Here is a 54311-nt window from a genome sequence, read left to right as displayed (position 1 = left end):
CGGGCTCCACGGCAAGAACCTGTTCGACAAGCGCTACATCACCTCGGGCTACCAGTTCCTGACGGTGAACCCGGTGACCGGCCAGCCGATCCTGTCGGCCGCGCCGACCAGCCCGGTCTTCGCGGTCCCGGGCATCGCCCCGAGCCTCGGGTTCGAGGGCGTGGTCACTGGCTTCTACGGCTCGCCGCGTCAGGTCTTCCTGTCGCTCGACGTCAAGTTCTAGGCCACGGTCGGCACGGGGCGCTTGGCAGGTCCAGCGTCCCGTGCCACCACCCCCGGCATGACAACAGCAGCACGCACGGTTTCGCGATCGCCGACGATTATCCTCGTCTTCCTGCTGCTGGCCTACATCCTCAATTTCCTCGACCGGCAGATCCTCGGCATCCTGCTTGAGCCGATCAAGAACGACCTCAAGTTCACCGACAGCCAGCTGGGCATCCTGACCGGGCCGGCCTTTGCCTTGGTCTACAGCCTGTTCGGAATCCCGTTCGCGCTGCTGGCCGACCGGACCAGCCGCTCGATGGTGATCACCGCCTCGCTCGGCCTGTGGTCGGCCTTCACCGCCCTGTGCGGCACCGCCACCGGCTTCTGGCAATTGTTCGCCTACCGGCTCGGGGTCGGGCTTGGCGAAGCGGGCGGCGTCGCCCCGTCCTACGCCCTGATCGCCGAACGCTTCCCGCCGGCCCAGCGTGGCAAGGCACTTGGCATCTTCTCGCTCGGAGTCCCGATCGGTCTCGGCCTCGGCGCCATCCTCGGCTCGTGGATCGCGCAGAACTTCGACTGGCGCACGGCCTTTCTCGCGATGGGCATCCTCGGGCTGATCCTCGCGCCTATCTTCAAGTGGGTGGTGCGCGATCCGCCTCGGGTTGCCGGTGCCGCCGCGCCGTCGATGGGCACCCTGATGGCGACCTTCCCGCTGGTCGCGCGCAAGCCCAGCTTCTGGCTTCTGGCGCTCGGCGCCTCGCTCAGCTCGCTGTGCGGCTACGGCCTCGCCACCTGGGTCGCCTCGATCCTGATCCGCAGCTTCGACATGAGCCTGATCGGCGCCGGCCGCTTCCTCGGCTCGCTGCTGCTGATCGGCGGCACCGCCGGGGTGTTCCTCGGCGGGCTGCTGGCCGATCGCCTCGGCGGCAAGGACCGCCGCTGGTATGCCTGGCTGCCGGCGATCGCCTGGCTGATCACCGCCCCGCTCTATGCCCTCGGACTGATGGTCGAAAACCTCACCCTGGTGTGGCTGCTGCTGGTGATCCCCAATGCGCTGAACATCCTGTGGCTGGGGCCGATCACCACCGCCGTCCAGCACCTGGTCGAGCCGTCCAAGCGCGCCACCGCCTCGGCCGCCTTCCTGCTGATCAACAATCTGATCGGACTGGGTGTCGGACCGCTGCTGATCGGGCTCATCTCGGATGCGCTGAAATCGACCTACGGGGTCGAAAGCCTGCGCTATGCGGCGATGGGGGTGCTGGTGTTTTACCTCGTCGCAGCCCTGCTGACGCTGATCGCCGCCCGTTACCTCCGCAACGACTGGGTAGATGAACCGCAGCCGTAATCGGCTGAAATCTGCGGTTCACTCTGGCGGGGCGAGTTGTGCCTCAGCATCCACGAGCGAAGGAACGAGCCGAGCAAATCAGCCGTTGAAGGCTTCCGAAAGGAGCTCAGGCTCATGAAAAATGGCATTATCCTGGCTGGCGCCGCGGCGCTGGCCTTTACCGCGCCGGTTCTCGCCCAGCCCGGAAAGGGCGGCGGTGGCGGCGGCAATGGCAAGGGTGGCGGCGGCGGTGCCCCGGCCCAGGTCCAGGGCGGCGGCGGCGGCAAGCAGCAGGCGCGTGGCGGCGGCGGAGGCCCGCAGCAACAGGCGCGTGGCGGCGGCGGTCCCCAGCGCGAGGCGCGTGGCGGCGGCGGTCCGCAGATGCGCGGCAATGGCGGTGGCGGTCCCCAGCGCGAAGCGCGCGGCGGCGGCGGTCAGCAGCAGCAGCGCGCACCGCAACGCCAGGTACGCGCCGAACGCCAGCAGCAGGCCCGTGGGCCGGTCCGTGAAGCGCGCCAGGATCGTGGTCCCGCCCAAGTCCAGAGAGGCGGCGGCAACCAGCGTGTCGTGCAGGAGCGCGGCCGTGTGCAGGAGCGTGGCCGGATCCAGGAGCGCGCCATCGCGCCGGTCGATCAGCGCTATGTCCAGCGCCAGGACAGGGTCGACCGCAACTTCTTCCGCTCCGACCAGGGCTACAATTACGTCGCCAGTCCGGCCTTCCGGACGACCGGCCTCGTCAATGGCTGCCCTCCGGGCCTCGCCGCCAAGGGCAATGGCTGCCTTCCCCCGGGGCAGGCCAGGAAGCTGGTCGGCGCCGCGATCCCGGTCGCGCTCGGCTCGGCCCTGCTGCCGACCTATTACCGCGACTGGTATCCGGACAATGACGATTATTACTACCGGACCAGCAACGACTATGTTTACCGGATCGACCGCGACCGGAACTATGTCGATGCCTACTGGCCGCTCGCCGACGACTGGAATGGAGCCTATTACGTGGGCTCCGCCTATCCCCAGGACTATCTCGGCTACTACAACGTCCCGGTCCAGTATCAGCCGTGGTACGCCGACAATGGCGACGACTATTATCGCTATGCCGACGGCGCCATCTACCAGGTTAACCCGCAGGGCGGCGTGATCGAGGCCATCGTCTCGCTGCTGGCGGGCGGCTTCGGGGTCGGCCAGCCGATGCCGGCGGGCTACGACGTCTACAACGTGCCGTACGACTATCGTGACCGCTACGTCGACAACGACCAGCACATGTACCGTTACAACGACGGCTACATCTACGACGTCGATCCGACGACGCAGATCGTTCAGGCGATCGTGGAGACCCTGGTCTGATGCGCCGCCTCGTAGCGACAAGCCTTGCCGCCCTCCTGCTCGCTTCGTGCGGGCAGGGGGACGGGGGCAACCAGTCGGCCGGTAACACCGACCTCGAAACCAACGCCGCCGTGGCGTCCGGGGCCCGCTCGCAGGACCTTGCGGCGCTGGTCGGCGGCAACCCAAGGCTTGCCCAGCTGGTCAAGGCCGCGGGGATGGAGCCGGTGCTTGCGGGCAAGGAGCCGTACACGCTCCTGCTGCCCAGCGGCGCGGCGCTCGACAAGCTCGACAAGGCCACCTGGGAAGGCCTCGACCAGCCAGCGCAAAAGGCCAGGATCACGGCGCTGCTGCGGGGTCACATCCTGCCCGGCACCATCCTCGCCGCGGACCTCAACCGCGCCGTCGAGAACGGCAATGGCAAGGCCACCATCGCCACCATGGCCGGAGAACCGCTGACCGTGACCCGCGAGGGCGACGGTCTCAAGATCGCCGGTCCGGGCGGCCAGTCCGCGCGGATCGTCGGCGCCGAACAGCCCGCCCGCAACGGCGTGGTGCACGAAATCGATTCGGTGCTCGCCCCCGCGAGCTGAGGATCGCCTTCGCCTTGATGCCGGGAACCTTGCTGACCTGAATCAGCGGGGTTCCCGGCAGAAAGCGCGACATCGGACCAACCTTTCCCTCTGTTCGGGAAGCCTCGCTCCGGACCGGACCAGTCCCTGCTGGCCGGAAGCGTCCGCTTTACCCACCCTCCACCGGCCGAACTGCTGGAGGGACATTGCATGGGCTCCGCGCATGTCGGAAACAGGGTCTGGCTTCCCGCCTTCGCCTTCTTCCTGATGTTCGCCCTCGCCCTCGCCGGGATCGAACTGACGCGTGAGGGCGGTCGGATCGCGTCGGTGTGGGTCGCGAATGCGGCGATCATCGCCATCCTGCTTCGTACGGCGCGCCCGCGCTGGCCGCTGCTCCTCCTCGCTTCCTTCGCGGGCAATGTCGCCGCCGGGCTGGTGTCCGGCGACCGGTCCGTGCTGGTGGTGGCGCTGGCCGCCTGCAATCTCGCCGAGATCGCGATCGTCTGCTTGCTGTTCGCGCGCCGGTTCGCGGTCCCGGCCACGCTCGATTCCCCGGCCCGGCTGATCCACCTCGCGCTGCTCGCGGTGGTCGGGCCGGCGGTGTCGACGCTGCTGGCCGGGCTCAGCCTCGCGCTGGCCCAGGACGGAGCGGCCATCGCTCCGCTGGCGCACTGGTGGCTCGCCGACTGCCTCGGGATTCTCATCCTCACGCCCTTGCTCGTCACCCTGGCCCACGCGCGCGGCCAGCGGGAGCGGGGCCAGGAGCTCGAATATGGCCTGCTGCTGCTGCTTGCGGCGGCGGTGACGGGAGCGGTGTTCGCGCGGACCACGCCCTTCATCTTCCTGATCACGCCCGTGTTGATGTTCGCGGGCCTGCGCCTGTCGCTGCAGCGCTGCGCGACACTGGTGCTGGCGGTCAGCGCCATCGCGCTTGCACTGACCTTCGGCGGGCTTGGGCCGCTCAACCACCCGCTCATCTCCGACCATAGCCGGATCTTCCTGATCCAGGCATTCCTGGCGACCGCCGTGGCGCTGACCCTGCCGGTGTCGGCCCTGCGCCATGATCGCGCCCGCACCGCTTCCTCCCTCCTCCTGCGCGAGGAGCATTATCGCCTGCTCGCCGACAACAGCAGCGACCTGGTGCTTCGCCTCACCGCCGATGGCGACGCCGACTATGTCTCCAGCGCGTCGGAACGGATGCTGGGTCTGACCGCCGGCGATCTCCACGGGCGCGCGCTGGCGGGCCGGATCAACCCGGAAGATCGCTCGCGCTTCGCCGCTGCGGTGGAGCGGGCCCGGCGCCACGGCGATTCCATGACCTGCTTCCGGATGCGCCATGCCTGCGGCCAGGATCGCTGGATCGAAGCGCATATGCGGCTTGCCGGCCCGGCGGAGCGCGACACCGGGGGCGAGGTTGCGGCCCCCTGTACCGCCGCCGCGGAAGGCCGCTGCGCGCCGGGCGCCGCAACCCCCTGCGCCGCGGGCGGCCGCGCCACCTTCGGCGCCGTCGACCGGCCGGTGGTCGCCAACCTGCGCGACATCCACGACCGCCGCACCGCCGAGTTGCTGGCCGCTGACAGTGCCGCCCGGCTGCGCGAAAGCAACCGGCTGCTGACGATGGCCGAAGGGCTCGCCTCGCTCGGCCATTGGGTGTTCGATCCGGCGCGCAAGCAACTGGCCCTTTCGGCCGAGGCAGCGGCCATGCTCGGCCTCGCCCGGCGGACCGTCGTCGCGCGCGATGCGCTTGGCCGGCTCCACCCGCAGGATCGCCTGCGCCTGCTCCGCACGCTCGCCGCCGCCTATCGCGTCAGCGCACCCGTGGAATGCACCATCCGCCTCCACGAGGACGTCGGCCGTACCCTGCAGCTGCGGATGCATCTCCACGGCGACGACCGCGCGAGCAGCCTGTTCGGGGTGGTCAGCGACATCACCGCCAAGCTCGAGGACGAGCATCGGCTGGTGTCCGCGCTGGAGGAAGCACGCGCCGCCGCCAGCTTCCGAAGCCAGTTCCTCGCCACCATGAGCCACGAGATCCGGACCCCGATGACCGGCGTGATCGGGATGATCGAGCTGCTCGAATCCGATCCCACCTCCGACGAGCGGGAGCTTTACCTCAACACCCTCCGCCAGTCCGGCGACCTGTTGATGGCGGTGGTCAACGACATCCTCGACTTCAGCAAGGTCGATGCCGGCCGCATCACCATCGCCGACGAACCGTTCGACGTCGGCGCGACCTTGCTCACGACCCTCCGCCTGTTCGATCGCCCCGCCTCCTCCCGCGGCCTGGCGCTCAGGCTCGATGGGCCCGATCCGGGGGCCCTGTGGCTGCGCGGCGATGCGCTTCGCGTTCGCCAGGTGCTGAGCAACCTCCTCAGCAACGCCATCAAGTTCAGCGAGCGGGGGGACGTCCTGTTGCGCTGTGCGGTGCAGCGGATCGCCGGCGATCGCCACCGAGTCCGCCTGTCGGTCACCGACCAGGGCATCGGCATCCCGCCTTCGTTGCGCGCGCGGCTGTTCGAACCCTTCGTGCAGGGCGCGGACGGCACGCCCGACGGGGGTACAGGGCTCGGCCTCGCGATCAGCCGCCGCCTGGTCGCCGCAATGGGCGGAACCATCCAGGTCCAGTCCCGCCCGCGCCAGGGCAGCACCTTCACCATCACCCTGACCCTCGCCGACGCGGTTCCGGCCGCCGCGGGCGACGACGAAGGCGCGCTCGCGGCTCTCGGGGCCGGCCCAGAAGGCGCCCTCGACATCCTCCTGGCCGAGGACAATCCGGTCAACCAGCTGCTGGTCACGGCCCTGTGCCGGCGGCTCGGCCACCGGGTCACCTGCGCGGCAAATGGTCAGCAGGCGGCCGCACTAGCCGCCGCCAAGGCCTTCGACCTCATCCTGATGGACATCCAGATGCCGCGTTGCGACGGCCTCACCGCGACCCGCCTGATCCGGGCTGGCGGCGGCGCCTCCGCCGCGGTGCCGATCATCGCCCTTACCGCCGACGCCGCCTGCTCGAGCCAGCGCGCCGATTATGACGCCGCCGGCTTCGACGGCCTGCTGACCAAGCCGATCGACAGCGCCGCCTTCACCCGGACGCTCGGCGAACTCGCCGGTGCCGCCCGCCTGCCCGCCGCCTCACCAGTCGCTCCCGAAAAAAGCGACGGAAGCGCGCTCGATCGGCCGGTGATCGAGGAATTGCGCGCGATGCTGGGCGGCGCCCGGCTCGACCAATTGCTGCGCCTGTTGTCCGACGAACTCGACCAGCGCCCCCGGGCGATCCGCGCCGCGCTTGCCGATCGCGCGTTCGACGCCGCCGCAGCCGAAGCCCACAGCCTCAAGGGCGCCGCCGCCAACCTCGGCGCGTGCCGCGTTGCCGCCGCCGCGCGCGAGCTCGAACGCTGCATCGCGGCCGCCGCGGCCGGCGAGGGCCGCCTGCTCGCCCCGGCGCTCCGCCACCTCTCCGTCGAGGTCGGGAGGGCCCAGCAGGCCCTCGCCGAACTGCGCCGCGAGCCCCAGCCGGAGCTGTTGCGCGCCTGACCGGCAAAACTCGTGCAAAAGCTCGCTCCTAAGCCCTTCCACCGCACCGCCTGCCCGCTATAACAAGCCCACACGATGAAGCCGCTTGCGTCGTCAGCCCTCCCGAAGGCGCTGGCGCGGGCGGCTCAGGGGCAAAAGGACTGAGCAGCAGCGATGAAGGCGACGATCGAACGGGCCACCCTCCTCAAGAGCCTCAGCCACGTCCAGTCGGTGGTGGAGCGCCGCAACACCATTCCGATCCTGTCCAACGTCCTGCTCGACGCGCGCGAAGACGGTTCGCTGCGGCTGATGGCGACCGACCTCGACCTTCAGGTCGATGAAACGGTGCCGGCCAACGTCGCCACCGCCGGCGCTACCACCGTCTCGGCGCACACCTTCTTCGACATCGTCCGCAAGCTGCCCGAGGGGAGCCAGGTCGAGCTCAGCGCCGCCGACGGCAAGATGCAGGTCGTTGCCGGCCGCGCCCGCTTCAACCTTTCGACCCTTCCGCGCGACGATTTCCCGGTGATCGCAGAGGGTGAGCTTCCGACCCGCTTCGAGCTACCGGCCGCGACGCTGCGCCAGATCATCGACAAGACCAAGTTCGCGATCTCGTCGGAAGAAACCCGCTATTATCTGATGGGCATCTTCCTGCACGTCGCCGATGACATGCTGAAGGCCGCCGCCACCGACGGCCACCGCCTCGCCCGCGTGACGGTCGCCAAGCCCGACGGCGCCGACGGCATGCCGGACGTCATCGTCCCCAAGAAGTGCGTGCTCGAACTGCGCAAGCTGCTCGACGAGGTCGAGGGCACGGTCGAGGTCACCCTGTCGGCGACCAAGATCCGCTTCGTGCTCGGCCACGCCGTCCTCACCAGCAAGCTGATCGACGGCAGCTTTCCCGACTACAACCGGGTAATCCCGACCGCCAACGACAAGCTGCTCAAGCTCGATCCCGCCAGCTTCAAGGCCGGTGTCGACCGCGTCGCCACCATCGCCAGCGAGAAGACCCGCGCGGTCAAGATCAGCCTCGACCGCGACCGCGTGACCCTGTCGGTAACGTCGCCCGAAAACGGCCTCGCGACCGAGGAACTGGCCGCCGACTACAGCGCTGACGAGCTCGAGATCGGGTTCAACGCCCGCTACCTGCTCGACATCCTGGGCGAGATCGACGGCGACACGGTCGAGGTCCACCTCGCCGATGCCGCGGCCCCGACGCTGCTGCGCGAGAATGACAAGTCGGCCGCGCTCTACGTCCTGATGCCGATGCGGGTCTGACCCGCCCGGTCAGTCCAGCGTCGCCTTGAGCATCTCGAGGCAGTCCCGGTCGATCGCCGAACCCACTTCCCGGGTCATGATGCCGATCGCCTCACTGACAGGCAGCGCTGCGCGATAGGGTCGGTCGGACACCAGCGCATCGTAGAAATCGCAGGCGGTGATGATCCGCGTGTCGCGGCTGATCGCCGTCCCCGACAGCGCCAGCGGATAACCGCTCCCGTCCAGCCGCTCGTGGTGCGCGGCGGCGACGTCGGCCATGTCGGACAAGGCACCGATCCGGCCGAGGATCTCCCGGGTGTGCGCGGCATGGTTGCGCATCTCGGTCCATTCGCGCTGGTCCAGGCTGGCCGGCTTCTCCAGGATCGCGCTCGACACGCCCAGCTTGCCGACATCGTGCAGCACGGCCGCCCGGCGCAGCCAGCGGGTCCGCCCGGCGCTCATCCCGAACCCCCTCGCCATCCGCTCGGCAAGATCGCCGACCCGTTGCGAGTGACCCGCGGTGAACGGGCTCTTGGCGTCGATCACCTGTCCGAACGCGGCGGCGATGGCGTCGAGATAATCGTCATCGAGCGGCTGGCGCGACGTCGGCGGCGCCATCCGGATGACCCGGCTCTCGATGGTCGGCGAGGCGAGGGTCGACCAGAAGTCGGGACTTGCCGCTACCGCCTCGAACGCCCGCACCAGCGCAGGATCGAACCACAGCCCGTTCCGGCGAGCGACCTCGCCCAGCGCGGCGCCGGGCCCCGCGTGATCGCGGAACACGTCCGCCACCTGCGCCAGCAGCGCGATGCGCGAGAACAAGGGGATGGCTTGGCCCTGCAGCCGGCCCGGTCGGCCCGATCCGTTCCAATGTTCGTCGAGGTGATAGATGCCGTCGCACACGGCGTCGGAAAAGCGCAGGGTCCGGGCGATGTCGGCGCCGCGGGTACAGCGCGACAGGATCATTTCCTGTGCGATGGCGTCGCCGTTGCGCAGGATGTTGCCGATCGCCGTCGCGCGCTGCCGGAACGTCGCCCCCTGCGCGGTCTTCTTCAGGACGAAGTGAAGCGTTGCCGCAAGGCTAGTCCCGACCGTCTTGTAGCCCTGCTTGAACGCCCGGTCGTCGGCCTCGTACAATTCGCAGATCCGCGCGGCGTTGCTGCTGCAGCCGAGATCCTTGAGCAGCAGGGTGTAGTAAAGGTCTCCGAGTTCGGCCTGCGACAGCCCGATCTCCCGCCCGACCTGCATCCCGATCCAGCAGGTCCGGATGCAATGGCCGGCCGGCTGCCCTTCGGTCAGGTCGAGGGCGTAGCTGAAGGCCGCGATGACCTCGGCCCGATTGGCGGTGGGAAGCGGGATGACCTGATGCAGCATGTGACGGCGGTTAGCGCCTGCGGCTTAGCGCGGTCCTCATCGAGATGGTTAAGAATCCTGCCCGTCTGCCCTGCAAAGCGGATCCGATTCCGCGACGACCGCTGGCCCGCGTGCCGTCTGGCCTTACTCCCGCCTCTCTGCTTTAGCCGGTGCCCATGACCGACGCTGCCATGCCCGCCGCACCCGGCCGCCGCCTGTGGCTCTACAAGCGCCCTTTCTCGATCGGCGTCGCGCATGAATGCTGGGTGCTGATCGACAGCCGCATGTCCGGCCTCACCAGCACGTTGGTGGTCGATGGGGAGGAAGTGGCCTCCGACGTCACTCCCGTCACCGGGGCCGAGGCGGTCCGCAATCACCGGCTTGCACACACGCTTCCCGACGGGCGCCGGATCGAAATCGAGGCAGGCTACGTCAACTGGTGGACGGTCGGCATTGCCGTCCGGCTCGACGGCACGCTGATCCACGAAAGCCACAAGGGGCGGCGGATCGCCTATCCCGAACGCTTCGCCAGGATGGTTTCCGACCCCAAGCAGGGCGGTGAGCCGGCCTATGACCCCGGCAAGCTCAAGCGCAACAAGATCCCGATCGCGGTCGACATCGCCACCGGCCTGCTGTTCTTCCTCGTCGCCAAGCTGACCGACCTCAAGACCGCCGCGCTGGTCGGTGCCGCGGTCGGGCTCGGCATTGTGGTGCTCCAGCGGTTCGTGAAGGTCGACCTGGTTGGCGGCATGATGCTGTTCGGCGTGTTCATGCTGCTAGTCAGCGCCGGCTTCGCCATCCTGTTCGAGGACGAGGAGATCATCAAGCACCGCTCCACCATCGTCGGGCTGGTCGGCGCCACCTGCTTCCTGTTCGACGGGCTGGTCCTCAAGGGCCGCAAGCTGGGCGCCGGGATCGATCGCTACATGGCCTATAACGACATCGACCAGCGCCGGCTGAGCATCGGCATGGGGCTGACCGGGCTGGTGATGGCCGGCGGCAACAGCTTCGTCGCCTGGGCCTTCTCGACCGACGCCTGGCTGATCTACACCACCTTTCTCGATATCCCGGTCAGCATGGCGCTGGTCCTGTGGACCGTCAGCTGGGCGCGCAAGGGCGGCAAGGCCGGGCCCGGGCAAGCGCTCGCCGGCGCCTGATGCTTGGCCGGCTGACCCTTACCGACTTTCGCAACCACGCGGGCCTCGACCTCCAGCCCGGGCCCGGTTTCGTCTGCCTTTACGGGCAGAATGGCGCGGGCAAGACCAATGTCCTCGAGGCGGTGTCGATGCTCGCGCCAGGGCGCGGCCTGCGCGGCAGCGCGCTTGGCGAGATGGCCCGCAGCGACGGGCCGGGCGGATGGTCGGTCAGTGCTTCGCTGGCTGAGCCGGATGCAACGACCCTCGGCACCGGCACCCTTCCCACCGCCCCCGAACGCCGGATAGTCCGCATCAACAGCGCTGCTGCTTCGGTCAACAGCCTGGCCGAATGGCTTGCCGTCCTGTGGCTCACCCCCGCGATGGACCGGCTGTTCAGCGGCCCAGCCGGTGACCGCCGCCGCTTCCTCGACCGGCTGGTGCTGGCGCTGGAGCCGGGTCACGCCCACCACGCCTCGCGCTTCGAGGCGGCCATGCGCGCCCGCAACAAGCTTCTGGCCGAGCCCGATGGCGCCGACCCCGAATGGCTGTCGGCGCTCGAAGCGGGCATGGCCGAACATGGCGAGGCGCTCGGCGCCGCCCGCGCCCGCACCGTCGCGGCGCTGGCCGAACAGCTCGCCGCCACGCCCGAGGATCTGTTCGCCCGCCCGGCCATAGCCCTCGACCTCGCCGACCAGGATGACCTCGCCTCCCGCCTGCGTGCCAATCGCGGGCGCGACGCCGCCGCCGGGCGCGCGACCGAAGGGCCGCACCGCCAGGATCTGCTCGTCACCCACGCCGACAAGCGGCAGCCCGCCGCGCGCTGCTCGACCGGCGAGCAGAAGGCGCTGCTGCTCGGGCTGGTCCTCGCCCATGCCGCCCTGGTCACCAGCCGCCGCGGCGCACTGCCGCTGCTGCTCCTCGACGAGGTCGCCGCCCACCTCGATCCCGGCCGCCGTGTTGCCCTGTTCGAGCGCCTTGCAGGCCGCGGCCAGGTGTGGATGACCGCCACCGAAGCCGCCCTCTTCGACGGCACAGGCGACGCGACGATGGTGCATATCGGCTAGAAACTGGACAAATCGGCAACTCCCGCCTACATGGCTGTTAGCGAGACGCCACAAAGCGGCGTGATCGGCAGCCTGTCAGGCTCCGGCCCGCGTCTCGGTTCACCTTACGAAGTTCTCCACATCACGCGGGGTTCTTGCAAAAACCCAGCTCCGGCAGCGGCCTCCGCTCGCCGGCGCGTCATGTTTGGAATCTATACGAATGTCGTTCGAACAACTCGGGCTTTCGACGCCCCTTCTCAACGCGCTTGCCGCCAAGAATTACACCCAGCCGTCGCCGATCCAGGCGCAGGCCATTCCGTACGTCCTCGAAGGCCGCGACCTGCTCGGCATCGCCCAGACCGGCACCGGCAAGACGGCCGCGTTTATGGCACCGTCGCTGCAGCGCCTCGCCGCCAACCGCCCGTCGATGCTGAAGCCCGGCCAGATCCGCATGCTGGTGCTCGCGCCGACGCGTGAGCTCGCAAGCCAGATCGCCGCCAGCGCGGAAGCCTATGGCGCCGGTCTCAAGACCACCGTTGGCGTTATCTTTGGCGGCGTCGCCAACGCCAAGTCGCTGCGCACCGTGCAGCGCGGCCTCGACGTGCTGGTCGCCACTCCCGGCCGCCTGCTCGACCTGGTCGACCAGCGCGCGGTCAACCTCTCGATGCTCGAAATCCTGGTCCTCGACGAGGCCGACCAGATGCTCGACCTCGGCTTCATCCACGCGCTGAAGCGGATCGTGAAGATCATCCCGGCCAAGCGCCAGACCCTGTTCTTCTCGGCCACCATGCCGAAGATGATCAAGAGCCTCGCCGACGAATATCTCAAGAACCCGGCCGAAGTGTCGGTGACCCCGGTCGCCAGCACTGCCGAGCGGGTCGAACAGCGCGTAACCTTCGTCAATCAGGCGGAAAAGACCGCGTTGCTCACCCTGTTCTTCCAGAACGGCAAGGACATCGAGCGGACCCTGGTGTTCAGCCGCACCAAGCATGGCGCGGACAAGATCGTCCGCATGCTCGGCGCTGCCGGCGTTCCAGCCAATGCGATCCACGGCAACAAGAGCCAGCCGCAGCGTGAAAAGGCCCTCGAAGCCTTCCGCGACGGCAGCGTGCCGATCCTCGTCGCGACCGACATCGCCGCGCGCGGGATCGACATTCCGGGCGTCAGCCACGTCGTGAACTACGACCTGCCGAACGTGCCCGAGCAGTATGTCCACCGCATCGGCCGCACCGCGCGCGCCGGGGCGGACGGAATCGCCATTGCTTATTGCGACCGCGAGGAGCGCGCGTTTCTCAAGGATATCGAGAAGCTCACCCGCCAGAAGCTGACCGAGGAGGCTCTCCCGCAGGGCTTCATGCAGGCGGTCGAGGCGCTCAAGCGGCTCAAGCCCGAACCCAAGCGCGAGCCGCAGCAGCAGCAGCGCAACAAGCGCAACGAAAGCGGCGCGCGCGGTCACGCCCGCGATCCGCAGCGCTACGGCCTGCCGCGTCAGGATCCGCGCCGCGACATGCCCGAGGACCGCAATGGTCCGCGTGAAGGCGGTCGCTCGATGCGCGGCGTGCCGGGCGCGGTCCGCGGCCCGGTCGGCAATCCGGCCCGTGCCGCAACGTCGGCTTCGGGTGGCCAGCCCCAGGCCCAGCGCCACGGCGGCGGACCGCGTCCGGCCGGCCAGAGCGGTGGCCACGGCGGCGGCCGTCCGAGCGGTGGCGGCCAGCGCCGTCGCGGCGGCGGCGGCTTCTCCGGCAACGGCGGCGGCCAGCGTCGCGCCGGCTAAGTAATTCAAGTCTCAGGTGGACTTAGGTCTACCATCGCAACCGAAAGCGGCTGCGCATTGTTCTCTTCCCGACATTACCCCGTCGAAGGAAGAAAATGATGCGCAGCCTTTTCATTGCCGCCAGCGTGCTCGCCCTCGCGGCGTGCAGCGGCACCACCGATACCGCCAACAGCGATTCCGTCGTGACCAACGACATGGCGGCGGTCGACAACATGATCGCCGATGACGGCATGAATGCCGGGATGGCCGGCAACATGGCCGCCGGCGGCGCCGTGGTGACCGTCAGCATCGACGGCGTCACCGCGAACAGCGGTCCCGTTCTCGTCGCGCTGCAGAGCGAAAGCGAGTTCGGCAAGAGCGCCGGCGCCTACACCACCAAGGTCGAGCCGACCGGCACGTCGGTCACCGCCACGCTGTCGGGCGTTCCGGCCGGCCGCTACGCCGCCGCCGTGGTCCAGGATACCGACCGCAACGGCAGCTTCACCATCGGTGCGACCGGTCCGACCGAGCCCTATGGCTTCAGCGGCACTGCCCAGACCGGCGCCCCGGCCTTTGCGCCCGCGGCCTTCGATGTCGCCGCCACCGGCGCCACCGCCAGCGTGACCCTGAAGGGCAAGTAAACCCCCTTGGCGGGCGGTGCGTTGCCCCCCTTGCGCGCCGCCCGTCATTCCCCTCTGCCGACCTGACGTTTCCCCTCTCGCGCGCACGCCCGCGCACGTGACTTCTGGGGGGCGTCCGCTATATCGTTTCCATGGCAGAAGAAGCGAACCAGAACACCTACGGCGCCGACAGCATCAAGGTCCTCAAGGGCCTCGACGCGGTGCGCAAGCGGCCGGGCATGTATATCGGCGACACCGACGACGGATCGGGCCTCCACCACATGGTGTTCGAGGTCAGCGACAATGCGATCGACGAAGCGCTAGCGGGTCACTGCGACCGCATCCTCATCCAGCTCAATCCCGACGGCTCGGTCACGGTCGAGGACAATGGCCGCGGCATCCCGACCGGCATCCACGCCGAAGAAGGCGTCTCGGCGGCTGAGGTCATCATGACCCAGCTCCACGCCGGCGGTAAGTTCGAGAACACCAGCGACGACAATGCCTACAAGGTGTCGGGCGGCCTCCACGGGGTTGGCGTCTCGGTCGTCAACGCGCTCAGCGAATTCCTCGACCTCACCATCTGGCGCGACGGCGAGGAGCATTACATGCGCTTCCGCCTTGGTGACGCGGTCGCGCCACTGAAGGTCGTCGGCCCCGCACCCGAGGGCAAGAAGGGCACCAAGGTCACCTTCCTGCCGAGCCCCGAGACCTTCAAGATCACCGAGTTCGACTTCGACAAGCTCGAACACCGGTTCCGCGAACTGGCCTTCCTCAACTCCGGCGTGCGCCTGGTCCTCGCCGACGCGCGCCACGAGGAGCGCAAGGAAGTGGAGCTGTTCTACGAGGGCGGGATCGCCGCGTTCGTGAAGTATCTCGACCGCGCCAAGACTCCGCTGTTCCCCGATCCCATCGCCATTTCGGCGGTGCGCGACGGCATCGGCATCGACGTCGCGCTGGAGTGGAACGACAGCTATTACGAGAACGTCCTGCCGTTCACCAATAACATTCCCCAGCGCGACGGCGGCACCCACCTCGCCGCTTTCCGCGCCGCGCTGACCCGAACCGTCAACGGCTATGCCGAAAAGTCCGGCATGCTGAAGAAGGAAAAGGTCACGCTGACCGGCGACGACATGCGCGAGGGCCTGACCGCCATCGTCTCGGTCAAGCTGCCCGATCCCAAATTCTCGAGCCAGACCAAGGACAAGCTAGTCAGCTCCGAAGTGCGCCAGCCGCTCGAAGCCTTGATGAGCGACAAGATGACCGAGTGGCTGGAGGAGAATCCGGTCAACGCCCGCGCCATCATCCAGAAGATCATCGACGCCGCCGCCGCCCGCGAAGCCGCCAAGCGCGCGCGTGAATTGACCCGTCGCAAGGGCGTGATGGACATCGCTTCGCTCCCGGGCAAGCTCGCCGACTGCCAGGAACGCGATCCGGCGCTGTCCGAACTCTTCCTGGTCGAGGGCGATTCCGCAGGCGGCTCGGCCAAGCAGGGCCGCAACCGCCAGAATCAGGCTATCCTTCCCTTGCGCGGTAAGCTTCTCAACGTCGAACGCGCGCGGTTCGACCGGATGCTCTCCAGCCGCGAGATCGGGACCATCATCCAGGCGCTCGGCACCGGCATCGGCCGCGAGGAATTCAATCTTTCCAAGCTGCGCTATCACAAGATCGTGATCATGACCGACGCCGACGTCGACGGCGCACACATCCGCACCCTGCTGCTGACCTTCTTCTACCGGCAGATGCCCGAGCTGATCGAGGCCGGGCACCTGCTGATCGCCCAGCCGCCGCTGTACAAGGTCGCTCGCGGCCGCTCGGAAGTCTATCTCAAGGACGACGCCCAGCTCGACGAATATCTGGTCGATGCCGGGCTCGAAGGCCTGCAGCTCGAAACCGCCACCGACATGCGCCAGGGCCCCGACCTTCGCGGCCTGGTCGAGCATGCCCGCCGGGTGCGCACGCTGATGCGTTATGCGCCCAAGAAATATGATCCGGCGATGCTCGAGGCGCTGGCGCTGGCCGGCGCACTCGACCCCGAACTCGCCTCCGCCGGGCGCCGCGCCGCGATCGAAAAGGTCGCGTCCTGGCAGGGCCTCGGCGATCCCGAAGCGCGCTGGACGGGCGAACTGGCGGCCGAAGGGGGCTATCTCCTCCGCCGGCTGTGGCGCGGGGTGACCGACGTCACCATCATCGAGCCTGCCTTCATCGCCTCGGCCGAAGCCCGCAAGCTGCACACCCTCGCTTCCGAGCAGGCCGAGGTCTACCAGACCCCGTCGACCCTGCGCACGCTGAAGAAGGGTGCCGACGTTCAGGCCGAGCCGACTGTCGGCGCCGGCGAGGGCGAGGAAGCGCTCGAGCAGGCCGCTGCCGACACCAAGGGCAAGCCGATCGCCATCACCCGGCCGAGCGAACTTCTCGGCGCGGTCCTCGCCGCTGGCCGCAAGGGCCTCAGCATCCAGCGCTACAAGGGCCTGGGCGAGATGAACGCCGAGCAATTGTGGGAAACCACGCTCGATCCGGCCAACCGCTCGCTGCTGCGGGTCGAGATCGGCCAGGCCGACATCGCCGACGAGATCTTCTCGCGCCTGATGGGCGAAGTCGTCGAACCCCGCCGCGAGTTCATCCAGGACAATGCGCTGAGCGTCGCGAACCTCGACGTCTAGAGGCTCCGCCACTCGCCCCAAACCGGCGAGTGGCTGCCCGCCATGGCCCGGCTGATCCTGTTCAACAAACCCTTCGGGGTCCTGTCGCAATTCACCGATCGCGGCTCTCCGACGGCGCGCGCGACCCTGTCCGATTATGTCGCGGTGAAAGGCGTCTATCCCGCCGGGCGGCTCGACCGCGACAGCGAGGGCTTGCTGCTGCTGTGCGACGACGGGCGGCTCCAGGCGCGGATCGCCGATCCCCGGTTCAAGCTGCCCAAGACCTACCTCGTGCAGGTCGAAGGCGAGCCGCAGAAGCCGCAGCTCCAGCGCCTGCGGCAAGGCGTCGAGCTCAACGACGGCATGACCCTCCCGGCCGACGTCACCGGGATCGATGAGCCTGCGCTGTGGCCGCGCGATCCGCCGATCCGCGTCCGCAAGGCGATCCCCGACTGCTGGCTCCGCCTCACCATTCGCGAAGGGCGCAACCGGCAGGTGCGCCGGATGACCGCTGCGGTCGGGCTGCCGACTCTTCGGCTGGTCCGCTGGTCGGTCGGCGACTGGACGGTGGCGGGCATCGCGCCGGGCGAATTCACCGAAATCTCGGTATAGCCGGGTCCCGCCGCACCCCTATAGGACCCGAGAACGCCCGATCCGATGAACTATCGCCATTCCTTCCATGCTGGAAACAGCGCCGACGTGGTCAAGCACAGCCTGCTGATCGCCCTCGTTCGCGCGCTTCAGCAGAAGCCCGGCGCGCTGACCCTGATCGACACCCACGCCGGTTGCGGCCTTTACGACCTAGAGGGCGACACCGCCCAGCGTACCGGCGAGGCGATGCACGGCGTGATGCGCGCCTTTGCCGACCATGACCCTCTGCTCGACGACTATCGCGCCGCCGTCCGCGCGGTGAACGAGGGCGACGATCCGCGCTTCTACCCCGGCTCGCCGCGGGTGCTGGAGCAGCTCCTGCGCCCGCAGGACGTGCTGATCCTGAACGAAATGCATCCCGAGGATGCAAAGGCCCTGCGCGCCGCGATGCGCGGCACCCCTGCCGCCGTCCACCAGCGCGACGCCTACGAATTATGGCTCGCGTTGCTTCCGACCAGGACCCCGCGCGGCATGGTGGTGGTGGACCCGCCCTTCGAACAGACCGACGAGCGCGCGCGGATCACGGCCACGCTTGCCGCCGCGCATCGCAAATGGGCGCATGGCGTGACGGTGATCTGGTATCCGCTCAAGGACCGCGACACGCACGAACGCTGGAAAGCCCAGCTCGGCCGGCTCGGCATCCCCAAGTTCATGACGATCGAGCATTGGCTGTACGACGCCGATCAGCCGGGCATCTACAACGGCGCCGGCCTGTTCATCGTCAATCCGCCCTATGCCTTCACCCAGGGCCTGCCGCCGATGCTCGAGGCCCTTCGCGCGGCGCTTGCGCCGGAGGGTCACAGCGGCACGTTGACCGGCGAATGGTTGGTCCGCTGAGCCTGTCATGGGAGCAAGGCGGAAGGTGAAGGCGTTCACGGTGCGATGGACGAGCGGCAGATCTCAATGAGCGGTTCAACCCTCACCCTTGCCACCTACAACATGCGCAAGGCGGTCGGCCTCGACCGTCGCCGCGATCCCGGCCGCATCCTTGCGGTGCTGGAGGAGGTCGGGGCCGACATCGTCGCGCTGCAGGAAGCCGACCGTCGCACCGGCGGTCGCGCCTCGGCGATCCCGCACGACCTGATCGAAGGCCATGGCCACTGGCTGCCGGTCCCGCTCGGCGTGCGCAACCGGCGTGCGCTCGACCGGCTGCCCAAGGTCGGGGCGCGGGTCGACGAATGGCTCAAGGTCGATACCCGCAACATCGGCTGGCACGGCAATGCGATCCTGGTCCGGCCCGAAGTCGGCGTGCTCGACGTGGTGGCGCTCGACCTGCCGACGCTTGAACCGCGCGGCGCGGTGCTGGTGGAGCTTCTGGTGCGCGACCGCCCGATCCGAATCGTCGGCCTTCATCTCGACCTCAGCGGCCTGTGGCGCCGCCGCCAGTTGAAGGCGATCCACGAAGCGGTGGCCGCCCGCCCGCACAAGATGCCGACGGTGATGATGGGCGACACCAACGAATGGCGCACCACCGCCGCCTGCCTGCGCGATCTCGAGCCCGATTATGCGATCGTCGCGCCGGGCCCCAGCTTCCATGCCCGCCGGCCGATGGCGGTGCTCGATCGCCTGTTCGTCGACCACTCGCTCACGGTCGAAGCGTCCGGAGTCCATGTCAGTGAGCTGGCCCAGGTCGCCAGCGATCACCTGCCGGTATGGGCGCGGGTAGGGTGGTAGCGCTTTAGGCCGCCTTGCCCTGGATCGCGCGCTGCCGGCGCCGCTGGACGCTCGACCCGATCCCCACCGCTTCGCGATATTTGGCCACCGTGCGCCGGGCCAGCACCATGCCCTGCTCCTTGAGCAGGTCGACCAGCTGGTCGTCGCTCAGCACTTCGGTTTCGGCCGCCACCAGCCGCTGGATCGCCGCCTTGACCGCGTCGGCGCTGGCGCCCTCGCCATCCTCGGCTGCGACCCCGCTCGAAAAGAAGCTGCGAAGCTCGAACAGGCCATGGTCGCACAGCAGGCTTTTCGCCGCCGCCACCCGGCTGACCGTGCTTTCGTGCATCTCCACCGCCTCGGCGACCTTGGCCATGGTCAGCGGGCGCAGGGCTCGTACGCCGTCGCGGAAGAAGCCTTCCTGCGCGGTGACGATCGCGCTTGCGACCTTGACGATGGTCCGCGCGCGCTGGTCGAGGGCGCGGACCAGCCATGACGCGCTTTGATACTGCTCTGACAGCCACGCCCGGCTCTTGCGGTCGCCGGCCGAGGCGGTCTTCAGCTCCTGGTGATAGCGCCGGTTGACCAGCACCCGGGGCAGGGTGGCGGGGTTCAATTCGACCACGAAGCCGGTCCGGGTCTGGCGGACCAGCACGTCGGGCTCGGCCGCGGTCTGCGGTTCGGCGGCGAAGCGGCAACCGGGCTTGGGGTCATAGGCGCGAAGCTCGCGGATCATGTCCGCCAGATCCTCGTCATCGACCCCGCAGATCCGCTTCAGGGCGGCGGTCTGCCCGCGCGACAGCAGGTCGAGGTTGGCGATCAGCCGCGCCATCGCCGGATCGTAGCGGTCCGCCGCCTTGGCCTGCAGCGCCAGGCATTCGGCAAGGTTGCGCGCCCCGACTCCCGCCGGATCGAGCGCCTGGACCTGCCTGAGGCCTGCCTCGACCTCTTTGATCGACACTTCCAGCGCCGCGGCAATGTCCTTGAGCGGCGTGGTCAGCCAGCCGGTTTCCTCCAGTTCGTGGACGATCGCCTCCGCGACCCGCCCGGCGCCGTGCAGCTGGCCCATCAGATGCTCGCACAGGCCCGTCTCGCAACTCGCCAGCCGGTCGAAGTCGAACCCGTCGTCCTGCGCCGCGCCGATCTCGTAGCCGGCGTCGGTTTCCCCCGCCGCCTCGCGCCAGTCGCTGTCCAGCGCCTCGTCACCGCGCCCGCCAAGCTCGTCGGCGCCCTTGGGGTCGGCCGGCGCGTCGCCATATTCGACGTCCTCGCGCACCACCACGTCGCCCTCGCTGCCCATCTCCAGCAGCGGGTTCTTGGCCAGCTCGTCGGCGATCGCGGCCTCGACCTCGAGGTTGGTCAGCTGGAGGAGCTTGATCGCGGCCTGAAGCTGCTGGCTCATCACCAGCGACTGGGAAGCGCGGAGGTGAAGTCCCGGTCCCAGTCCCATCTGCCGCGCCTAAGTCCTTACAATTCAAACGATTCGCCGAGATACAGCCGGCGCACGTCCTGGTCCGCGACCAGTGCTTCCGGAGTTCCGGCGAACAGCACCTGGCCGTCGTAGATGATGCAGGCGCGGTCGACGATGTCCAGCGTTTCGCGGACATTATGGTCGGTGATCAGGACCCCGATGTCGCGCCCCTTGAGGTCGCGGACGAGGTCGCGGATGTCGCTGATGCTGATCGGGTCGATGCCCGCGAACGGCTCGTCGAGCAGCATGATCTTGGGGTCGGCGGCAAGCGCCCGGGCGATCTCGCAGCGGCGCCGTTCGCCGCCCGACAGCGCCATCGCAGGCGACGCTCGAAGACCGGTCAGCCCGAACTCGCCAAGCAATTGCTCGAGCCGGGCGGCGCGCGCGTCGCGATCGGGCTCGGCCACTTCCAGCACCGCCATGATGTTCTGTTCGACCGTCAGCCCGCGAAAAATGCTGGTTTCCTGCGGCAGGTAGCCGAGGCCGAGGATCGCCCGGCGGTACATCGGCAACGGGGTGATGTCCCGCCCGTCCATCATGATCCGGCCATGGTCGGGCTTCACCAGCCCCATCACCGAATAGAAGCAGGTGGTCTTGCCGGCGCCGTTGGGGCCCAGCAGCCCGACCACCTCGCCGCGATGCACTTCCAGGCTGACGTCGCGCAGGACCTGCCGCTTGTCGTAGCTCTTGGCGATGCTGCGGACCTCGAGCCCGCGCATGGCGGCTGGCGGGGCGTCGTCCGCCGCCAGGGGGATGGCGCTGGCCTCGTTCACCGGGTCAGCCGCCGCGGCGCTGGGGAACGGTGAAGCGCCCAGTCACCCGGCCGCCGCTTTCGCCGACCCCGGCCGGCCCGCCGTCGACCACCGCGCGCCCGCTATCGAGGTCGATGGTCATCCGCCCGCCGCTGATCCGCGAATCGCCGCGCTGCAGCTGGACCGAACCGATCAGGGTGATCAGCCGCCGGTTGAGGTCGTAAATTCCGAAATCGCCGCGCGCGGTCTCGGACGGGCTGCGCACCACCACCCCGCCGCTGGCGTCGAGCCGATCGATCTGGAGCCCGCCGGCGCTGGTGTAGGCGACGGTGAGCCGCTCGGTATCGAGGGCGAGCTCGGCCTGGCGGACCTTGACGTTGCCGGCGAAGATCGCGCGGTCGGCGCGGTCCTGCACCTCGATCCGGTCGCTCGCCACGTCGATCGGGGCATTGCTGTCATGCCCCTTCAGCGCGGACACCGGCCCACCCTGCGTCTGGGCAAGTGCGACGCCTCCGGCCATGGTGGCGGCCAGCGCGAACGCGGCGACGAGGTTGGAGAATTTGCCCATGCGGCTCATCTGACCGTGCCGGGCGTGATTTTCAACCGCGCACCGCCATCCAGTACCACGACCCGGCTGTCGAGATCGGCCCGCATCCGCCCCGCGCTGAAGGTGCCCAGCGCCAGCTTGCCGGTCACCGCGCCGTTGAGCGCCACCTGCCGGGTGCCGAGATCGGCCGACATGTTGTCCGCGTTGAAGCTTCCGACCGGCATCTGCCCGCCGGTCTGGCCGGTGCTCCGGACCTGCCGGCTCTTGAGGTCGATCAGCACGTCGCGGGTGACCAGCTGCTCGCCGTCGGGTCCGCTGACCCGCACCGGGCCGCTGACCGCTACCTGCTGCCGGTCGAGGTCATAGCGCCCCCGCAGCGCCTCGATGGTCGCCGGCCCTTGGGCCAGCCCAAGCCGCGCGCGCATGCCGTTGATGTCGACCACCGGCACGTTGCTGGTCTGCTGCACCGCGCGGTCGGCGATCAGCACGAACGGCTGTCCCTTGTCGTCGGTCCCGCTGTAGCGCGCCGCCTCGATCTTCATCCGCTCCTCGGCCCGGCCGACATCCTTCTTGTCGAGGATGAAGCTGACTTCCTGGTCCTCGGTCAGCGGGAGCATCAGGAAGATGGCCGCGACCACGCCCACCGCCGACGGCAGTGCGATCTTGAGCGTGCTGACCAGCTTGTCGTGCCGGCTTCCCGGCTCCGCCCAATGCTGCGCCTTTTCGCGCTGGAGGTTGGCGGCTTCGCTCATCAGCTGTGCGCGAAGATGTCCGTCTCGGGCCAGCCGGCAAGGTCGAGCTCGGCGCGCGCCGGAAGGAAGTCGAAGCAGGATTGCGCAAGCGCCATCCGCCCCTCGCGCTGCAGCCGGACGTCGAGCTTTTCCTTCAAGGCATGGAGGTAGCGCACGTCGCTTGCGGCATAGTCGCGCTGGGCGTCGCTGAGCTCGGGCCCGCCCCAGTCGCTGGTCTGCTGCTGCTTGTTGATGTCGGTGCCGAGCAGCTCTTTCACAAGCTCCTTGAGGCCGTGGCGGTCGGTATAGGTCCGCACCAGCCGCGAGGCGGTCCGGGTGCAGTACAACGGGGCGGCCATGATCCCGAGGTAATGGCGCATGATGGCGATGTCGAAGCGCGCGAAATGATAGAGCTTGAGCCGGTCAGGATCGCCGAGCAGCGCCTTGAGGTTGGGCGCGGCATAGTCGCTGCCGGGCGAAAAGCGGACCAAATGCTCGTTGCCGCTGCCATCGCTGAGCTGGACTAGGCACAGCCGGTCGCGCCCCGGGTGGAGCCCCATCGCCTCCGTATCGACGGCGATCGGTCCGTCTGAGAACAGATCCTGCGAGGGCAAGTCTTCTTCGTGGAAAGTGATGGCCATGATGCTGCGCTACCCTGTGCTTCACGCCCGCTTAACGGGTGATGACGCCAAGGCCTAGACAAACGGCTAGAGCAATGCCCTTTTTTCCTGTAGGGTCGCAGACGGAATCATGTCCCTCGGGGCATGTCGTGACCGGTTGCGCCGTTGAGCCCAGCGCGTTGGTTTGAATAGAATCGGGTTCGAGGAAGTTTGCACGGGCATGGGTTACGATCGAGGGCGTAAGGGCGACCGCGGTGGTCGCGGACGCGACAGCAAGGGTGATTTCGGCGGCGGTGGCGGCGATTTCGGTGGCGGCGGCTTTGGCGGCGGCGACTTCGGCGGCGGCGGCTTCGGCGGTGGTGACCGCTTCGGCGGCGGCGGCGGCGGTGGATACCGTGGCGGTGGCGGCGGCGGTTACGGCGGCGGCGGTGGCGGTGGCGGTGGCTATCGCGGCGGCGGTGGCGGCGGCTTCGGCGGCGGCGGCGGCGATCGCTTCGGCGGTGGCGGCGGCGGTCGCTTTGGCGGCGGCGGCGGCGGCGGTGGTTTCCGCGGCGGCGGTGGCGGCGGTGCCGGTGGCGGCATGCCCCCGCAGGTCGTTGGCGAAGGCAAGGGCGTCGTCAAGTTCTTCAACCCGCAGAAGGGCTTCGGCTTCGTGGTCCGCGATGACGGCGGCGAAGACGTGTTCGTGCACATCTCGGCGGTCGAACAGGCGGGTCTCACCGACCTCGCCGACGGTCAGCCGCTGGAGTTCACGCTGGTCGATCGCGGCGGGCGTATCTCGGCGACCAACCTCCGCATCGACGGCGAACCGCTTGCGGTTGAGCGCGCCGCGGCCGCGCCGCAGCGTCAGCTGACCGGCGAAAAGGCTTCGGGCACCGTCAAGTTCTTCAACGCCATGAAGGGCTTCGGCTTCATCCAGCGCGATGACGGACAGCCGGACGCGTTTGTCCACGTTTCGGCCGTCGAGCGCGCCGGAATGACCAGCCTCAACGAAGGCGACCGGCTCGAGTTCGAACTCGAAGTCGACCGCCGGGGCAAGCATGCGGCCGTGAACCTCAGCCCGCTTCAGGGCTAAGGATCGGTCTCACTCGCGTTCGCGCGAGGGGCAAGAAAGGCTCGCCGGGCACTCCCGGCGGGCCTTTTTCTTTGCCTTCAGTCCTTGCGGAACGGCAGCTCGGTCCGCAGCGCTTCCAGTTCGAACTGCATCGCCTCGCGCTCGCGCAGCAGGAAGTCGGCGACCGCCGACCGGAATTGCGGATGCGGGATGAAGTGGACACTGCGGGTCAGCACCGGCTCGTAGCCGCGGGCCAGCTTGTGCTCGCCCTGCGCCCCGGCCTGCACCGTGCCCAGGCCTTGCGCGATCGCCCAGTCGATCGCCTGGTAATAGCAAAGCTCGAAGTGCAGGAACGGCACTTCCTCGCTGCACCCCCAATAGCGGCCGTACAGCGTGTCCTCGCCCACCCAGTTGAGCGCTCCGGCGATCGGCCTTCCGTCCCGCTCCGCCAGGAACAGCAGCAACTGGTCGCCCAGCCGCTCGACCGCGGACCGGAAGAAGGCGCGGGTGAGATAGGGTTGGCCCCATTTGCGGCTTCCGGTGTCCTGGTAGAACCGCCACATCGCGTCCATCTCGGGCGCGCCAATCTCGGCCCCGCGAAGATGGCGGAAGGTCAGCCCCTCGCGCGCTGCGGCGCGCTCCTTGCGGATGACCTTGCGCTTTCGGCTGCTGCAGCGGGCCAGGAAGCCGTCGAAGTCGCTCTCCCCAGCGCCGTGCCAGTGGAACTGCACCCCGTGCCGGACCAGCCAGCCGCGCCCCTCCGCGATGTCGGCCTCCTCCTCGGAAAGGAAGGTCGCGTGCGCCGACGACAGGCCGTTCTGCTGCACCAGTGTCTCGGCGGCGGCCAGCACCAGCCCCGGCTGCGCCCCCAGCAGCCGGCGTCCGACCACCGGGGTGAACGGCACCGCAATCTGCAGCTTGGGATAATAGTCCCCGCCCGCGCGGCTCCAGGCATCGGCCCAGCCATGGTCGAACACATATTCGCCCTGGCTGTGGGACTTGAGGTAAGCGGGCGCGGCGCCGATCGTCTCGCCGCCTTGGCTGATCAGCAGCGGCAGGGGGCTCCAGCCGCTGCCACCGCCAACGCTGCCCGATTCCTCCAGCGCAAGCAGGAACGCATGGCTCAGGAACGGATCGGCCGGTCCCGCCAGCGCGTCCCACGTCGAAGCCTCCACCGATGCGAAGGATTCGGCGATACGCGCCTCGACAGGATCATGGTCGGCCATCGCCCTCCCAGATAAGCGCATCGACCCGATCCGAAAGGGCTTCGCGCTCCACGGCGGTGCGAACCGTCCAGCTGGAAACCGGCCAGCGCCGCCGCGCCGCCGCCACCCACGGCCTCGCCGCCGCCGCCGTCTCGACCGCGAGGAAGGTGGGACGCGCCACGCCCAGCATCGCGAAGCGCCGCCAGCCGGGCGTCGCATCGGCGATGACCAGCCCGCGCGGAATGTCCGGGGCATGCCGCGCGAACCATGCCCCGACCCTCGGATCGAAGCTCATCACACCCGCCGGCCCGCGATGCCGGGCAAGGTCGCGCGCCACCGTCCGGCACAGCAGGTCGATCGGCGGCGGCGGATCGCCCGCCCGCGTCTTCAGCTCCAGCAGCAGCGGCGTGTCGTCACCGGCCAGTTCCAGCAGCGCGCCAAGCCAGGGAATGCGCTCGACGGTTGCGCCAAGCGGCAGCGCCATCAGCGTTGCGGCGTGCACCGATTCGGTTTCCGCCGCGATCCCGCACATCCGCTCGAGGCTGGAATCGTGAAACAGCATCGCGAAGCCGTCGCGGCTCAGCCGCAGGTCGCACTCGATCCCCGCCCCCGCGGCGATCGCGGCGCGGAACGCCGCCATGCTGTTCTCGGGAACGCCGGGACCGTGCCGGCCGCGATGCGCGAAGCCGGCCGTCCCAGCGAAGAGCCGCTCAGTCGCGGACCTCGACAATCGCATCCACCTCGACCGCGACGCCAAGCGGCAGCGCCGGTACGCCGACCGCCGCGCGCGAGTGGCGGCCGGCTTCGCCGAACACGTCCTGCATCAGCTCCGATGCGCCGTTGGCGACCTTGGGCTGGTCGGTGAAATCGCCGGTCGAATTGACGAACACGCCGAGCTTCACGATCCGGCTGACCCGGTCGAGCGAACCGCCGAGCGCTTGGGCGACCTGCGCCAGCACCATCAGCCCGCAGCGGCGCGCGGCTTCCTGGCCGGCCTCGAGGCTCATGTCCTCGCCCAGCCGGCCGGTGATCCGGCTGCCGTCCTCGGCAAAGCTGACCTGGCCCGACACGAACAGCAGGTTGCCGCTCTGGACCACGGGAACATAAGCCGCGACCGGGGCGGCGGCTTCGGGAAGGGTGATGCCGAGTTCGGCGAGGCGCTGGTCGATGCTCATGCGCGCCGAGTGGCTTCTTGCGCGCCCGAGGTCAAGATTGGCGGGTCATCGCGAAGCCGGCCCAGCTCTGGCGGGTCGGCATCAGCTCGATCGAATTGAAGTTGAGATGCGGCGGCTGGCTCGCCACCCACAGGATGGTGCCCGCAAGATCCTCCGCCGTCATCGGCTCGACCCCGGCATAAAGCGCGTCCGATGCCGCCTGGTCGCCGCCGTTGCGGACCACCGTGAACTCGGTCTCGGCCATGCCCGGCTCGATCGAGGTCACCCTGACCCCGGTTCCGGCAAGGTCGTTGCGCAGGGCCAGGCTGAACTGGCGCACGAACGCCTTGGTCCCGCCGTACACCGCGCCGCCGCGATACGGGTAATTGCCCGCCACCGACGACAGGTTCACGACCAGTCCGCGGGCGGCGATCAGCTTGGGCAGGCAGGCCCGGGTCAGCGCGACCAGCCCGGTGACATTGGTGTCGAGAACGGTCTTGAGGTCGTCCCACTTGCTGTCCTGCAGGTCGGCCATCGGCGGTGCCAGCCCGGCATTATTGACGAGGCAGTCGATCCCCGCCCACTCGCCATCGAGCTTCGCCAGCGTCTCGACCTCGTCGAGGTGTTGCATGTCGATACTGAGCGGAAGGAAGGCAGCGCCAAGCTCTTCCTGCAGCGCCTTCAGCCGCTCCTCGCGCCGACCGGTCCCGATCACCCGCCAGCCAGCCCCTACGAAGGCGCGAGCGGAGGCGGCGCCGATCCCCGCGGTGGCGCCGGTGATGAGGCAGGTCTTCATTGATTTCGGCCTTCCAGTCGTTCGAGGATCCAGGGAGTGGCTTCCGCCCAGTCGTCGATCCGGGCGTGGGCCGCCGCGGCCGGTGGGGTGACTGCGGCAAGGCTCGGCTCGGCGATCATGTGCAGGCGGAAGGTTTCGGGCGAATGCGCCGCCACCGAGGCGTGGTGCTGGGCAAGGTCGTCGACGAACACGCTGCGCGTCGCCCGGTGCCGCTCGATGATCGACTTCAGCGGCTCGCCCTTGCCCCCGCTATTGCAGACCACCTCATGATGGATGTCGTGGGCCGCCAGCTGCTCGACCCGCCACGGATGCGCCTTGTGCGGAAGGTTGGTGAGGATCACGATGTCCGCCGTCTCGCCGATCCGGCCAAGCGCCTCGACCGCGCCCGGCACCAAGGTCTGCCGGCCCATCTCCCCTTCGAAGAAGCGCCCCAGGTAGGACCAGACCTCGGCCTTGGGCACCACCTCGCCGCTGGCCCGATATTTCAGCGCCTGCGACATGTCACCGTCTTCGGGCCGGAACAGCACGTCCTCGGCTTCTTCCAGCCAGGAGGAGAAGTGGCGGACCATGTGGAGCAGGACTTCGTCGCAATCGGTAATCAGGATCGGTCGGTTCATGGCTCGAGAGCGATCCGGGCGGCAACCAGTTCCTGCGGCTTGATCCCAAGCATGTCGGCGACCGCCAGCAGGTCGGGCTCATGGTCCTCGAGGAAGCGCAGAACGGCGACCAGCACCGCCGGCTCGGCCGCGCGATGACGCAGGTCGTCGGGGGTCAGTCCGGTCAGCGACAGCAGCCGCGAGGCGCGCGCTTCGTCCCCCAGCGAGACGGCAAGCGCCTGCAGGGCAACCGTTATGGAGTCACTGTCGTTTGGGCTTGGCCGGATCATCGCCTATACTGAATCCATGAGGAGTGCTTGAACATGGCCAGGATCCTGGTTGTCGAGGACAATGCGCTCAACATCAAGCTGTTCTGCGACCTGCTTGCGGCCCATGGCCATGACGCACGCCCGGTGACCGACAGCAGGCTCGCGCTCGACGCGGCCAAGGATTTCCGCCCCAACCTCGTCATCACCGACATCCAGCTGCCCTACATCAGCGGCCTCGAACTCATTCGCGCCATCCGTCAGGAGCCGGGGCTGGCCGACGTGCCGATCATGGCGGTGACCGCTTATGCCGGGCAGGGCGACGACGACCGGATCCGCGCCGCCGGGGCGCAGGCCTATGTTTCCAAGCCGATCTCGGTCGCTCGCTTCGTTCAGGAAGTCAGCGCGCTGCTGCCTAAGGAAGCCTCGGTCGCCTGACCGGCGGGGTACGCCGGCCACTCCCGCCGTGGACTGGCGGCACACGCAGAAAAGGGCGCCGAGGCGCCCTCCCACCGCTCGAAGCGGCTCCGTGCTGCGCAATTCCGACCGCCGGCCGGAATCGCAATCCCGCAGGATTACTTGATCTTGGCTTCCTTGAACTCGACGTGCTTGCGCACGACCGGGTCATACTTGCGGAAGGTCATCTTCTCGGTCGTGTTGCGCGGGTTCTTCTTGGTCACGTAGAAGAAGCCGGTATCGGCCGTGCTGACGAGCTTGATCTTGACGGTTGCCGGCTTGGCCATCGTGGTGCACCCAAAGCTTGAAAAAGAAAGAGCGGCCCGAAGCCGCCCGCATCGGCGCCCCAATGGCGGTGGCGGCCGGTGTTGTCAAGTTCACATGGGTGGCATCGATCGGTCACGACCCGGTCTTATCCTCCTGTTTACCCTCGGCGCGCACTCTCGGTGGGCAGGCAGGAGGTGAAGCATGGGTGATTCGCTGGGCGACCTTCACTACGAGCTGCAGCGCCGGCTGCACGAGATTCGCGCGCGCGCCGAGGCGCTGAGCCCGCTCGACATCCACGCCAGGATGGACGCCATCCGGGGCACCGCCGATCGCGCCGGGCTTCATGCGATGGAAGGCCTCGCGCATCTTTCCTCGCAACTGGCGCTTCTGCCCGGTTGCCGGGTGGCGACCCACGCCTGCCTGGACCATGCCGCCGAAGCGCTCGAAGCGCGGTCAGCCTCGGAGCGCGAAGCCGTTCTTGCGGCAGTGGCTACGCGGCTTCACTGAACGTCCGGGGCGCCCGCTAGCCCTTGGGCCCGAGCGCCGCAGCATCGGTCGAATTCATCTCGACCATGAACAGGGTCAACCCCGTGTCATCGGCCACCGTGATCCGGTAGCATTCGTTTTCCCAATAGCGTTGGGGAGAGGTGCACAGCACCTCGGCGATCATCCGCACGGCATAGCAGCGTGCCTCCTGCAGGGAGTCGAGATCAGTCCCCTCCTCGTCCCGGGTCTCGTGGCCGCTGGAAAGGTGAAAATGATAGCGTGACATAAACGGCCTTGAAAAAGAGAGCGCAACTAAGTCTCTCTGTCGCCAGCAAATCCGACGATAACACCCCAACGAATGTCGAGTAAACGACGTTCCGGTCGTTTGCCGAATAATGGCGTGCGGGAAGAGACGGCCTTTGTCCCGTCCTGCTTCAGGCCTTGCTGCCGCAACTCCGCAGCCTCCAGGGTCGTTACGCCTCCATGCGTGACTTTTCGCAGTTGCTCGATTCGCTCGTCTACACCCGCTCCCGGCTGGCCAAGCTCAAGCTGATCGGCGACTATCTCCGCCGGACCCCCGACCCCGACCGCGGCTATGCCCTGGCCGCGCTGACCGGCACGCTCGACATTCCGCACGTCAAGGGCGCGGTGATCCGGGCGTTGGCCTCCGAACGGGTCGACCCGCTGCTGCTGCGGATGAGCCACAATTACGTCGGCGACCTGGCCGAAACCGTGTCGCTGCTGTGGCCGAGCGCCGAGGGCGACTATGACGATGGCAGCATCACCATCAGCGAAGCGGTCGGCCGTTTGCGCAGCGCAAGCCGCTCTGATGCGCCCGCGGTGCTGGTGGCGATGCTCGACCACCTCGACGCGCCCGGGCGCTATGCCCTGCTCAAGCTCGCCACCGGCGAATTGCGGGTCGGAATCAACGCCCGCAACGCCAAGCAGGCTTTTGCCGATGCCTTCGAACTCGACGTCGAGGCAGTGGAGGAAGTGTGGCACGGGCTGAAGCCGCCCTATCTCGAACTGTTCGCCTGGGGCGAGGGGCGCGGCGCGCAGCCCACCGCCAAGGATGTGCCGGTGTTCCGCCCCTTCATGCTCGCCCACCCGCTGGAGGATGCCGAGCTCGACCTCGACGCTTATGCGGCCGAATGGAAGTGGGACGGGATTCGCCTGCAGCTGGTCCATGCCGGCGGCGAAACCCGGCTATACAGCCGCACCGGCGACGACGTCACCCGCAGCTTTCCCGAGGTGGCAGAAGCCTTTCGCCTGCCTGCCGTGCTCGACGGCGAATTGCTGGTGCGCGGCGCGGGGCAGGGCGCGGACGAACATGGCGGTGCGGCAGCCAGCTTCAACGCTCTTCAGCAGCGCCTCGGCCGCAAGGTCGTCAGCGCCAAGATGCGCGACGAATATCCCGCCTTCGTTCGCCTCTACGACCTGCTGTTCGACGGCGAGGAGGATCTGCGCGCCTTGCCGTGGTCCGAACGCCGCGCCCGGCTGGAGGCCTTCATGGAGCGCCTGCCCCCCGACCGCTTCGACTTGAGCTCGCTGATCGAGGCCGACAGCTTCGCCGACCTGGCAGAGGTTCGGGCCGGTGCCCGCGACGCCGCGATCGAGGGCATGATGCTGAAGCGCCGCGACGCGCCCTATGTCGCCGGACGCCGGGTCGGCCTGTGGTACAAGTGGAAGCGCGATCCGCTGACCGCCGACTGCGTGGTGATGTACGCCCAGCGCGGCTCGGGCAAACGCTCCAGTTTTTATTCCGACTTTACCTTCGGCTGCTGGGCCGAGGACGGGGAGCTGCTGCCGGTCGGCAAGGCCTATATGGGCTTCACCGACGAGGAGCTGAAATGGCTCGACCGGTTCGTTCGCCGCCACACAGTGAATCGATTCGGGCCGGTCCGCGAGGTCGAGAAGAGCCTGGTGTTCGAAGTCGCGTTCGATTCGATCCACCAGAGCAAGCGTCACCGCTCGGGCCTGGCCATGCGCTTTCCCCGCATTGCTCGAATCCGGCAGGACAAGCCCGCGCACGAAGCCGATAAGGTCGCGACCCTGCTGGCAATGGCGACCTAGAGCGGCTTTTCGAGGACCGTGAACTCGAGGTCGTCGAACTGCGCACCCGCGTGCGGCGCTTCGTCATAGGGAAAGGGCCGCCGCTCGCCGGTCGGATGGTAGCCGCGCCGTTCGTAGAAGGAGAGCAATTCCCGCCGCCGGCTGAACACCTGCATCTCCATCCGCGCCGCGCCGATCTCGTCACGGGCGTAAGCCTCCGCTGCCGCCAGCAGCCGCTTCCCCAGCCCCTCGCCCTGTGAGCCGGGATCGACCGTCAGCATGCCGAGATAGGCCAGCTCGGCGTTGAGCTGCACCAGCCGCACGCAGGCCCGGATCGCTCCGCCGTCCCGCCAGACCAGCAGATACTCTCCCGCGTCCAGATAGGATTGCAGCTCGGCGACACTGGTCCGGTCGCCCGTCAGCAGATCCGCTTCGTGGCTCCACCCGGCCCGCGCCGTCTCGCCGCGATAGGCGCGTTCCACCAGCGCGTGGAGCGCGGGCAGGTCGGCGGTGGTCGCGCGTTCAAGCCGCATCGCTCAGCGCCGCTCCTCGTCGCCGAAGATCGCGACCTTCCGCCCGCTCGCGTCGGCCTTGCCGCGGTACATGCCGGCGGAATTGAAGCTGTAAGCCATCTCGCCCTTGGGCGTGACCACGATCACCCCGCCGCTGCCGTCGATGGCGGCGACTTCCTTCATCACCGTGTCGGCCGCCGTGCCCGCATCCTCGCCGAGCATGCGGACCCGGGCGCAGATCTCGTGTGCGACGCCGACCCGGATGAACATTTCTCCCGACCCGGTGGCGGAGACCGCGCAGGCCCGGTCGTCGGCATAGGTGCCGGCGCCGACGACCGGCGCATCGCCGATCCGGTTCCAGCGCTTGCCGGTCATGCCCCCGGTGGAAGTGGCGGCGGCGACGTGCCCCGCAGTGTCGAGCGCCACCGCGCCGACGGTGCCGTAGCGATATTCGAGATCGAGCGCGGTGACCTTGGTGGTCTTGAAGGTTTCCAACTGCTTGCGGCGATAGTCGGTCGAGAAATAGGACGGGTCGACCTGCTCCAGCTTCTGCTCGCGCGAGAAGGCGTCGGCGCCGGCGCCGCTCAGCATCACGTGGCTGCTCGCCTCCATCACCTTGCGCGCCAGGCCGATCGGGTTCTTGGTCCGGGTGACGCCCGCCACCGCCCCCGCCGCGCGGGTCCGGCCGTCCATGATCGCCGCGTCGAGCTCGTTCTTGCCGTCGAGGGTGAAGACCGCGCCGCGTCCGGCGTTGAAGTTGGGATCGTCCTCCAGCACCCGCACCGCCGCATCGACCGCGTCGACCGCCGCGCCGCCGCGTGCAAGCACCGCCGACCCTGCCGCCAGCGCGCGGTCCAATCCGGCGCGAATCTCCTTTTCCTTGTCCGGGGTCAGCGCCGACCGCTCGATCACGCCGGCCCCGCCATGGATCACCAGCTTCCAGTCCGTGGCATGGGCAGGGGCGGTCATCAGCAGGGCTCCGATCATGATGGCAAGGCGCATGGTGTCTCCCGGAAAGAGGACGTCACGCGCCAATTAGCGCAACCGGCAGGCTCTTGCACTCTGTATCAGAAACATATAAATCTGATATCAGATAAGGAGACGATCATGTCGAACGGGGGAATCACCAATCTGTCTGCCAGTGCCGAACGGCCGGCGCGGACGTTCAGCGGCTATGCGATGCTGCTTCTGCTGCTGGTCGCGATCGTGGTCCAGGTCGCGGCCATCGCAAGCCTGTTCCAGCATGACGGCGAGGGGCCGCCGCTCGCCATCGCCGGGGTGATCCTGGCGCCGGTCGCACTGCTGTTCATCCTGTGCGGCTTCTACATGCTGCAGCCCAACCAGGCCGCTTCCATCACCCTGTTCGGATCGTATCGCGGCAACGACCGCAAGACCGGGCTTCGCTGGGTCTGGCCGTGGGAAATGCGGGCCAAGGTGTCGGTCCGTTCGAATAACTTCATCTCCGAGCGGATCAAGGTCAACGACCTGCGCGGCAACCCGATCGAAATGGCGGCGCAGGTCGTCTGGCGCGTGGTCGACACCGCGCAGGCCCTATTCGACGTCGACGATTACAAGGCCTTCGTCGCGGTCCAGGTCGAAGCCGGTATCCGCGCCATCGGGTCGCGCTACCCCTATGACGATTTCGAGCACCTCGAGGTGACCCTGCGCGGCAACCACGACCAGGTCGGGGTCGAGCTTCGCCAGGAGCTGAACGATCGCCTGGTGGTGGCCGGGATCAGCGTCGACGAATGCGGCTTCACCCACCTCGCCTATGCGCAGGAGATTGCCGGCGCGATGCTGCGCCGCCAGCAGGCGCAGGCCGTGGTCGCCGCCCGCAAGACCCTGGTCGAAGGCGCGGTCGGAATGGTCGAGATGGCGCTTGCCATGCTGAGCGAGAAGAACGTGGTCGAACTGGACGACGAGCGCCGCGCGGCGATGGTCTCGAACCTGATGGTGGTGCTGTGCGGCGAACGCGACACCCAGCCTGTCGTCAACACCGGCAGCCTGTACCAGTAGGCCCCCATGCCGGAGCGCAAGGCCTTTCCGCTGCGAATCGACCCGGACCTGTGGTCCGCGGTCGAACGCTGCGCGACCGCCAACATCCGCTCCGCCAATGCCGAAGTCGAATGCCTGCTGCGCGAGGCGCTCAAGGCACGCGGGGTCAAGCTCACGCCGCCCCAGCCGGTCAAGCGAGGTCGCCCGCCCAAGGAGAGTGAATGATGCTGAGCCTGTTGCTTGCCGCCGCCGCAGTCCTCGCGGCCGCTCCGCCCGTCGCGACCGAGGTCAAGGCCGGGCCCAACGACGCGCTTGCCGGCACCCTGCTCAAGCCGGCGGGCAAGGCCAGGGCGGCGATGATCATCATCCCCGGATCGGGCCCGACCGACCGCGACGGCAACAACCCCGCCGGGATCAAGGCGGCCTCCTACCGCAAGCTGGCCGAAGCGCTGGCCGCGCGCGGCGTCGCCACCGTGCGCATCGACAAGCGCGGCATGTTCGGCAGCGCCGCCGCCGGCAATCCCAACGCGGCGACCTTCGCCGCTTATGACGCCGATACGAGCGCCTGGGTCGAGGCGGCGCGAAAGGCCACCGGGCAGAAATGCATTTGGGTCGCCGGACACAGCGAAGGCGGACTGGTCGCGATGCGCGCCGGCAATGCGCCCAACGTCTGCGGCGTGGTGCTGCTTGCGACCCCCGGTGAGAGGCTCGGCGATACGATCCGCAAGCAGCTTCGCGCCAATCCCGCCCTCGCGCCCTATCTGCCCCCGGCCGAGCGCGCGCTCGCTGAGCTCGAGGCCGGGCGCAAGGTGTCGGTGGAGGGGATCCTCCCGGCGCTCGGGCAAAGCCTGTTCAACCCCGCCGTCCAGGGCTTCATGATCGAACTGCTGGCGCAGGATCCGCCGAAACTGGCGACGGCGGTCAAGCGGCCGATGCTGATCGTCCAAGGCGGGCATGACGTGCAAGTCGGGACCGGCAATGGCGAAGTGCTGAAGAAGGCCGCGCCCAAGGCGACTTACGTGCTGTTCCCGGCAATGAACCACGTTCTTACCGACGCGCCGGCCGACCGCAGCCAGAATCTGGCGACCTACGCCGAGATTGATCGTCCGCTGACGCCCGGGCTTGCCGACCGCGTCGCCGCCTTCGTCACGGGCGCCAAGTGATGGACGAACCCTGGTTCACCTACTGGGTGCGGCCTGGCGGCAAGCGGAACATCAATCCCCGCAACGCGAAGGGCTGGGCAACGCTCGCAATCTTCGTCGTCCTGGTGACGATTCCGTCCTTCTTCCTCGGTCCGTGGCTTGATCGAAACAAGTGGCTGCTCGTCCCCTACATTGCGGGAATCGGGCTGGTCACCTTCGGCTTCATCCGCTTCGCCATCACCAAATCGGAGCGCGTCGAGCTCGACCTTACTCCTGACGAGCTGGCAGAATTCCGCGCCTGGAAGCGGCGGGGGAAACGCTAGCGCTTACTCGCTGCTGCGCCCCGGCCGTTGCGGCGCCACCCCGCGCAGGACCGCGTCGTCCAGCATCCGGGCCAGCCGCAGGCCGCCGGCGAGGATCTGCTGGCGGACGGCCGGAACAAGTGCCTGGACTTCGGCCTCGGTGACCTCGCCCCGCTCATCCTTGCCACGCTCGCGGCACGGGTCGCCCAGCGCGGTGGTGTAGGCGTAGGTCTTCGCATTTTCCCACGCGTTGCGGCTCCAATCCTCGACCGTGCCGCTGGCGAGGACGGCCTTCTGGTCGGGCGTCACGCCGCTCAGAAGACCCTTGGCGCCGCCGGGCGGGGTGGTGGCCGCCCGCTCGGCAATCCAGCCGTCCCAGATCCCGTGCAGGTTGGTTCGCCCGCCGACGATGCCATAGGTCACCGGCACGTCGTTGCCGCCGCGATCCCCGCGGTCGCCGCCGTGCATCGGCTGCGCCAGGTCGCCGACGAAATGGGTCAGATAGGCCAGTGCCATCACCCGGTCGCGCACCGGTAGCTTTGTATCGGCCAGCAGTCGCGCGTTGCGCTCGATCTGCGCCGACACGCAATTGCCGTCCTTGCAGGCGTCGCGCAGGCTGAACGGCTTGCAGATGTTGACGTTCTGATAGTGCCAGCTCGACTGGTAGCTGAAGCGATCGCCGAGCGGCTTGATGCAATCGGCCCAGACGCTTGCGTCTTCCAGCGTCCCGACCGGGCATTCAGGGGTTTCCAGCCGCCCGCCTTCGCGCATCAGGGCTTTCAGCTTCACCCGTGTCTCGGGCTTCACTTCGGCCCAGGCGATGCTGGCGACGAGGCGGTGGGTATATTCCCAATAGGCTGCGGCAGGCGCGGCGGCGGTCAGCGCGAGAAGCGCTGCGAGGAGTCTGATGATCGGCACGCCCGATCCTGTAGCGGGCGCCACGGGGCGGCGAAAGCCCGCCTTGGTTCCGTCATCGACCGGCTCTATATGACTGACATGTCTTCGCTTCGCCCATGGCGCCACATTGAACGCCGCAAGAGCCGTCAGATCATGGTCGGCAACGTGCCGGTCGGCGGCGACGCGCCGATCACCGTCCAGACCATGACCAATACGCTGACCTCGGACGCGCGGGCGACGATCGACCAGATCCGCCGCTGCGAAGAGGCCGGGGTCGACATCATCCGGGTCTCCTGCCCCGACGTCGAAAGCACCACCGCGCTGCGCGAGATCGTTCGCGCGGCCAACGTCCCGATCGTCGCCGACATCCATTTCCACTACCGCCGCGCGCTGGAAGCAGCCGACGCCGGCGCCGCCTGCCTGCGGATCAATCCCGGCAACATCGGTTCGTCCGAACGGGTCGCCGAAGTGGTTCGCGCCGCCAAGGCCAACGGCTGCGCGATCCGGATCGGGGTCAATGCCGGAAGCCTCGAGAAGGATTTGCTCGAGAAATATGGCGAGCCGTGCCCCGAGGCGCTGGTCGAAAGCGCACTCGACCACATCCGCATCCTCGAGGATCACGACTTCCACGAATATAAGGTCGCGGTGAAGGCCAGCGACGTGTTCCTGGCCGTAGCTGCGTACCAGGAGCTAGCCTCTCAGGTCGATTGCCCGCTGCACCTCGGGATCACCGAGGCGGGCGGGCTGATCGGCGGCACCGTGAAGAGCTCGATCGGCCTCGGCATGCTGCTGTGGAGCGGCATCGGCGACACCATCCGCGTCTCGCTCTCGGCCGAGCCCGAAGAGGAAGTGCGGGTCGGATATCACCTGCTGAAGGCGCTCGGCATCCGCAATCGCGGCGTCCGCGTCATCTCCTGCCCCTCCTGCGCCCGCCAGGGCTTCGACGTCATCCGCACCGTCGAGAAGCTGGAGGAACGCCTGCAGCACATCCGCACCCCGATGAGCCTGTCGGTCCTCGGCTGCGTCGTGAACGGCCCGGGCGAAGCGCGCGAAACCGACATCGGCGTGACTGGCGGCGGCAACGGCAAGCACATGGTCTATCTGTCGGGCGTCACCGATCACCATGTCGCCGACGAAGGCATGGTCGATCACATCGTCCGCCTGGTCGAAGCCAAGGCGGCCGAGATCGAAGCGGCCGGCGCTGCGGCGGAACCGGTCGCGGCTGAATAGGCCACGCCGACACGGCGGAGGCTTGCGCCGCCGCCGCCAGCCACTAGGCCGCGCTTGCATGATCCCGCCGCGACCCACCCCAGCACTCGCCTTCGCGGTCGGCACGCTCGGCATCGCGTTGTTCTCGGGCATGGACGCGATCATGAAGGGGCTGGTGCTCGCGATCGGCGTCTACGCAACCATGTTGTGGCGCAGTTTCGTCGGGGTCGGCCTGTCCGGGCTCGGTTATGGCCTCAGCTGGAAGGGCTGGCCCGAGCGCAAGGTGCTCCGGCTGCATGTCGAGCGCGGCGTCCTGACCAGCGTCATGGGCCTGTTGTTCTTCTGGGGCATCGGCCACGTACCCCTGGCGCAGGCGATCGCCCTGGCCTTCATCGCCCCGCTGATCGCGCTTTTCCTCGCCGCCGTGCTGCTTGGCGAAGTGGTCGGCAAGCGCACGGTCGGCGCCTCGTTGCTCGCCTTCGCCGGGGTGGTCGTGATCTTCATCGGCCAGGCCCGCGCCGATCTCGGCCGGGAGGCCCTGCTCGGCAGCCTCGCGATCCTCGCGTCGGCGGTGCTCTACGCCATCAACATCATCATGATGCGTCGGCAGAGCCAGGCGGCCGGTCCGCTCGAGATTGCTTTTTTCCAGAATGTGACCGTGAGCCTGGTCCTGCTGCTGGCGTTGCCGGTGATCGGCACCACGCTTCCACCACTGCAGCACTGGCCGGCCTTGCTGGCGGCGGCGGCTCTCTCCACCCTGTCGCTTCTGCTGCTGTCCTGGGCCTACGCCCGGGCCGAGGCGAGCTATCTTGCGGCGACCGAATATACCGCCTTCCTGTGGGCCGCCTTGTTCGGCTGGCTGGTGTTCGGCGAGCACCTGTCCGGCTTCACCCTCGCCGGCGCAGGCCTGATCGTCACCGGCTGCCTGCTTGCCGCGCGGAGCCCGCAGGCCGCCAATCCGCATCTTGAAGCCGCCGCGTAAGGACAACGACATGGCCTGGTTCCTGCTCATCCTTGGCGGTTTGTTCGAGGTCGGCTTCACCACCTCGCTGCGGTTCGTCGACGGCTTCCGCAATCTCCCGTGGACCGCGGCCTTCCTCGCCAGCGTGACCTTGTCGATGCTGCTGCTCGAACGCGCGGCGCGCGAGATCCCGATGGGGACCGCCTACGCCGTGTGGGGCGGGATCGGCGCGATCGGGACCGTGGCGGTCGGAATGCTGTTCTTCGACGAGCCGTCGACCACCATCCGCCTGCTTCTCATCCTGGTGGTGGTCGCCGCCATCGCCGGTTTGAAGCTGACCGCCTAGCGCCGCTGCGGCTCCAGCGCCGGCGCGATGGCGGGCGAGGCCTCGATGCTGGGGAGGAAGGTCGGCCGCGGAAACGCGCCGCGCATCTGCTCGAAGGCGTGACCATAGGCCAGCAGCTGCCAGTCCGACCATTTGGGCCCGACGAAGCTCAACCCCACCGGAAGCCCCCGCACCAGTCCCATCGGCACCGTCAGGTGCGGATAGCCGGCCACCGCGGCCATCGACCCCACGCCATTGCCGCCGGGCGATACGTCGCCGTGCACCGCATCGATCTTCCATGCCGCCGGGCGGGTCGGGAAAACGATGGCATCGACCCCGGTGAGCAACCGGTCGAGGTCGCCACTGGCGACCCGCAGGCTGTCGGCGCGGGCCTTGCGATAGGCCGGATCGGCGAGGCCCTTGGCCTTCTCCGCTTCTTCGAACGTGTCCTGGCCGAACAGCGCCATCTCGCTGGCGGCATTGGCCGTGTTGAAGGCGATGAGGTCGGCCAGCGTCTTCGGTCCGGCGGCCCGGCTGCTTGCGAGATAGCTGGCCATGCCTGCCTTCAGCTCGGTCAGCAGGACCTGATATTCGTCGTTGCCGAAGCTGCCGGTCGGCTTGAACGTCTTGATCTCGACCAGTTCGGCCCCGGCCTGCCGCAATTGCGCGAGGGCGGCATCAAAGGCCGAATCGGTGCCGAAACCCGCGGCGAAGCGGAGGACGGCGATGCGCTTGCCCCTCAGCCCACCTTCGGGAAGCGCGCCGGCCTGAGCGGGCTTGTGCCGGTCGGCCTCGGCAGTCGCCGGATCGGCCGGGTCGCTGCCGGCGATGACCGACAGCAGGAGCGCCGCCTGCGCCGAGGTCCGGGTCATCGGCCCGGCAGTGTCCTGGCTTTCGCTGATGGGGACGATGTGGGTCCGGCTGACCAGCCCCATGGTGGGCTTGAGGCCGACCACCCCGTTCATGCTTGCCGGGCAGGTGATCGAACCGTCGGTTTCGGTCCCGATCGCATAGTCGGTGAAGCCCGCTGCCACCGCCGCCCCGCTCCCGCTCGAGCTGCCGCAGGTATTGCGGTCCAGCGCATAAGGATTGCGGGTCTGCCCACCGACCGCGCTCCAGCCGGAGATGCTGCTGTTGGACCGGATGTTGGCCCATTCGCTGAGGTTGGTCTTGCCGACGACAATCGCCCCCGCGCGGCGCAGGCGGGTGACGATCGGCGCGTCGCGGCCGGTGTCATTACCCGCAAGGGCAAGGCTGCCGGCGGTGGTCGGCAGTCCTGCCACGTCGACATTGTCCTTGATCAGGATCGGCTCGCCGTGAAGCCACTCACCGGCACCGGCGGCGATGCCCTGCTTCGCCGCGCCCTCGGCTTCGGCGGTGGGGCTGATCGCGATCACGGCGTGCAACTGCGCGTCCCTGGCTTTGATCCGGGCAATCGCGCCGGCCGCCTTGCTGGACGCGGGGACGGGCAGCGCGGTGGTCGCACAGCCGCCGAGAAGCAGGGCGGCGCAAAGCAAGGCAGGTCGGCCGCTGGTCAAGGCATGACTCCGGTTGGTCGAAAGACGGGGGTGACAGACATTTCAGGTTCATCGCAGGGGCACAAGCCACCGGAACGATCCCGCTTTCCAGTTCTTCAAGGCAGATATGACCAGAAACATTCTCCTCGCCTCAACGGCGATCCTTGCCGCGCCCCTGTTCGCCGGGGTCGCGTCAGCGCAGGTCGCGCCCGCTCCGGTGCCGGCCCCGGCCGAGCAGGTAGCCGTCGCGCAGCAGCCCGCCGTGCAGGATCCCGACGCCGCCATCGACGAGGAGGCAGAGGACGTCGATCAGGAGATCACCGTCACCGGCGCCCGCCCGCGCGGCTCCGTGGTCGGCAACATCCCGCCCGAAAACGTGCTCGATTCCCGCGACATCCGCGCGACCGGCGCGACCAGCATCGCCGAACTGCTCGATTCGATCGCGACCCAGACCGGAAGTGCGCGGGGACGCGGCGCGGGCGCGCCGGTGGTGCTGCTCAATGGACAGCGTATCTCCGGCTTTCGCGAACTGCGCGACCTACCGCCCGAAGCGATCCAGCGGACCGAGATCCTGCCCGAGGAAGTCGCCCTCAAATACGGATATTCCGCCGACCAGCGGGTGGTGAACATCGTGCTGCGCCGGCGCTTCAATTCGACCACGGCCGAAGTCGGCGGGCGGATTGCCACCGACGGTGGCTATGCGACCGGACGGGCCGACGTCGGCAAGCTCGCGATCCGCGACAATACGCGCACCTCGGGCAACATCCGGGTCGAGGGCAACAATCCGCTGTTCGAAAGCGAGCGGGATATCGGCGCCCGCAGCGAAGATACGATCGACAGCCGCCCGTTCCGCACTCTCGTCGGCGCCGGGCAGACCGCCCGGGTGTCGGGAACACTGAGCCGGCCGGTCTCGTCGATCTTCAACGGAACGCTGACCGCCGAAGCCGAGCGGCGGGGCGGAAGCAGTGGGCTCGGCCTGCTCAACAGCGATTACCTGCGCCGCGAAACCAGTGGGTCGACCTATGCGCTCGGCGGATCGCTGAACGGCCAGGTCGGTCGCTGGCGACTGTCATCGACCGCCAACGGCGAGCTTGTGAAGAGCGAATCGGAAACCGCGCTGCGCGGTGACCTCAGCGAATCGACGCGCAGCTCGTTGAGCCTCGATGCGACCGCCAACGGACCGCTGCTGCAGCTGCCGGCGGGCATGGCCAACGTCACGTTGAAGGGAGGGGTCAGCAGGCTGGCAATCGAAGGCAGGAGCCGCCGGTCGAATGTCGTCACCCCGTCCGATTTCAACCGCTTCATCGGGGAAGGCTCGGCCAACGTCGACCTGCCGATCACCGAGCGGGCGTCGGCGATCGGGCGGCTCACTGCCAATGTGAATGGCGGGCTGCGCTATCTCGACGACTTCGGAACGCTGACGTCGCTCGGAGCGGGGCTGAACTGGTCGCCGGCTGCGCGCGCAAGTGTCCTGCTGAGCTGGACGCGGGAGGAAGGCGCGCCCTCGCTGCAGCAACTTGGCGATCCGCGGCTCGACACCGAGGGTGTGCCGTTCTTCGACGCGCGCAATGGCGTGACGGTTCCGGTCACCACCATCACCGGCGGCAATCGCGATCTGCTCGCCGACCGCCGCAACGTGTTCAAGATCGGCGGCAACTGGCAGCCGCTCGAGGATCCCGACCTGCGTTTGCGCGCCGAATTCGTCCGGCAGACCACCGACAATCCGCAGATCAGCTTTCCTGCGGCCACCGCTGCGCTGGAACAGGCGTTCCCCAACCGCTTTCAGCGCGACCCGTCGGGTCAGTTGATCAGCGTCGACCTGCGCCCGGTCAACGCCGCGCGCTCGAAGCGCGAGCAGCTGCGCTGGGGGTTCGACTTCACCAAGTCGCTGCAGACCAAGCGCCCTTCGCGGGAGACGATCAATCGGCTCGTCGACCGCGCCCGGCAGTCGGGCCTCATCCCCAATGCCCCCCGCCCCAATGCCGATGGCACGGCGCCGGCGGCACCGACGGTGGTCGTGCGTACCGAGGGCGATGCGCCGCCGCCGCCGGGCGCTGGCGGTCCGCGCGGTGAAGGTGGCGGCCCTCGCTTCGGCGGTGGCGGTCCCGGTGGCGGCGGCGGGCGCTTCGGCGGCGGCGGGCGCGGCGGGCGGCTGACGCTGTCGGCGACCCATACGGTGACGTTCACCGACGAACTGGAGATCGGGCCGGGCCTCCCGGTGCTCGACTATTTGAACGGCGAAGCGCTAAGCGCCAGCGGCGGTCGTCCACGGCACCAGGTCGAGGTCGAGAGCGGCTATTACAACAACGGCCTGGGGGTTCGGCTGTCGGGCAACTGGCGCAGCGCGACGCGGCTCGCCTCGGTCGGCGACGACCTTCGCTTCTCGCCTTATGCGACCTTCAACCTGCGCGCCTTCGCCAATCTCGGCGAGCGGCTCGACCTTGTCACTAAGGTGCCGTTCCTGCGCGGAAGCTCGGTGCGGTTCGAGGTGAACAACATCTTCAACACCCGGCCGGCTGTGAACGGCGCCACGAGTGCCATTCCCGCCTACCAGCCCGACCGGCTGGAGCCGGTCGGGCGAACGGTGGGCGTGACGTTCCGCAAATTGTTCATTCCCAACCGCTTCATCCGCCGCGCGGTGCAGCAGGGCGGCGGGCGTCCGGACGAATAAGCAGCAGGGGCGAGGGGCTTAGAACCCCTCGCGCTTCGCCCGCTCGAGGCCGTCGACGATGACCTTCTTGGCATCGTCGCGGCTGCCCCAGTGACCGACGCGCGTCCACTTTTCGGGCTCGAGGTCCTTATAGTGGGTGAAGAAGTGGGCGATCTGGTCGAACACGATCTTGGGCAGATCCTCGCCCTCGCCGATCCCCTCGTAATAGGGCGTCGTCTTGACGTCGGGCACGGCGAGCAATTTCTCGTCGCCGCCGGCCTCGTCCTCGAGGAACAGCACCGCGACCGGGCGGGCACGAACGACGCAGCCCGGCATGAACGGCCAGCGGTTCATCACCAGGCAGTCGAGCGGATCGCCGTCCTCGCCCAGCGTGTGGGGGATGAAGCCGTAATTCGCCGGATAGCGCATCGCGGTGTGCAGGATGCGGTCGACGAAGATCGCGCCCGACTTCTTGTCGAGCTCATACTTCACCGGCTCGCCGCCGATCGGCACTTCGATGACGACATTGATGGATTCGGGCGGATTGGCGCCCGCCGGCACGAGGTCTAGGTTCACTTTGGCTCCAGAAGGATATCGAGGGCGCCCCGCCCATTTCCGATTTTCGTGAGGCGCGGATAGCGAAGACCGCCGTTCCAGGAAAGGGGCACCACCCGGACGCTGTCGCCGCGCTTCACGGTGATGCTGACCGGCGCGGTCCCACCCTTGGCGGCGGTGATGGCGGCCTTGAGCGCCTCTTCGCTGTAGGCCTTTTCGCCAACCGCGACGATCGACTGGCCGGTGGTCAGCCCAGCCTTGAAGGCGGGACCGCCCCAGATGACGGCAGTGATCTTGCCGTCGCGGTCGAGGGTCATGCCCAGCGACCAGCTGTAATTGTGATTCCTGCCCGACTTCATCGACGCCGCGAGTGCCGCGTTCGGCGCCTCGGCATAATCGAGACGGTAGCCCGAGGCGGTGAAGCCACCCAGCGGCGCGCCCGCCGCCGACGGCTCGTACACCCGCTGCTGGAGGAAGCCGCGCCAGTCGTGGCGGTAGACGCCGTTGAGGCCGGCCACGATGTCGTTCAGGGTGTAGGTGCGCACGCCCCAGTCGCCTTCGCGTGTGCCGAAGAAGGCGCGGGCGAAATCGTCGAGGCCGCGGCGGTTGGCCGTGCCCTTGCGGATGATCGCATCGGCTTCGAGCCAGATCAGCATGCCCTCGTTGTAATAATCCTCGTTGCGCTGCCAGCTGGTCCAGGCCTTGGGCCGGCGGGCCGAGACGATCGGATCGTTGGTTGTGTCGACCAGCGGCCGCCACGCGCGGCCCGTCGTGAGGTCGAGGCCGGCGGCGATGTTCGCCATCTTGTCCAGCACCTCGGCCTTGGTCGACAGGCCCGAACGGGCTTCGAGGACATGGCCCCAGAACTGCGTCTGGCCTTCGTACACCCACAGCAGGCTGTCGCGCATCGGGGTGCGGAAGTCCGGGGCGAACAGGTCGGCCGGGCGGCGGTGCTTGCCGTTCCAGCTGTGGGTGAATTCGTGCGGCAGCAGGTTGTGGTCGGGAAGGCTCGCCTTCCAGTCGGTGAAATAGCCCGGATCGTTCTGGTTCTCGGATGAGCGGTGATGCTCCAGCCCGATGCCGCCCATCTTGTCGGTGATGGCGTGAAGGAAGTCGTAGTGATCGAACTGGCGGGTGCCGAACAGGCGCAGCGACTGGGTGACCAGGTTGCGATGCTTCTGCAGCACGTCGGCGGAGACGACGAGCTCCTTGGGACTGTCGGCGACCGTGTTGAGGAACACATTCTGGCCGAGATCGTCGCGGCGGAAATAGCGGCCGGCGAAGATCGGCGAATCCTGCAGCGTCTCGTAGCTCACCGTGTTGTAGGTGACCCGCGCGCCGTTGGCCGCGGTGGGACGAAGCGCGGTCGCGGCCTGGAAGCCGGCGGGATAATTGACCGTCGCGCTGACCGGGATGCGGCGGGTGAAATAACCGGCGGGATAGAGCGACACCATCTCGAACTGGAGGTTGAGCATGTCGGGGGTGACCAGGATCCGGCCCTGGTTGCCCTCGGTCGGGGTCATGAACTGGAAGCGCGCCTCGATTTCGCTTGCGCCGGCCGGCACGTCGACGTGGAAGGCATAGACCTCGCCCGCGTCGCGCTCCCACTTCAGCGTGCGGCCGCCGGCGGTGAAGGTCAGCCCGGCCAGTTTCTCGAGCTCGCCGCGCGGGGCGTGCTTGCCGGGAAGCCATTGCGGGAAAAGCAGGGTCATCCGTCCGGCCTGCACGACCGGAATCGTCTGCCGGACGGTCCAGATGCCCTGGGCAAGATCGCTGACATCGACATCCAGCCGCATCGTGCCGGGAAAAGCGACGTCGCGGGCAGTGGGGATCGTCTGCGCGAATTGCACCGGTTGGGGGGCCGACAGCGGCACCACCTGGGCAAGGGCGGGAGAGGCGGCGACCAGCGCCGCGGCAAGATACAGGCTACGCATGGGCTCCGCCTAGCCACGGAGGCGCGGGGCGGCTAGTGGCTGCGCCACATTCATGGCCCAGATCAATACGCCCCAACCCGTCCGCGGCATGCAGTCGCTCCTTGGCGAAGAAGCCGATCGCTTCGCGCATGTCGTCGCGACCTTCGAGCGCGTCCGCCGCCTGTTCGGTTTTCGCCGCGTCGAGGTGCCGGTGCTCGAGCCCACCGCGGTGTTCGCCCGCTCGCTCGGCGAAACCACCGACGTCGTCTCCAAGGAGATGTACAGTTTCGAGGACCGGTCGGGCGACAACGTCACCTTGCGGCCCGAATTCACCGCGGGAATTGCCCGCGCCTACCTCAGCGAAGGGTGGCAGCAATTTACGCCGCTCAAGGTCGCGACGCATGGGCCGGCCTTCCGCTACGAGCGCCCGCAGAAGGGCCGCTTCCGGCAATTCCACCAGCTCGACGCCGAGATCCTCGGCGCGGCCGAGCCGCAGGCGGATGTCGAGGTGCTGAGCTTCGCCGACCAGCTGCTGCGCGAACTCGGGGTCGGCGGCACGGTCGTGTGCAAATTGAACACGCTTGGTGACCCGGCGACCCGAAGCGCCTGGCGCGACGCCTTGCACGAGCATTTTGCATCGCGCCGGGCCGACCTCAGCGAGGACAGTCGCGACCGGCTCGACCGCAATCCGGTGCGGATCCTCGACAGCAAGGCGCATGCCGATTGGCCGATCGTCGATTCGGCGCCGGTGATCGACGATTTCCTGACCGCCGAAGCGAGCGACTTCTTCGCCGCGGTGACCGCCGGCCTCGATGCCGCCGGGGTGACCTGGGAGCGCGCGCCGCGACTGGTGCGCGGGCTCGATTATTATCGCCACACCGCCTTCGAGTTCGTCACCGACGCATTGGGCGCGCAGGGGACGGTGCTGGCCGGCGGCCGCTATGACGGCCTGGTCGAGCAGCTCGGCGGACCGCACACGCCCGCGATCGGCTGGGCGGCGGGGATCGAGCGGCTGTCGATGCTGATCGACGCCCCGGCGCCCGATCGGCCGACCGCCGTGCTGGTCCCGCTGGGCGGTCCGGCCGAGCAGGCGGCAATCCACATCCTCGCCGACCTTCGCCGCAAGGGCATCGCCGCCGACATGGCGTGGCGCGGCAACATGAAGAAGCGGATGGCGAAGGCCGCGTCGGCCGGTGCCGGTTTTGCCATCATCCTTGGCGACGATGAGGTCGGGAGCGGAACGGCGCAGGTCAAGAATCTGGCGACCGGGGAGCAGCGCGCAGTTGCGTTCGACGGCCTTCACGCAGCGTTGAGCGCATGACCACCATCTCGTCCGAACGGATCGCCCAGATCGAGGCGAAGCGGCAGGAACTGTCGGCGATGATGGCGAGCGGTACGCTTGCTCCCGAGGAATTCGTCCGCCTCAGCAAGGAATATGCCCAGATCGAGCCGGTCGCGGCAGCCGCGCGCGAAGTGCGGCGGCTGCGTGCCGAGCGCGAAAGCCTGACCGCGATGAGCCGCGACGGCGACGAGGAACTGCGCGCCATGGCGGCCGAGGAACTGGCGCTGATCGAGGACGCGCTTCCGAAGGCCGAGCGCGCGCTGGCGCTGCAATTGCTGCCCAAGGACAGCGCCGACGAACGCGCTGCAATGCTCGAGGTCCGCGCCGGCACGGGCGGCGACGAGGCGGCTTTGTTCGCCGGCGACCTGCTTCGCATGTACCAGCGCTTCGCCGACGAATATGGCTGGAAGTTCGAGCTGATCAGCGCGTCCCAGTCCGAAGTCGGCGGGTACAAGGAGGCGGTGGCGTCCATCAACGGCGACGGCGTGTTCGCGCGGCTCAAGTTCGAAAGCGGCGTGCACCGCGTCCAGCGCGTCCCCGCGACCGAAAGCGGCGGGCGGATCCACACCTCGGCGGCAACGGTGGCGGTGCTGCCCGAGGCCGAGGATGTCGACGTCCATATCGACGACAAGGACCTTCGCATCGACGTCTATCGCTCGTCGGGTCCGGGCGGGCAGTCTGTCAACACCACCGATTCGGCGGTCCGGATCACCCACCTTCCGTCGGGACTGGTAGTGATCCAGCAGGACGAAAAGAGCCAGCACAAGAACAAGGCCAAGGCGTTGAAGGTGCTGCGCACCCGCCTGTTCGAACTGGAGCGCGAGCGGCTGGCAAGCGAGCGGGCCGGCGCGCGCAAGTCGATGGTCGGGTCGGGCGACCGGTCGGAGCGCATCCGCACCTACAACTTCCCGCAAGGGCGGGTGACCGACCATCGGATCAACCTGACATTGCACAAACTGCCCGAAATCCTCGAGGGTCCCGGGCTGAAGGAATTGACCGAGGCGCTGATCGCCGAGGACGAAGCGCAGCGTCTCGCCGGGCTCGAGGATGCCTGAGGTCTTGCCCGCATGAACCCGGTCGACCGCGCCCTGCACGAAGCGGTGCGGCGGCTTCCCGATTGCACCGATACGCCCCGCCTCGATGCCGAGCTGCTGCTGGCCCATGCCTTCGGCATCGAACGCGACGCCTTGCTGCTGCGACCGCCGACCGGTCCGATCCCGGCGAGCTTCGCTGCGCTGCTGCAGCGGCGCTGCGAGGGGGAGCCGGTCGCCTACATCGTCGGGCGGCGGGCATTCTGGAACATCGAACTGGAGGTCGGCCCCGGCGCACTGATCCCGCGACCCGACAGCGAAACCCTAATCTCGGCGGCGATCGAGCATTTCGCCGGCGGCGACGGCCCGGAGCGGATCCTCGATCTCGGCACCGGACCCGGAACTTTGCTGCTCGCCGCGCTCGACCAGTGGCCACGGGCGACCGGGCTCGGCGTCGATTCGAGCGAGGCGGCGCTGGCCTATGCCCGGCGCAATGCCGAACGGCTGGGGCTCGCGCCCCGGGCCCAGTTCCGGCGCGGCGATTGGGCCAAAAGGGTGACCGAGCGGTTCGACCTCCTGCTGTGCAACCCGCCTTATGTCGCGCAGGGCGCCGAGCTTGGACCGGGGGTCGCCGAGCACGAGCCGCCGGAGGCCTTGTTCGGCGGTGCCGACGGGCTCGACGACTATCGCCTGCTGGCGCCGGAAATCGGGCGGCTGCTGGCACCGGGCGGGCTGGCCGCGATCGAAATCGGCTATGACCAGGGGGACAGCGCGGCGGCCCTGTTCGCCGCGGCAGGGCTCAAGCCGACCCTCGCGCGCGACCTCGGCGGGCGGCCCCGCGCCCTGCTGATCCGGGCTTGAGCGATAAGGGCTTGGAAAAACCGTCGCTGGCCGCTACATCTTCTTCCAGCATAGGTCCGCTTCGCGAAGCCGACCGAAGCGATCCCCGACTTACGCTTTCGTTTCCGTGGCCATTCCGGCGCGGCGACCAGAGCCAGATAGGGGCCCCCGGGACAACGAACGGTTCGTGTCCCGGCACCGCAGTTCACGCGCTTTGAGGATTTGTTCGGCGCCAGTGTTCAAGGAACGTCACGCTTGATGAACAATCGCCAGAACGGCCGCCGTCGCGGTCGTGGGGGACAGCGTCCGCAGGGTCTCGGGGGAGGCAGCGGAGGCGGTGGTGGCCGCGATCAGCGTAGCCGTGGCAACGCCGCGCAGCTGCTCGAGAAATACAAGAACATGGCGCGCGATTCGCAGCTTGCGGGCGACCGGGTCCAGACCGAATATTACCTGCAGTTCGCGGATCACTATTTCCGCGTGCTGGGCGAAACCCGCTCGCGGTTCGAGGATCAGCGCTCGAACCAGGACGACGAGGACGAGGGTGACGACGAGGGCTTCGACGGTGAGGGCGACGAGGATTCGTTCGACCAGCAGCCCCGTCAGGACCGCCAGGATCGTGGCGACCGCCAGGACCGGCAGCCGCGTGGTGATCGCTTCGATCAGCGCCGTGACCGCAATCGTGACGATCGTCCGCGCGACGATCGTGCGCCGCGCGAGGATCGTGCTCCCCGCGAAGACCGTGCCGCTCGTGACGATCGCGCCCCTCGCGACGAGCGGGCGCAGCGCGACGACCGTCCGCGTGACGACCGTCCGCGTGAGGATCGGCCGCGCGACGACCGTCCGCGTGAGGATCGGCCGCGGCGTGCCCGCGCCGAGCGCCGTCCGCGCGACGAGGACCAGTCCGAGCCGATGGTTGCCGAGCAGGCACCGACCGGCATCGCCGACTTCCTTCCGCCCGCCATCGGTCCGGTGACCGAGGTCGAGACGGACGAGGCCGAGGCGCCCAAGCCGCGCCGCCGGGTGGTCCGTCGCCCACGTGTGGAAGACAATGACGACGGGGTCGCTCCGGCCGCCTGATCTTCTTGACCGAGCCGCGTCGGCTGGCGCGGACGTCGTCCCGGTTGACCTCAATGTGATAATGTAACAGGTTCCTTCTCCAATCGGGGAAGGAGCCTGTTCATGCGTCTGCTCGTGGCCATCCTGGCGGCTGTCGCCGCGGCACCTGTCACAGGCCAGACCATCCCGCCTCCGCAAGCAAGCGCGCAGGGCACTGTCGCGGTGACCATCTATAACAACGACCTCGCGCTCGTTCAGGACCGGCGCGAGCTGAACCTGCCGGCGGGGCGATCGCGGCAGGAGTTTCCCGACGTCTCTGCGCGGATCCGGGCGGAAACCGTCACGCTCACCGGAAGCGACATCGGGATCGTCGAGCAGAATTTCGATTACGACCTGCTCAGCCCTTCGGCGCTGATGCAGAAGGCGGTGGGTGAGACGATCACGCTCGTCCGGGTCAATCCTGCGACCGGGGCCGAAACGCGTGAACGGGCGCGCGTGCTGGCGGCGAACGGCGGCGTGGTGCTGCAGATCGGCGAGCGGATCGAGGTGCTGCGCGACGATGGGCTGCCGGTCCGGGTGATCTTCGACAAGGTGCCCGAGGGCCTGCGCCCGCGTCCGACGCTGTCGGTGACCCTGACCGCGCCGCGGGCCGGCCGCCAGCCGGTGACGCTCACCTACCTGACGCCGGGGCTCGCCTGGGATGCCGATTATGTCGCCTTGTTCGACGAAGCCGCCGGGCGGATGGACGTGCAGGGCTGGATCACGCTCAACAACCAGAGCGGGACGGCCTATCGCAATGCCGACGTGGTGCTGGTCGCCGGAGCAGTCGGGGGTGCCGACCAGCCCTACGGCGGCCGCTATCCCACCCCGCCACGCTCCGCTGACGTCATGGCGGCGGGAACCGAAAGCGCCAACCGCGCGCGCGTCGGAGACTTCTATCTCTACCCCCTGCCCCAACGAACCACCATCGCGCAGGCGCAGCAGAAGCAGGTGAGCTTTCTCGATGTCAGCGGTACGCCGGCTGCCCGCGCCTACGAATATCGCAACCAGTGGCTCGGGACGACCGATCAGCCGGTGAGCGCCAATTCGGTGCTGCGCTTCTCGACCGGAAGCCGGCAAGGCCTCGGCGATGCGCTACCTGCGGGCACGGTGCGGGTCTATCAGCGTGACACCCGTGGCACGCCGCAATTCGTCGGCGAATCGCGGATCGGTCATACCCCGATGGGCAGCGATCTCGGGCTGACGACGGGGCAGGCGTTCGACATCAAGGTGCAGCCGACTGTGGTTGAGCGCACCCGCGTCAGCTCGGACGGGAGCCGGTGGCGGACCGCGATGCGCTACCGGCTAACCAATGCGTCGCCGCGCGCGGTGACGGTGGATCTTCTGCAGGACGGCTTGTGGGGCGACACGCGGATCGTCAGCGAAAGCCAGAATAGCGAGCGTCGCAACGCCAACTCCGCGCTTTGGAAGGTGGCGGTGCCGGCGAACGGCGAGGCGAACGTCACCGCCACCTTCGACACGCGCTTCTAGGCCGATGCGGGCCACCGGGCTTCTCGCGCTGTGCCTGGCCGGACCGGCGCTGGGGCAGACTGTCGTCACCTCGCCTGCACCGGAGCGGGTCGGGGTGACGGTCTACCGCGACCAGAGCCGCGGCAATGCCCGACCGCAGCGGCAGTGGCTCAATGGCTATGCCCTGATCAGCGAGACGCGGACGATCGCCATCCCCGCAGGCGACACGGAGCTTCGCTTCGAGGGCGTGGCGAGCGGGATCGTCCCGCAGAGCGCGATCGTCGGCGGCATCCCTGAAGGGCTCCTCGAGCGCAATCGCGATGCGCTGCTGCTGTCGGCGGGCAGTCTGGTCGACCGGGCGCTCGGCCAGCGGGTCAGCCTGCGGCGCACCGATCGCGCGACCGGCAAGGTGACTAATGAAGAGGCTGTGGTCCGCACCGGCAGCGACGGCGGCGTGGTGCTGCAGACCGCCGCCGGTGTCGAAGCCCTGCGCTGCACCGGGCTGGCCGAGACGCTGATCTACGACCGCGTGCCCGCTGGCCTCTCCGCGCGTCCGACGCTGTCGGTCAGGGTGCGCGCCAGGCAGCCGCTCACCGCGACGGTGACGTTGTCGTATCTCGCCACCGGGTTCGACTGGCAGGCGGATTATGTCGCCATGCTCTCGCCCGATGAGCGGACTTTGCAGCTTCAGGCGTGGTTGACCCTCGCCAGCACCGACGAGACCAGCTTCGTCGGCGCCACCACGCAGGCCGTAGCGGGGCGCGTCAATCGCGAGCGGACCGATGTGCCGCCCGTCTCGGCGCCGCCGCTACGGCTGGAGTGCTGGCCGGACGAGACGACCGACGATGTGCCGGAGGAGGAAGGTGGTGACGGCTACGGCATTCCGCCGCCTCCGCCGCCGCCGGCCCCTCCGCCGCCGCCCCCTATGGCAATGCGGTCCGAAATCGTCGTGACGGGATCCCGGATGACGGCGGAGCGTGAGCGGCTGGGCGACTTGCAGCTGTATCGCATTCCGGAGCCGGTCACCGTTGCGGCCAAGGCGCAAAAGCAGGTCGGGCTGATCGACCAACCGGCGGTCCGGATCGAAATGATCTACCGAATGCGCTTGATGGCCTCGGATTTGGATGCGGAGCAAGCAGGCCAGCTCATCCTGCGTAGCCGTAACCGGGACGAGGAAGGCCTCGGGCTGCCCCTGCCGTCGGGAAACGTCGTTCTGTTCCGCCAGGGCGCGGAGCGGCCCATGCTGATCGGCGAGGGCGCGATGCGGGACGTCGCGGTCGGCGAGAAAGTCGAGCTTGCCGTCGCCCAATCGACGGGCGTCCGTGCGCGCATGGCCGGCGGCAAGGGGGGGCGGCAAACGCTCACCGTCACCAATGATCGCATGGTCGCGACCCGGGTCGAGGTCGAGCTGTTCAAGGATGACGACGAAGAGATCGACGGCGCCAAGCTCACCGCTCGCGACGGGAAGCTGCTGTGGATTATAACCGTTCCGGCAAACGGCAGCGTGTCGCTGAACTACGCAATTCGCCGGCGCTAGGCGGCCGGCTGGTCAACCGCGCGCGGGCGATGTTGCTCGTCCAGCGCGACAAAGGTGAACAGGCCTTCGGTGACCTTGATCTGGCGGTCGCCGCGGTCGCGATCGGCGACGACCTCGATCCGGATCGCCATGCTGGTCCGCCCGACCCGCTCGACCTCGGCATAGACGCTGATCAGGTCGCGCAGCTCGATCGGGGCGATGAACTCCATCCGCTCGATCGCGACGGTCGCCACCGCGCCATTGGCACGCCGCGCGGCGACGATGCCGGCGGCGATGTCCATCTGGCTCAGCACCCAGCCGCCGAAGATGTGGCCGTTGGAATTGATGTCGCCGGGTCCGGGCGTCACGCGCAGGACCGGCTGGCGGGGATCGTTGTTGGTCAAAGGTCGTCCTTGTCGATGAGTGTCTCGCTAGCCGTCCGGTGGGCTTCCTCGTCATGGCCGGAGCCCGAGCTGATGAATACCAGACTCATCAGGGCGGCACCGAGCAGAACGCTGAGGCCGGCGCCGAGCGCAGTGGCGATCAGCATGTGGATCTTAGTTTCCGACTCGCCCTGCATCACGAAGAAGACCGCTGCGGCCGCGGCCAGGATCGAGGCGAGGCTCATCCAGCGCATGATTCGCCGGAAGCGTTGCCATTGCGATTGGCGGAGTGAGGGGATCGGATCGGGCTGGGGCATGCGAGCTTCCCTTTGAGCGCCGAAGGTGAGACCTTCAACCCCGGCCGTAAACACCCAAGCGACTTGCGAAGGAGCCACACGCCATGACCATCGCCGCCGTCCTGTCGGGCAAGGGGCCCGAGGTTGCCACCATCACCATCGCTGCGACGCTCGGAGAGGCCGCGGCCGAGCTCACCCGCAACAAGATCGGGGCCCTGGTGGTGGTCGACTCGGCGGGGGGCGTTGCAGGTGTCCTGTCCGAACGCGACATCGTCGCCTGCCTTGCCGCGCACGGCGACGAGGAACTCGGCCGGCGCAGGGTCGAGGATGCAATGACATCGCCGGCAATCACCGTCGAGCCCGAGGCGCCGGTCCTTACCGCCCTGGCGTTGATGACCGCGCGCCGGATTCGACACCTGCCCGTGTTGAGGGACGGCCGCCTCGCGGGAATCGTGTCGATCGGCGACCTGGTGAAGTTCCGGATCGACCGGATCGAGCACGAGGCCGAGGCAATGCGGGCCTATATCCAGTCGGCGTGAGGACTTTTTTTGGGGGCCTGCAGACGAGCCCCTATATATAGACTCGCGCGCGACCTCGAAAAATCGAGCAAAAACTTGAAGTTGGGGGGTTGCGCGAATCCGCGGCGGGGCTAAATGCGGCTCCAGCAACGGACGCAGCGGCCTCGGCCCAGTGTTCGGAAGCACCGAAACAGACAGGCTGATCGGCCGCTTCTTCCGAAAGGAAGGTTCAAGCGGATCGATCGCTCGCCACCAGGCGGGAGGCCAGAAAGTTCGGGGCTGCTGTGGAAGGGTTCGCCCTTCGCGGTCAGCTTGTGTGGCAATGTCGGTTTTTCGAAATGCTTCGAAAAAAAGACA

The 54311-nt window shown here is 68.2% G+C and carries 55 protein-coding genes (1 of these 55 cut by a window edge); 33 read left to right on the top strand and 22 right to left on the bottom strand.

What is annotated here, in order from left to right; genetic code table 11:
• From GGQ97_RS02950 to dnaN, 6 genes are all read left to right on the top strand, one after another.
• Positions 1 to 223: the 3' portion of a TonB-dependent receptor gene (locus GGQ97_RS02950; protein ID WP_168067560.1), read on the top strand. 2276 nt of this gene lie to the left of the window's left edge; 223 of the gene's 2499 nt are visible here — the last part of the coding sequence; its start codon lies off the left edge, out of view; it ends in the stop codon at positions 221 to 223.
• Positions 224 to 280: 57 nt separating this feature from the next.
• Complete coding sequence (locus tag GGQ97_RS02945) at positions 281 to 1549, top strand: spinster family MFS transporter (protein ID WP_168067559.1); 1269 nt, start codon at positions 281 to 283, stop codon at positions 1547 to 1549.
• Between the two features lie 114 nt (positions 1550 to 1663).
• Positions 1664 to 2869 carry a hypothetical protein gene (locus GGQ97_RS02940; RefSeq protein WP_168067050.1) on the top strand — a complete coding sequence of 402 codons (1206 nt, stop codon included), beginning with the start codon at positions 1664 to 1666 and terminating at the stop codon, positions 2867 to 2869.
• Positions 2869 to 3438 carry a fasciclin domain-containing protein gene (locus GGQ97_RS02935; RefSeq protein WP_168067558.1) on the top strand — a complete coding sequence of 190 codons (570 nt, stop codon included), beginning with the start codon at positions 2869 to 2871 and terminating at the stop codon, positions 3436 to 3438. Before GGQ97_RS02940 ends, GGQ97_RS02935 begins: the two co-directional genes overlap by 1 nt.
• Before the next feature lie 189 nt (positions 3439 to 3627).
• Positions 3628 to 6948 carry an ATP-binding protein gene (locus GGQ97_RS02930; protein WP_168067557.1) on the top strand — a complete coding sequence of 1107 codons (3321 nt, stop codon included), beginning with the start codon at positions 3628 to 3630 and terminating at the stop codon, positions 6946 to 6948.
• A gap of 153 nt (positions 6949 to 7101) precedes the next feature.
• Positions 7102 to 8205, top strand: coding sequence for a DNA polymerase III subunit beta (gene dnaN / locus GGQ97_RS02925; protein WP_168067556.1), 1104 nt, complete (start codon positions 7102 to 7104; stop codon positions 8203 to 8205).
• Positions 8206 to 8214: 9 nt separating this feature from the next.
• Here dnaN and GGQ97_RS02920 read toward each other — a convergent pair whose 3' ends face one another.
• The gene (locus GGQ97_RS02920; RefSeq protein ID WP_168067555.1) at positions 8215 to 9558 is read right to left on the bottom strand and encodes an HD-GYP domain-containing protein; all 1344 of its coding nucleotides are present in this window, start codon (positions 9556 to 9558) and stop codon (positions 8215 to 8217) included.
• A gap of 155 nt (positions 9559 to 9713) precedes the next feature.
• Here GGQ97_RS02920 and GGQ97_RS02915 point away from each other — a divergent pair, with 155 nt between their 5' ends.
• The 8 genes from GGQ97_RS02915 to GGQ97_RS02880 all read left to right on the top strand — a co-directional run bounded on the left by GGQ97_RS02915 (position 9714) and on the right by GGQ97_RS02880 (position 19053).
• A complete protein-coding gene (locus GGQ97_RS02915; RefSeq protein WP_168067554.1) occupies positions 9714 to 10694 on the top strand; it encodes a septation protein IspZ in 981 nt (326 codons plus the stop codon).
• Positions 10694 to 11737: a DNA replication/repair protein RecF gene (gene recF / locus GGQ97_RS02910; RefSeq protein ID WP_168070666.1), complete on the top strand. Its 1044-nt coding sequence runs from the start codon at positions 10694 to 10696 to the stop codon at positions 11735 to 11737. Before GGQ97_RS02915 ends, recF begins: the two co-directional genes overlap by 1 nt.
• Before the next feature lie 199 nt (positions 11738 to 11936).
• Positions 11937 to 13490, top strand: coding sequence for a DEAD/DEAH box helicase (locus GGQ97_RS02905; RefSeq protein WP_168067553.1), 1554 nt, complete (start codon positions 11937 to 11939; stop codon positions 13488 to 13490).
• A gap of 98 nt (positions 13491 to 13588) precedes the next feature.
• Positions 13589 to 14110, top strand: a complete 522-nt coding sequence (locus GGQ97_RS02900; RefSeq protein ID WP_168067552.1) for a DUF2141 domain-containing protein — start codon at positions 13589 to 13591, stop codon at positions 14108 to 14110.
• Positions 14111 to 14241: 131 nt separating this feature from the next.
• The gene (gene gyrB, locus GGQ97_RS02895) at positions 14242 to 16749 is read left to right on the top strand and encodes a DNA topoisomerase (ATP-hydrolyzing) subunit B (protein ID WP_168067551.1); all 2508 of its coding nucleotides are present in this window, start codon (positions 14242 to 14244) and stop codon (positions 16747 to 16749) included.
• 42 nt (positions 16750 to 16791) lie between these two features.
• Positions 16792 to 17340 carry a pseudouridine synthase gene (locus GGQ97_RS02890; RefSeq protein ID WP_168067550.1) on the top strand — a complete coding sequence of 183 codons (549 nt, stop codon included), beginning with the start codon at positions 16792 to 16794 and terminating at the stop codon, positions 17338 to 17340.
• Positions 17341 to 17385: 45 nt separating this feature from the next.
• A complete protein-coding gene (locus GGQ97_RS02885; RefSeq protein WP_168067549.1) occupies positions 17386 to 18216 on the top strand; it encodes a 23S rRNA (adenine(2030)-N(6))-methyltransferase RlmJ in 831 nt (276 codons plus the stop codon).
• A 66-nt stretch (positions 18217 to 18282) separates the two neighbouring features.
• Entirely contained in the window at positions 18283 to 19053 is a 771-nt protein-coding gene (locus GGQ97_RS02880) for an endonuclease/exonuclease/phosphatase family protein (protein ID WP_168067548.1), read from the top strand.
• A gap of 4 nt (positions 19054 to 19057) precedes the next feature.
• Here the strand turns inward: GGQ97_RS02880 and rpoN are convergent, their stop codons facing one another.
• From rpoN to GGQ97_RS02855, 5 genes are read right to left on the bottom strand one after another with little or no spacing between them, the layout of a single operon-like run.
• Positions 19058 to 20482 (bottom strand): RNA polymerase factor sigma-54, encoded by a 1425-nt coding sequence (gene rpoN / locus GGQ97_RS02875; RefSeq protein WP_168067547.1) that lies wholly within the window; start codon positions 20480 to 20482, stop codon positions 19058 to 19060.
• A 17-nt stretch (positions 20483 to 20499) separates the two neighbouring features.
• Positions 20500 to 21222 carry an LPS export ABC transporter ATP-binding protein gene (lptB, locus tag GGQ97_RS02870; RefSeq protein WP_168070664.1) on the bottom strand — a complete coding sequence of 241 codons (723 nt, stop codon included), beginning with the start codon at positions 21220 to 21222 and terminating at the stop codon, positions 20500 to 20502.
• Positions 21223 to 21280: 58 nt separating this feature from the next.
• Positions 21281 to 21832: an LptA/OstA family protein gene (locus GGQ97_RS02865; protein ID WP_168067546.1), complete on the bottom strand. Its 552-nt coding sequence runs from the start codon at positions 21830 to 21832 to the stop codon at positions 21281 to 21283.
• Positions 21829 to 22554, bottom strand: coding sequence for an LPS export ABC transporter periplasmic protein LptC (gene lptC, locus GGQ97_RS02860; RefSeq protein WP_168067545.1), 726 nt, complete (start codon positions 22552 to 22554; stop codon positions 21829 to 21831). Before lptC ends, GGQ97_RS02865 begins: the two co-directional genes overlap by 4 nt.
• The gene (locus tag GGQ97_RS02855) at positions 22554 to 23174 is read right to left on the bottom strand and encodes a ribonuclease D (RefSeq protein ID WP_168067544.1); all 621 of its coding nucleotides are present in this window, start codon (positions 23172 to 23174) and stop codon (positions 22554 to 22556) included. The genes lptC and GGQ97_RS02855 overlap by 1 nt, the downstream gene beginning before the upstream one ends.
• A gap of 199 nt (positions 23175 to 23373) precedes the next feature.
• Here GGQ97_RS02855 and GGQ97_RS14500 point away from each other — a divergent pair, with 199 nt between their 5' ends.
• A complete protein-coding gene (locus GGQ97_RS14500) occupies positions 23374 to 24228 on the top strand; it encodes a cold-shock protein (protein ID WP_168067543.1) in 855 nt (284 codons plus the stop codon).
• Positions 24229 to 24305: 77 nt separating this feature from the next.
• Here the strand turns inward: GGQ97_RS14500 and GGQ97_RS02845 are convergent, their stop codons facing one another.
• The 6 genes from GGQ97_RS02845 to GGQ97_RS02820 are packed head-to-tail and all read right to left on the bottom strand — an operon-like array spanning position 24306 to position 28248.
• The gene (locus tag GGQ97_RS02845) at positions 24306 to 25433 is read right to left on the bottom strand and encodes a GNAT family N-acetyltransferase (RefSeq protein ID WP_168067542.1); all 1128 of its coding nucleotides are present in this window, start codon (positions 25431 to 25433) and stop codon (positions 24306 to 24308) included.
• Positions 25420 to 26142 carry a glycerophosphodiester phosphodiesterase family protein gene (locus tag GGQ97_RS02840; protein ID WP_168067541.1) on the bottom strand — a complete coding sequence of 241 codons (723 nt, stop codon included), beginning with the start codon at positions 26140 to 26142 and terminating at the stop codon, positions 25420 to 25422. Before GGQ97_RS02840 ends, GGQ97_RS02845 begins: the two co-directional genes overlap by 14 nt.
• Positions 26123 to 26587, bottom strand: coding sequence for a RidA family protein (locus tag GGQ97_RS02835; RefSeq protein WP_168067540.1), 465 nt, complete (start codon positions 26585 to 26587; stop codon positions 26123 to 26125). Before GGQ97_RS02835 ends, GGQ97_RS02840 begins: the two co-directional genes overlap by 20 nt.
• 31 nt (positions 26588 to 26618) lie before the next feature.
• On the bottom strand, positions 26619 to 27362 hold the full coding sequence (locus GGQ97_RS02830) for an SDR family NAD(P)-dependent oxidoreductase (protein WP_168067539.1): 744 nt from the start codon (positions 27360 to 27362) through the stop codon (positions 26619 to 26621).
• Complete coding sequence (locus GGQ97_RS02825) at positions 27359 to 27979, bottom strand: HAD family hydrolase (RefSeq protein WP_168067538.1); 621 nt, start codon at positions 27977 to 27979, stop codon at positions 27359 to 27361. Before GGQ97_RS02825 ends, GGQ97_RS02830 begins: the two co-directional genes overlap by 4 nt.
• On the bottom strand, positions 27976 to 28248 hold the full coding sequence (locus tag GGQ97_RS02820) for a DUF3572 domain-containing protein (RefSeq protein WP_168067537.1): 273 nt from the start codon (positions 28246 to 28248) through the stop codon (positions 27976 to 27978). The genes GGQ97_RS02825 and GGQ97_RS02820 overlap by 4 nt, the downstream gene beginning before the upstream one ends.
• 33 nt (positions 28249 to 28281) lie before the next feature.
• Between GGQ97_RS02820 and GGQ97_RS02815 the strand changes: the two genes are divergently transcribed.
• The gene (locus GGQ97_RS02815; protein ID WP_168067536.1) at positions 28282 to 28662 is read left to right on the top strand and encodes a response regulator; all 381 of its coding nucleotides are present in this window, start codon (positions 28282 to 28284) and stop codon (positions 28660 to 28662) included.
• Between the two features lie 137 nt (positions 28663 to 28799).
• On the opposite strand, the gene rpmG is transcribed toward GGQ97_RS02815, so the two are convergent.
• Positions 28800 to 28967: a 50S ribosomal protein L33 gene (gene rpmG / locus GGQ97_RS02810; RefSeq protein WP_160736254.1), complete on the bottom strand. Its 168-nt coding sequence runs from the start codon at positions 28965 to 28967 to the stop codon at positions 28800 to 28802.
• A gap of 181 nt (positions 28968 to 29148) precedes the next feature.
• On the opposite strand from rpmG, the gene GGQ97_RS02805 reads away from it, so the two are divergent.
• Positions 29149 to 29454 carry a hypothetical protein gene (locus GGQ97_RS02805; RefSeq protein WP_168067535.1) on the top strand — a complete coding sequence of 102 codons (306 nt, stop codon included), beginning with the start codon at positions 29149 to 29151 and terminating at the stop codon, positions 29452 to 29454.
• A gap of 16 nt (positions 29455 to 29470) precedes the next feature.
• Here GGQ97_RS02805 and GGQ97_RS02800 read toward each other — a convergent pair whose 3' ends face one another.
• Positions 29471 to 29719, bottom strand: coding sequence for a DUF6894 family protein (locus tag GGQ97_RS02800; protein WP_168067534.1), 249 nt, complete (start codon positions 29717 to 29719; stop codon positions 29471 to 29473).
• 197 nt (positions 29720 to 29916) lie between these two features.
• On the opposite strand from GGQ97_RS02800, the gene GGQ97_RS02795 reads away from it, so the two are divergent.
• The gene (locus tag GGQ97_RS02795; protein ID WP_168067533.1) at positions 29917 to 31506 is read left to right on the top strand and encodes a cisplatin damage response ATP-dependent DNA ligase; all 1590 of its coding nucleotides are present in this window, start codon (positions 29917 to 29919) and stop codon (positions 31504 to 31506) included.
• On the opposite strand, the gene GGQ97_RS02790 is transcribed toward GGQ97_RS02795, so the two are convergent.
• The gene (locus GGQ97_RS02790; RefSeq protein ID WP_168067532.1) at positions 31503 to 32018 is read right to left on the bottom strand and encodes a GNAT family N-acetyltransferase; all 516 of its coding nucleotides are present in this window, start codon (positions 32016 to 32018) and stop codon (positions 31503 to 31505) included. The genes GGQ97_RS02795 and GGQ97_RS02790 overlap by 4 nt on opposite strands.
• Positions 32019 to 32021: 3 nt before the next feature.
• On the bottom strand, positions 32022 to 32999 hold the full coding sequence (locus GGQ97_RS02785; RefSeq protein ID WP_168067531.1) for an isoaspartyl peptidase/L-asparaginase family protein: 978 nt from the start codon (positions 32997 to 32999) through the stop codon (positions 32022 to 32024).
• A gap of 105 nt (positions 33000 to 33104) precedes the next feature.
• Between GGQ97_RS02785 and GGQ97_RS02780 the strand changes: the two genes are divergently transcribed.
• From GGQ97_RS02780 to GGQ97_RS02765, 4 genes are read left to right on the top strand one after another with little or no spacing between them, the layout of a single operon-like run.
• Complete coding sequence (locus GGQ97_RS02780) at positions 33105 to 34013, top strand: SPFH domain-containing protein (protein WP_168067530.1); 909 nt, start codon at positions 33105 to 33107, stop codon at positions 34011 to 34013.
• Between the two features lie 6 nt (positions 34014 to 34019).
• Positions 34020 to 34217 carry a type II toxin-antitoxin system antitoxin gene (locus GGQ97_RS02775; protein WP_168067529.1) on the top strand — a complete coding sequence of 66 codons (198 nt, stop codon included), beginning with the start codon at positions 34020 to 34022 and terminating at the stop codon, positions 34215 to 34217.
• On the top strand, positions 34217 to 35155 hold the full coding sequence (locus GGQ97_RS02770) for an alpha/beta hydrolase (protein ID WP_245197819.1): 939 nt from the start codon (positions 34217 to 34219) through the stop codon (positions 35153 to 35155). Before GGQ97_RS02775 ends, GGQ97_RS02770 begins: the two co-directional genes overlap by 1 nt.
• Entirely contained in the window at positions 35155 to 35457 is a 303-nt protein-coding gene (locus GGQ97_RS02765) for a hypothetical protein (RefSeq protein ID WP_168067527.1), read from the top strand. Before GGQ97_RS02770 ends, GGQ97_RS02765 begins: the two co-directional genes overlap by 1 nt.
• Before the next feature lie 3 nt (positions 35458 to 35460).
• Here GGQ97_RS02765 and GGQ97_RS02760 read toward each other — a convergent pair whose 3' ends face one another.
• Entirely contained in the window at positions 35461 to 36354 is an 894-nt protein-coding gene (locus tag GGQ97_RS02760) for a S1/P1 nuclease (protein WP_168067526.1), read from the bottom strand.
• Between the two features lie 78 nt (positions 36355 to 36432).
• Here GGQ97_RS02760 and ispG point away from each other — a divergent pair, with 78 nt between their 5' ends.
• From ispG to GGQ97_RS02745, 3 genes are read left to right on the top strand one after another with little or no spacing between them, the layout of a single operon-like run.
• Positions 36433 to 37563, top strand: a complete 1131-nt coding sequence (gene ispG / locus GGQ97_RS02755) for a flavodoxin-dependent (E)-4-hydroxy-3-methylbut-2-enyl-diphosphate synthase (RefSeq protein ID WP_168070662.1) — start codon at positions 36433 to 36435, stop codon at positions 37561 to 37563.
• 58 nt (positions 37564 to 37621) lie between these two features.
• Positions 37622 to 38524, top strand: coding sequence for a DMT family transporter (locus tag GGQ97_RS02750; RefSeq protein ID WP_168067525.1), 903 nt, complete (start codon positions 37622 to 37624; stop codon positions 38522 to 38524).
• Between the two features lie 10 nt (positions 38525 to 38534).
• Positions 38535 to 38849: a DMT family transporter gene (locus GGQ97_RS02745; protein WP_168067524.1), complete on the top strand. Its 315-nt coding sequence runs from the start codon at positions 38535 to 38537 to the stop codon at positions 38847 to 38849.
• On the opposite strand, the gene GGQ97_RS02740 is transcribed toward GGQ97_RS02745, so the two are convergent.
• Positions 38846 to 40366 carry an amidase gene (locus GGQ97_RS02740; RefSeq protein ID WP_168067523.1) on the bottom strand — a complete coding sequence of 507 codons (1521 nt, stop codon included), beginning with the start codon at positions 40364 to 40366 and terminating at the stop codon, positions 38846 to 38848. The genes GGQ97_RS02745 and GGQ97_RS02740 overlap by 4 nt on opposite strands.
• 106 nt (positions 40367 to 40472) lie before the next feature.
• On the opposite strand from GGQ97_RS02740, the gene GGQ97_RS02735 reads away from it, so the two are divergent.
• Positions 40473 to 43016 (top strand): TonB-dependent receptor, encoded by a 2544-nt coding sequence (locus tag GGQ97_RS02735; protein ID WP_168067522.1) that lies wholly within the window; start codon positions 40473 to 40475, stop codon positions 43014 to 43016.
• Positions 43017 to 43034: 18 nt separating this feature from the next.
• Here the strand turns inward: GGQ97_RS02735 and ppa are convergent, their stop codons facing one another.
• Together ppa and GGQ97_RS14260 are read right to left on the bottom strand one after the other, a co-directional pair.
• Positions 43035 to 43571, bottom strand: coding sequence for an inorganic diphosphatase (ppa, locus tag GGQ97_RS14265; protein WP_168067521.1), 537 nt, complete (start codon positions 43569 to 43571; stop codon positions 43035 to 43037).
• A complete protein-coding gene (locus GGQ97_RS14260) occupies positions 43568 to 45484 on the bottom strand; it encodes a M61 family metallopeptidase (RefSeq protein WP_168067520.1) in 1917 nt (638 codons plus the stop codon). Before GGQ97_RS14260 ends, ppa begins: the two co-directional genes overlap by 4 nt.
• 52 nt (positions 45485 to 45536) lie before the next feature.
• Between GGQ97_RS14260 and hisS the strand changes: the two genes are divergently transcribed.
• The 6 genes from hisS (at position 45537) to GGQ97_RS02695 (ending at position 52778) form a co-directional block, all read left to right on the top strand.
• A complete protein-coding gene (hisS, locus tag GGQ97_RS02720; protein WP_168067519.1) occupies positions 45537 to 46784 on the top strand; it encodes a histidine--tRNA ligase in 1248 nt (415 codons plus the stop codon).
• Positions 46781 to 47860, top strand: a complete 1080-nt coding sequence (prfA, locus tag GGQ97_RS02715; RefSeq protein ID WP_168067518.1) for a peptide chain release factor 1 — start codon at positions 46781 to 46783, stop codon at positions 47858 to 47860. Before hisS ends, prfA begins: the two co-directional genes overlap by 4 nt.
• A 12-nt stretch (positions 47861 to 47872) precedes the next feature.
• Entirely contained in the window at positions 47873 to 48697 is an 825-nt protein-coding gene (prmC, locus tag GGQ97_RS02710; protein WP_168067517.1) for a peptide chain release factor N(5)-glutamine methyltransferase, read from the top strand.
• 237 nt (positions 48698 to 48934) lie between these two features.
• Positions 48935 to 49753, top strand: a complete 819-nt coding sequence (locus GGQ97_RS02705) for a DUF4167 domain-containing protein (RefSeq protein ID WP_342448430.1) — start codon at positions 48935 to 48937, stop codon at positions 49751 to 49753.
• Positions 49754 to 49855: 102 nt separating this feature from the next.
• A complete protein-coding gene (locus GGQ97_RS02700) occupies positions 49856 to 51262 on the top strand; it encodes a DUF4139 domain-containing protein (protein ID WP_168067515.1) in 1407 nt (468 codons plus the stop codon).
• 4 nt (positions 51263 to 51266) lie between these two features.
• A complete protein-coding gene (locus GGQ97_RS02695; RefSeq protein ID WP_168067514.1) occupies positions 51267 to 52778 on the top strand; it encodes a DUF4139 domain-containing protein in 1512 nt (503 codons plus the stop codon).
• On the opposite strand, the gene GGQ97_RS02690 is transcribed toward GGQ97_RS02695, so the two are convergent.
• Positions 52775 to 53161, bottom strand: a complete 387-nt coding sequence (locus tag GGQ97_RS02690; RefSeq protein WP_168067513.1) for an acyl-CoA thioesterase — start codon at positions 53159 to 53161, stop codon at positions 52775 to 52777. The two genes, GGQ97_RS02695 and GGQ97_RS02690, sit on opposite strands and share 4 nt — an antisense overlap.
• Complete coding sequence (locus GGQ97_RS02685) at positions 53158 to 53457, bottom strand: hypothetical protein (RefSeq protein ID WP_168067512.1); 300 nt, start codon at positions 53455 to 53457, stop codon at positions 53158 to 53160. Before GGQ97_RS02685 ends, GGQ97_RS02690 begins: the two co-directional genes overlap by 4 nt.
• An 83-nt stretch (positions 53458 to 53540) precedes the next feature.
• Here GGQ97_RS02685 and GGQ97_RS02680 point away from each other — a divergent pair, with 83 nt between their 5' ends.
• A complete protein-coding gene (locus GGQ97_RS02680) occupies positions 53541 to 53975 on the top strand; it encodes a CBS domain-containing protein (RefSeq protein ID WP_168067511.1) in 435 nt (144 codons plus the stop codon).
• Positions 53976 to 54311 lie beyond the last annotated feature (336 nt).

The organism is Sphingomonas kaistensis, assembly GCF_011927725.1.
In the GTDB taxonomy this organism is placed as follows: Bacteria; Pseudomonadota; Alphaproteobacteria; order Sphingomonadales; family Sphingomonadaceae; genus Sphingomicrobium; species Sphingomicrobium kaistense.
This window is presented reverse-complemented; position numbering and strand designations above follow the sequence as displayed.

What these genes read in the sequence shown, in the direction of transcription:
- GGQ97_RS02835 (WP_168067540.1), bottom strand. Translation starts at nt 26,587, where the DNA reads ATGAGCATCGACCAGCGCCTCGCCGAACTCGGCATCACCCTTCCCGAA.
- GGQ97_RS02815 (WP_168067536.1), top strand. Translation starts at nt 28,282, where the DNA reads ATGGCCAGGATCCTGGTTGTCGAGGACAATGCGCTCAACATCAAGCTG.
- GGQ97_RS02685 (WP_168067512.1), bottom strand. Translation starts at nt 53,457, where the DNA reads ATGCCCCAGCCCGATCCGATCCCCTCACTCCGCCAATCGCAATGGCAA.
- GGQ97_RS02750 (WP_168067525.1), top strand. Translation starts at nt 37,622, where the DNA reads ATGATCCCGCCGCGACCCACCCCAGCACTCGCCTTCGCGGTCGGCACG.
- GGQ97_RS02775 (WP_168067529.1), top strand. Translation starts at nt 34,020, where the DNA reads ATGCCGGAGCGCAAGGCCTTTCCGCTGCGAATCGACCCGGACCTGTGG.
- GGQ97_RS02700 (WP_168067515.1), top strand. Translation starts at nt 49,856, where the DNA reads ATGCGTCTGCTCGTGGCCATCCTGGCGGCTGTCGCCGCGGCACCTGTC.
- GGQ97_RS02905 (WP_168067553.1), top strand. Translation starts at nt 11,937, where the DNA reads ATGTCGTTCGAACAACTCGGGCTTTCGACGCCCCTTCTCAACGCGCTT.
- GGQ97_RS02855 (WP_168067544.1), bottom strand. Translation starts at nt 23,174, where the DNA reads ATGGCCATCACTTTCCACGAAGAAGACTTGCCCTCGCAGGATCTGTTC.
- GGQ97_RS14260 (WP_168067520.1), bottom strand. Translation starts at nt 45,484, where the DNA reads ATGCGTAGCCTGTATCTTGCCGCGGCGCTGGTCGCCGCCTCTCCCGCC.
- GGQ97_RS02945 (WP_168067559.1), top strand. Translation starts at nt 281, where the DNA reads ATGACAACAGCAGCACGCACGGTTTCGCGATCGCCGACGATTATCCTC.
- GGQ97_RS02825 (WP_168067538.1), bottom strand. Translation starts at nt 27,979, where the DNA reads ATGAACCGACCGATCCTGATTACCGATTGCGACGAAGTCCTGCTCCAC.
- GGQ97_RS02940 (WP_168067050.1), top strand. Translation starts at nt 1,664, where the DNA reads ATGAAAAATGGCATTATCCTGGCTGGCGCCGCGGCGCTGGCCTTTACC.
- GGQ97_RS02735 (WP_168067522.1), top strand. Translation starts at nt 40,473, where the DNA reads ATGACCAGAAACATTCTCCTCGCCTCAACGGCGATCCTTGCCGCGCCC.
- dnaN (WP_168067556.1), top strand. Translation starts at nt 7,102, where the DNA reads ATGAAGGCGACGATCGAACGGGCCACCCTCCTCAAGAGCCTCAGCCAC.
- GGQ97_RS02935 (WP_168067558.1), top strand. Translation starts at nt 2,869, where the DNA reads ATGCGCCGCCTCGTAGCGACAAGCCTTGCCGCCCTCCTGCTCGCTTCG.
- GGQ97_RS02805 (WP_168067535.1), top strand. Translation starts at nt 29,149, where the DNA reads ATGGGTGATTCGCTGGGCGACCTTCACTACGAGCTGCAGCGCCGGCTG.
- GGQ97_RS02795 (WP_168067533.1), top strand. Translation starts at nt 29,917, where the DNA reads ATGCGTGACTTTTCGCAGTTGCTCGATTCGCTCGTCTACACCCGCTCC.
- GGQ97_RS02705 (WP_342448430.1), top strand. Translation starts at nt 48,935, where the DNA reads ATGAACAATCGCCAGAACGGCCGCCGTCGCGGTCGTGGGGGACAGCGT.
- GGQ97_RS02900 (WP_168067552.1), top strand. Translation starts at nt 13,589, where the DNA reads ATGCGCAGCCTTTTCATTGCCGCCAGCGTGCTCGCCCTCGCGGCGTGC.
- GGQ97_RS02930 (WP_168067557.1), top strand. Translation starts at nt 3,628, where the DNA reads ATGGGCTCCGCGCATGTCGGAAACAGGGTCTGGCTTCCCGCCTTCGCC.
- GGQ97_RS14500 (WP_168067543.1), top strand. Translation starts at nt 23,374, where the DNA reads ATGGGTTACGATCGAGGGCGTAAGGGCGACCGCGGTGGTCGCGGACGC.
- gyrB (WP_168067551.1), top strand. Translation starts at nt 14,242, where the DNA reads ATGGCAGAAGAAGCGAACCAGAACACCTACGGCGCCGACAGCATCAAG.
- GGQ97_RS02865 (WP_168067546.1), bottom strand. Translation starts at nt 21,832, where the DNA reads ATGAGCCGCATGGGCAAATTCTCCAACCTCGTCGCCGCGTTCGCGCTG.
- rpoN (WP_168067547.1), bottom strand. Translation starts at nt 20,482, where the DNA reads ATGGGACTGGGACCGGGACTTCACCTCCGCGCTTCCCAGTCGCTGGTG.
- GGQ97_RS02920 (WP_168067555.1), bottom strand. Translation starts at nt 9,558, where the DNA reads ATGCTGCATCAGGTCATCCCGCTTCCCACCGCCAATCGGGCCGAGGTC.
- GGQ97_RS02830 (WP_168067539.1), bottom strand. Translation starts at nt 27,362, where the DNA reads ATGAAGACCTGCCTCATCACCGGCGCCACCGCGGGGATCGGCGCCGCC.
- hisS (WP_168067519.1), top strand. Translation starts at nt 45,537, where the DNA reads ATGGCCCAGATCAATACGCCCCAACCCGTCCGCGGCATGCAGTCGCTC.
- GGQ97_RS02780 (WP_168067530.1), top strand. Translation starts at nt 33,105, where the DNA reads ATGTCGAACGGGGGAATCACCAATCTGTCTGCCAGTGCCGAACGGCCG.
- ispG (WP_168070662.1), top strand. Translation starts at nt 36,433, where the DNA reads ATGTCTTCGCTTCGCCCATGGCGCCACATTGAACGCCGCAAGAGCCGT.
- GGQ97_RS02745 (WP_168067524.1), top strand. Translation starts at nt 38,535, where the DNA reads ATGGCCTGGTTCCTGCTCATCCTTGGCGGTTTGTTCGAGGTCGGCTTC.
- GGQ97_RS02820 (WP_168067537.1), bottom strand. Translation starts at nt 28,248, where the DNA reads ATGATCCGGCCAAGCCCAAACGACAGTGACTCCATAACGGTTGCCCTG.
- rpmG (WP_160736254.1), bottom strand. Translation starts at nt 28,967, where the DNA reads ATGGCCAAGCCGGCAACCGTCAAGATCAAGCTCGTCAGCACGGCCGAT.
- GGQ97_RS02885 (WP_168067549.1), top strand. Translation starts at nt 17,386, where the DNA reads ATGAACTATCGCCATTCCTTCCATGCTGGAAACAGCGCCGACGTGGTC.
- GGQ97_RS02890 (WP_168067550.1), top strand. Translation starts at nt 16,792, where the DNA reads ATGGCCCGGCTGATCCTGTTCAACAAACCCTTCGGGGTCCTGTCGCAA.
- GGQ97_RS02695 (WP_168067514.1), top strand. Translation starts at nt 51,267, where the DNA reads ATGCGGGCCACCGGGCTTCTCGCGCTGTGCCTGGCCGGACCGGCGCTG.
- GGQ97_RS02765 (WP_168067527.1), top strand. Translation starts at nt 35,155, where the DNA reads ATGGACGAACCCTGGTTCACCTACTGGGTGCGGCCTGGCGGCAAGCGG.
- lptB (WP_168070664.1), bottom strand. Translation starts at nt 21,222, where the DNA reads ATGCGCGGGCTCGAGGTCCGCAGCATCGCCAAGAGCTACGACAAGCGG.
- lptC (WP_168067545.1), bottom strand. Translation starts at nt 22,554, where the DNA reads ATGAGCGAAGCCGCCAACCTCCAGCGCGAAAAGGCGCAGCATTGGGCG.
- prmC (WP_168067517.1), top strand. Translation starts at nt 47,873, where the DNA reads ATGAACCCGGTCGACCGCGCCCTGCACGAAGCGGTGCGGCGGCTTCCC.
- GGQ97_RS02680 (WP_168067511.1), top strand. Translation starts at nt 53,541, where the DNA reads ATGACCATCGCCGCCGTCCTGTCGGGCAAGGGGCCCGAGGTTGCCACC.
- GGQ97_RS02915 (WP_168067554.1), top strand. Translation starts at nt 9,714, where the DNA reads ATGACCGACGCTGCCATGCCCGCCGCACCCGGCCGCCGCCTGTGGCTC.
- GGQ97_RS02800 (WP_168067534.1), bottom strand. Translation starts at nt 29,719, where the DNA reads ATGTCACGCTATCATTTTCACCTTTCCAGCGGCCACGAGACCCGGGAC.
- GGQ97_RS02880 (WP_168067548.1), top strand. Translation starts at nt 18,283, where the DNA reads ATGAGCGGTTCAACCCTCACCCTTGCCACCTACAACATGCGCAAGGCG.
- GGQ97_RS02770 (WP_245197819.1), top strand. Translation starts at nt 34,217, where the DNA reads ATGCTGAGCCTGTTGCTTGCCGCCGCCGCAGTCCTCGCGGCCGCTCCG.
- GGQ97_RS02845 (WP_168067542.1), bottom strand. Translation starts at nt 25,433, where the DNA reads ATGGCCGACCATGATCCTGTCGAGGCGCGTATCGCCGAATCCTTCGCA.
- prfA (WP_168067518.1), top strand. Translation starts at nt 46,781, where the DNA reads ATGACCACCATCTCGTCCGAACGGATCGCCCAGATCGAGGCGAAGCGG.
- GGQ97_RS02785 (WP_168067531.1), bottom strand. Translation starts at nt 32,999, where the DNA reads ATGCGCCTTGCCATCATGATCGGAGCCCTGCTGATGACCGCCCCTGCC.
- GGQ97_RS02790 (WP_168067532.1), bottom strand. Translation starts at nt 32,018, where the DNA reads ATGCGGCTTGAACGCGCGACCACCGCCGACCTGCCCGCGCTCCACGCG.
- recF (WP_168070666.1), top strand. Translation starts at nt 10,694, where the DNA reads ATGCTTGGCCGGCTGACCCTTACCGACTTTCGCAACCACGCGGGCCTC.